The organism is Frateuria sp., assembly GCF_035944355.1.
In the GTDB taxonomy this organism is placed as follows: domain Bacteria; phylum Pseudomonadota; class Gammaproteobacteria; order Xanthomonadales; family Rhodanobacteraceae; genus Frateuria_A.
This window is the reverse complement of the sequence record NZ_DASZBH010000008.1, coordinates 52,955-107,596: the sequence shown is the minus strand read 5'-3', so window position 1 is coordinate 107,596 and position 54,642 is coordinate 52,955. Positions and strand designations below refer to the sequence as shown.

Sequence of the window (54,642 nt, the reverse complement as noted above, 5' to 3'; positions counted from 1 at the left end):
CCTGGCCGTTGCTCGCGCCCAGGCGTTTGGCGACGCGGCTCAATGCCGACTCGGGCGCGGCCAGGTCGCCGGCGGCCAGCGGATACCAGGGAATGAAGCCGATGCCCTGCTGCGCGCAGTACTCCAGCACCTGCTCGCTCTTGCGGTTGGCCAGGTTGTAGAGGTTCTGCACGGTGGCGACGGGAAAGTGGCGCCGCGCCGCCTCGATCTCCTCCACGTTCACCTCGCTTAGGCCCACGTGGCGGATCAGGCCTTCCTTGCGCATCTCCGCGATCGCCTGGAACTGCTCTTCGCGCGGCACCTTGGCGTCGATGCGGTGCAACTGCCACAGGTCGATGCGCTCCACATCCAGCCGGCGCAGGCTCATCAGCACGCATTGGCGCAGGTACTCCGGACGGCCCACCGGCGCCCAGATGTCCGGCCCGTGGCGGGTCAGGCCGCCCTTGGTGGCGATCAGCAGGCCCCGGTACGGATACAGCACTTCGCGGATCAGGCTTTCGCTCACCTCCGGGCCGTAGCTGTCGGCGGTATCGATGAGGTCGACGCCCAGCTCGGGCAGCGCGCGCAGCGTGGCGCGGGCGGCTTCCGGATCCGCCGGCGCGCCCCAGATGCCCTTGCCGGTGATGCGCATGGCGCCGAATCCCAGGCGGTTGACCGGGATGTCGCCGCCGATTCGGAACTGGCCGGCGGCTTCAGCATTCGGATTTTGCATTGGGGCACTCCCGTGAATCGAACAGCTCCATGCATGGGGGCATGTGGCAGCCAGGCAAGCGCGCTCGGCGGCGTTGTCGAGGAGCTCTGCGCGGTTCACACGCCAGCGGATACCGGCGCCGGCCAGCAGGATGTGCCCCGAACGGTCCGGACGGCCTTCAGCGCAACTGGCTGTCCTTGCTGCCGCGGCGGTTGTAGCCGCTGACCGCGCGCTGCGCCTTGTCCTGCGCTTCCTGGCAGGCCACGCACAGGCGCACGCCGGGCACGGCCTTGCGGCGCGCCTCGGGAATCGGCGCATCGCATTCCTCGCAGTGGCTCAGGCTCGGCCCCTGCGGCAGCTTGCTGCGTGCGCGCTTGATCGCGTCCTTGACGGTCGCGTCGATCTGGTCCTGCACGGCGCCGTCGCCGGCCCAACCGATGGCCATGGCGGTCTCCCGCAAAAAACGAGTCGGCCTCGGATGTTACCGTGGGCCAGGTGAACGTCGGCTCGGCACCAGCCGCAGTGGGAGGACGCATGCCCATCATCAGCGCGGGCATCCTGATGTACCGCCAGCACGAGGGCGCGGTGCAGGTGCTGCTCGCCCACCCGGGCGGCCCGTTCTGGCGCCGCCGCGACGAGGGCGCCTGGATGCTGCCCAAGGGCGAGCTGCTGCCCGGGGAAGAGGCCGAAGCGGCCGCGCGGCGCGAGTTCGAGGAAGAGCTCGGCGTGCCGGCCGTCGGGCCGCTGCATCCGCTGGGGCGTCTGCGCCAGCGCGGCGGCAAATGGGTCGAGGCGTTCGCGCTCGAGGGTGATTTCGACCCGGACGCGCTACGCAGCAACCTGTTCGAACTCGAGTGGCCGCCACACAGCGGCCAGCGCGCCAGCTTTCCCGAGATCGACCGCGTCGCCTGGTTCGCGCTGGCACCGGCGCGCGGGAAGATCCTGCCCAGCCAGGAAGCGTTGCTCGACCGGCTGGAGGCCGGACTGGCACGCGGCTGGTAGCCGTCGCAAGGAGCCCGCTCACGCAGCCTCGCCCGGCGAACGGCTTGAATGAGGCGATGGAAGCTTCCGGCAGCCCCCTGCCACTGTTCTGCGACGCCATGCTCGCCAGCCTTGCCCGCTGGCTGCGTGCGGCCGGCTACGACACGGGCCTGGCACCGGTCGACGCGAGCGACCGGGCCGTCCTGGGTGCGTGCCGCGCGCAATCGCGGATCCTGCTGACGCGTGACCGGCATCTGGCCGCGCACGCGGGAAAGGGCGTCGTGGTCGTGCTGCTGGCGAGCGACGGGCTCGACATGCAGGCAGCCGAGCTGGCCGCGGCGCTCGGCGTCGACTGGACCTGGGCTCCCTTCAGCCGCTGCCTGCTCGACAACACGCTACTGCGCGAAGCCACGCCCGACGAACGCACGCGCGTGCCGCCGCGGGCGCGCGACCTGCCCGGTCCCTTCCGCGCGTGCCCGGCCTGCGGCCGGATCTACTGGCCAGGCAGCCACGTGCGGCGCATGCAAGCGCGGATGCAGCAGTGGAACGCCCACACCCCGCCCAAGCCACGCTGATCGCGAATCAGGCGACCACCACGCCCTCGCCCTGCTTGCCGGCGACCACGCAGTTGCGCCCCGCGCGCTTGGCCCGGTAGAGCGCATGATCGGCATCCATCAGGAGCTGGCGCAGTTCGTAGCCGGACTCGACGGTGAACGCCACGCCGAAGCTCGCCGACACCGGGATGCCCGGCTCGTCCTGGTCGCTCAGCATGGCGATCGCGCGGCGGATGGCCTCGGCCCGTTCGATGCCGGCGTCCGGCGTGCACTCGGGCAGCAGCACGCCGAACTCCTCCCCGCCCAGGCGGCCGAACACGTCGGTGGAGCGCACGTATTGCTGGCAGGCCTGCACGGCCCGCCGCAACACCTGGTCGCCCATCGCATGGCCGTAGGTGTCGTTGATCAGCTTGAAATGGTCCAGATCGATCAGCACCAGGCTGGCGCCACGCGCCGAACGTTCCACGTAGCGCAGCGCGTGCTCGGCCTCGCTCACGAAATGCTTGCGGTTGTAGATGCCGGTGAGGCTGTCGCACTGGGCCATGCGCATGAACTGCAGCTGCGAACGCTTCAGGCGCAGCAGCCACAGGCCGATGGCCAGCAGCCCCAGCGCGAGCACGACGATGTACAGCCGGCTGGCCTCCATCGCCTTGCGGTCGAGTGCCCGCTGCAGTTGCAGGATCCTGTTCCGTTTGGCCAGCGCGTCGACTTCCGCCTTCCTGGCCTGCACCTGCTGCTTGACCATCTGGTACGCGAGGGCCTTGGCGCTGACGTCGTCGAGATAGGCCTTGTCTGCAGCCATGTATTTTTCGTGGTACGCGAGAGCGGCACCCATGTGGTTTTGTGCTCGCTCAAGCTCGTAAAGCAATTCGTATGCGTTTACCCGCGACTCGGTGTATTCATCCTTGACGTTCTCAACCACTGATGCCAATGCGTACTTCCGCGCCTGCCGGGTATCACCCATTTGCCAGTAAGCCTCCGCAAGCAGCGCATCAATTTCTGAAATAAAGCTTTGATATTGAGTCTTCAGAACCTCGCCGTAATAACGCCGCAGTAGCTCTTCGGCTTCGCGGGGGCGGTGGTGTTTCAAATATATACCTGCAATGTCGGCCCGGATGCCGTTGGCAAATAGGATCTCGCCAGTGGCCGCGCACAAATTTGCCCCTCTAATGAAAGGCCCCACCGGCGGTGATACCTGATCCCGGTATTGGGCATGGAGTGCAAGATACTGTCCCTTGCATGCTCCTTGTCCGGTCGGATGCTCCGCCAGCAATCGTTCCGCATAAACGGACGCCAGCCCATATTGGCCAGCTTCGATGGAGAGCTGCGAGGCCTCGGCCAGCACCTGCAACCGCGTGCTGTCACTCGTCACCTGGGGAAGTTCGTCAAGCACACGACTTAGGTTGGTGTAGGCCTCCTCGTAGCGGCGTCCGATACCAAGGATATTTACCAAAGTGGCTTCAGCACGGACCTTGAGATCGAACTCCCCCGCGTGCCCAATAACTTGAGTGAGAAGCTCGGCGGCGTTGTGATAATCGCCGCGATATGCCGTTTGCCAGGCCTCCAAGTACCGCAAATGCCATAACTGCGACGTCGACAAGCTAGCGCGGTCGTGACCCAGAGAGTCAATAATTTTCACGAATTTCGCATTATCCGCGGTCTTGATGTTCTCTGCTTGCTGCAGCGCCCGTTCGATGTCTGAGGGCACGTCCGCTTCGGCCGCGCCCACAATCAGCAATGCTAGGACCGTACAGATAATAAAAAGCGCTCGTCGCGTTGGATTCGCGCAGGACATGATGTCGCCTAGCAAAAGTAGCGAGGCATGGCGCGACTATTCGTTGTCTCGCAACGGTTCATCCGGGTCGGGCTCCGGCTCTCGTTCTTCGCCCTCTTCCTCTTCCGCAGGAAACTGCATGCAATAAAGCGCTTGTGCGTCGAGCAGACCCGCCCGCCGCATTGCTGCTGCTTCGGCAAGCATGTTCCGTTCCTGCAGGGTTAACTGCGCCGCTAATGAACTTGCAAGTATTTCTTCGGTCGAGGCGCGCGAGAACATCGCATCCTGGCCGACTTCTTCAAGAAAATCGACGATATCGAACATACCCCCCCCCTGATCGGGCTACTTAACGGCTGCCCCGAAGACAGCGAAAGTCTACTTTATTCCACTGGTTTGCGCGCGCTCAGAGCTAACCCAAGAGCCATTGCCCTATGGCGAGACCATCACGGCAAGCGCAGGCGGACCGCTCTGCTTCCTATCCGGGCTTACGGCAGCTTACGCATCCCTCACTTGCGGCCACTACGGTAAGGTTGGCTCCGGCTACACGCGAGAGCACGCGTCGGCGGGCTCATCCAGAATCGACCATCCGCCGCGTACGCGTGTTAAAAGTGCGGAGTTCGAAGGCGCTCCAACGTCCCGGCCCTGTTCCGCCGCAGGTCGCGTAATGCCGTGCGCCCAGCGTGGACCAAATGGAAGGGGTCAAGGTTAATGCGCTTGACCCCTTTGGCACTCGCGCCGTGCGATGTGACCCGAGTAGCCAGCTGGGCATCCATCCGGATACGTCAGGCCTCTTCCTCTACCCCCGGCATGATGACGCTGAACTGTGGACCCACCCCCATCAATGACTGAAACTCCGCGCGATCGCCCGACAGCATCGCCTCGCGCACGCTTTTGTCGATTTGTTCCGCATGCAGCACTCGCTCAAGTTCTTGCCGGGACGCATGACGCAGCCCAGCATCGCTACCCATCCTTTCGAGGATATTGATCATGTCTGTCATAAGGATTCCTTCATGTGAGTGGTGTCTGGGAAGCGATCCTGTGCAACCGCACAAGCTCGTCCCTGAATGATCATATCCTGCTCGCCTCCATTAAAGGGACGCCGAAAAAAATTACACGGGTACGACCACCTCTTCTGAGACGGCATCAAGCGCCTCCAATCGCACCCGAATATCCTCCGCTAGCTCCATGGCTCGTGCGGGGGGAATGGCCAGAGTATCGGCCATGCTAAGTTCCGCACCGGGCAGCGCCTGCAGCCTTGTGCGCTCAATTCGGGGTTGCCCGATCGGCAACGTCGCAGCCTGGTAGATAATCACCTCGTGCTCTAGCGGATAGTCGCGCGCCAGCACATCGACCAGCACCTGACGGTACGCGGCGCCGGTAGAGAAGCGTTTGAGCGAGCGGTCGCCCGCCAGGCCAGCCTGCCACAGGATCAGCCACGCGCTCGGGTCAATCTGGCGCCTGTAGACCAATAGCTGGCTCGCCTCGAAGTGCTGGCAGCCGCAGGTTCCCGGATCTATGCCCAGGTCCGCATACAGGCAGTCCTCAGCCGAGATGCCCGGTTCCATGCGCGCGTGGTAGCCCTCGCTGCGCGCCATTTCGATGGCCTTGTGCGGTACCCAGGCGAATACCCCGGGATGGCCGTAGAACACGCCACAGACGCGCCTGCCCGCACGCACCTCAACGAGCATCGCCTCCACCATCTGGCGGTACGTGCGCATGCGCGACTTGCCATGGGCGTAATACGGCTGCAGGCTGCGCACGTCCGCATGCATGCGCTGCAGCCAGAGCTCGACCAAACCGTCCGAGACGCCGACGAACACGACGTCCGCCTGTTCGATGTAGCTGCGTGCCAACGGGCTGATGTGCGAGCCAAGAGTCATCCCGATGCCCACGCAGACCAGACGGCCGGCGGTTTGATGCTTACTCATGCCCGGATCCCCATCCAGCGATGGCAAATGGCCAATTAATGAGTGTGCCAGAACACGGCAACGCGCGTCATTGCCTTGGAGATGGGAGTCAAAGTGCCTCGGTAAGAGATGCCTGCACGCGCGGATGCTCTAGTGCTTGCGTTGCCGGCAGAGATTGCCGTTCGTTCGCAAAACTAGCGCGCAGCCCGCATCCTCGTGCGCTGAGCGAGGAATACGCAGCGGTGATGCAGCTCTAGGTCCGTCACGCCGGGGGTGAGACTGTCGGCGATGGACAGCGGTGCCTCCTACGCGAGGGGTGCGTCGAGGGCTGTCTCCTGGCGCCCCAGATGGCTTTCGGCGCGCATCCGATCCGGATGGGGCGCGGAACCGCTTTGGAATATACCGGTTCACGGCCATGCCACGCCAAAGGTTATGCAATAGCCGGGTTCCCAACGGAGGCGCGCCATGACCAACATTCTCGACACGCTCAGGACCGAGCACGACCAGTTGCGCGAGCTGTTCGCCCAGATCAACAAGACCGCCGACTCCGAAGCCGACGCGCGCCACGACCTGCTCAAGCGCATCGAGGCGCTGCTGATCCCGCACGCAAAATGGGAAGAAACGGTCTTCTATCCCGCCTTCGAGGATCGGGCCGACCACGAGCAGCAACTGATCTACGCCGAGGCGATCCAGGAGCATCGCGCGGTCGAGCTGGCGGTGCTGCCGGACATCCATGCCGCCGACGTGGACTCGCGCCAGTTCGCCGGTTCCGTGCAGGTGTGCGGCGAGATGGTCAAGCACCACGCCCACGAGGAAGAAACCAAGATGTTCGACGCGGCGCGTGAGTTGTTCAGCGCCGAGGAGCTGGCCGACTTCGACCGCAAGTACGCCCGCTGGAAGGAATCCTCCGGCGCCGACGCCATCACCCGCTACGCCAAGGTGAAGACTGCGGCGATGGCCTTCATGCGCGACCCGGATTCACCGGCCTGAACGGCGCCGTCCGCATGCATGCCCGCCTTGCGCGGGCGTGCGACACCCGGCCTTCCCGCCCGCATGCAGCGGTTGGCGCGGGCAACTTGGCCCTGCGCTGGTCCGCAGCCCGGTGAGCGGCCTGATCGATGCCCTGCAATGGCCAGCGATGGCGATCACGCTGGTAGCCGCGTGGCTGGTCGGCTCGCTGTCGCGGCGCAAGCGCAGCTGGGGCTTTTGGTGCTTCGTGCTGAGCAACCTGCTGTGGGTGGCCTGGGGCTGGCACGACCACGCATGGGCTCTGATCGGCCTGCAGGTGGGCCTGTTCCTGTTCAACCTGCGCGGCGTCCTGAAGAACGACGATACGTCCTTGGAAGGGCGCCTGCGCTGACGCCGAGGTGCGCCCAACGCTTCGTAGCCCGCGGCCTCGAGCGTTTAGGTGCGACGACGGCGCAGTACCCATATCGCCAGTGCCGCGCCGGCCAGGCCGAAGGCAGCCGCACGCGCACGTGGCGAGCGGCGCACGTCGTCCGCCAGGCCCTCGACCACGTTCACCCGGTCGGCCAGCAGCAGGAGCATCCAGTGGCGCAGATCGCTCTCGCTGCGGCGGAACGCGCGCCTGCGGATCCAGCCGCTGAGGCCCCTGGGCGGGACGCTGGTGCCGAACACGGGCGTGATGCCGGGCCGCTCGATCGAGTGCAGCACCTCCACCGTGCGCGGCTGCTGCGCGGGGCGATCCCAATGCAGCCCTTCCAGCCGCGGCGGGGTGCGCTCCATCGGCACGGCCGGGCGCTTGGCGGGATCGAGGTCCACGCCCCAGTCGGGGATGTTCGAATGGTCGGTCGCCTGGTTCATGGGTCGCCTCAGTGCAAATGGGTGGAAGCCGGGCGCGCGACCGGCGTAGGCGTATCGATGCGGCCGGCGCGCGGCGGGATCAGCACGGTCTTGATGCAGCCATCCTGCTTGGCGGAGAAGCGGTGGTAAGCCTCGTCCACCTCCTCCAGCGGCACGCGATGGGTGATCAGCTCGCGCGGCTTGAGCCGGCCTGCGCGCACGTGCTCGATCAGGTGCGGCAGGTGGCGCTTGACGCTTGCCTGGTTCATGCGCAGCGTCAGGCCCTTGTTCATCGCGCTGCCGATAGGCACGGCGTTGAAGGTGGGCCCGTAGACGCCCACGATCGACACGTTGCCGCCGCGGCGCACCGAGTTGATCGCCCAGTGCAGCGCCGTGGCGGCGCCGGCCTGCAGCTTCAGCTTCACGCCGGTCAGGGTCTGCATGAAGTTGCCGTCGGCCTCGCAACCGACCGCGTCGATGCACACGTCCGCACCTCGCCAGTCGGTCATCTTCTTGAGGTGCAGGGCCATGTCGTCGACCTCGCGGAAGTTGACCGTTTCGGCCTGGGCGAAGCGGCGCGCGAATTCCAGGCGATAGTCGTACTGGTCCACCACGATGACGCGGCCTGCTCCCATCAGCCACGAGCAGCGCGCCGCCATCAGGCCGACCGGACCGGCGCCGAACACGACGACCGTGTCGTTCTCGTGGATGTCGCCCATCTCGGCGGCCTGGTAGCCGGTCGGCACCACGTCGGTGAGCAGCACTGCGTCCTCGACGTGGATGTCCGACGGGATCACCGTGGGGCCGATGTCCGCGAAAGGCACGCGCACGTATTCGGCCTGCCCGCCGTCATAGCCGCCGGCCGTGTGCGAGTAGCCGTAGGCCCCGCCGACCGCGGTCGCCTGCGGGTTGACGTTCTCGCAGTTGCCGTAGAGCTCGTGCGAGCACGAGGCGCAGGTGCCGCAGAAGACGTTGAAGGGCACCAGCACGTGGTCGCCTGCCTTGAGGTTGCGCACGTTGGCGCCGACCTCTTCCACGATGCCGGTGAACTCGTGGCCGAAGATCGAGCCGACCCGCGTATCGGGCACCAGGCCATGGTAGAGGTGCAGGTCCGAGCCGCAGATGCAGGCTCGCGTGACCCGCACGATGGCGTCGTCAGGGTGCTCGATGACGGGCTCGGGCACGTGCGCCGCACGCACGCGATAGGGCCGCCGGTAAGTGGTGGCAAGCATGATGTGTCTCCCGCGTGCGCGCTGCGCTCGATGCAAGGGAAACTAACCGCGTGCGTGTCGTCGGCGCGGGAAAGGGCCGCATGGATTCGCTCCGACGCGCACTGTCTGTGTGGCCGGCAGACAGGCACCCGCTGCGAAAACCTTGCGCGGGCATCACCCGTGCTGAACACGCCGCTCCCTATAACTGGCCGGGCCTGCAAACGGCAGGTCTGGAGGAAAACCCGAATGAACGACAACCGCATCGAAGGCACCAAGCACGAGGTCAAGGGCGCCGTGAAGGAAGGGGTCGGCAAGCTCACAGGCAATACCTCCAAGGAAGTGGCCGGCAAGCTCGAGAAGAACGCCGGCAAGGTGCAGAAGAACGTCGGCCAGGCGCAGGACGAGGTCGACAACGACCTGAACGACTGAGGCACCGCACTTAGCTTGCGCCCGGCGCGAATCGCGCCGGGCGCGGCCGTGGTAACAATCGGCGCACGCACCGGTCACCCCGACGCGCGGAAGATGGCACAGCCCTTCCGGCCGTGCCGGAGGGCGTCACCGGGAGGCGCCCATGAAAACCCGCTGCGTGTTCAGCACCCCCGACCTCGCCGCCGCACGTGCCTTCATGAGCGCTGCGCGCCAGGCCGGCATTCCGGACGATGGCATCTCGCTGATCGCTCGCGAGGACATCGAACTGCAAGAGGTTCCCGACCACAGGATGACCGCTGGCACGGATTTCTATCCTGCCGCCGCCCGCGGCGCCGCCTGCGGCGGCGGTACCGGCGTGCTGCTGGGCCTGATCGCGGTCGCGGTGCCGCCGCTGGGCGTGACCTTGGCCGGCGCGGCCGCCATCGCGCTGGCCGGCGCGGCGGTCGGCTGCTGGACCGGCGCGCTGATAGGCACCGACGTGCCCGATGCCGTGCACCGCAAGTTCAAGGACGAGATCGCTCAGGGCCGCATCCTGGTGGTCATCGACGCTACCAAGGATGCCTTGGGCACCGCTTGCCCCGCCCTGCTCGCCACGGGCGCCAAACACCTGCCGCTGCACGCGCATCCGGAAGTGCCGCAATTGGCGGGTGCGGCGTAGCGGCGGCGTCAGGCGCGATGGTAGGGATGGCCGGCCAGCAGCGTGCTGGCGCGGTACAACTGTTCGGCCAATACCAAGCGCACCAGCATGTGCGGCAGAGTGAGCGGACCCAGCGACCAGCGCTGGTCGGCGCGCGCCAGCACCTCGGGCGCGTGGCCGTCCGGACCGCCGATCAGGAACGCCAGGTCGCGCCCGGCCATGCGCCAGTTCGCCAGCTGGGCGGCCAGTTCCTCGCTGGACCAGGTCTTGCCGCGGCCATCGAGTGCGACCACGTGGATATCGCGCGGCAGGGCGGCGAGGATCGCCTGGCCCTCCTCGTGCATCGCGCGGGCGTCATCGCGGCCCTTGCCGCGCGCACCCGGTTTGAGCTCCACCAGTTCCAGCGGCAGTTCGTGCGAGAGGCGCTTGCGGTACTCGGCGAAGCCGTCCGCCACCCATCCCGGCATGCGTTCGCCGATGGCGATCATCCGCGCGCGCATGATCAGACGATAAAGCCGGCGCGCAGCGCCACGTTCGCCTCCTCTCCCTCGTTCTTGATCGAAGACGGGGGAGGGGATTGAGGTGAGGGGACGGGGCTCGCGGAGATGCTCATCGGAAGAATGCTTGAAGGCGGCACTCGCTTCGTAGCAAGTGGATCGCAAGAGTGGCCCCTCACCCCAGCCCTCTCCCCGGAGGGGAGAGGGAGCAGAGGCGCGCTTCGTGGCAAGTGGATCGCAAGAGTGACCCCTCTCCCTGCAGGGGAGATGGCGCAAAGCCCGTCAGCCGGCGCTCGCCGCATCCATCCCCGGCTCGCGGTCGCCTACCGTCCACAGCCGCTCCAGGCCATAGAACTCGCGGATGCGCGGCAGCATGACGTGGACGATGACGTCGCCCAGGTCCACCAGCACCCACTCGGCTTCCTGCTCGCCCTCGACGCCGAGCGGCATCACACCGGCCTTCTTGGCGAACTTGACCACCTCGTCGGCGATCGACTTGACGTGCCGGGCCGAGGTGCCCGACGCGATCACCAGCAGGTCGGCGATGGAGGTCTTGCCGCGGACGTCGATCTCGCGGATGTCCTTGGCCTTGAGTTCTTCCAGCGCGTCGATCACATGCTTGCGGAGTTGGTGGGCGTCGGCAGGTTTCCTTGCGGCGACGACGGAAGGCTGGCTGCGGGGAGACGTGCTCAAGCGGAAGGGCCTCGGGGCGTGCGTAGGCGCGAAATGGCGCGGGCGAAGTATAACCGCGCCGATTCAACGCCACGTCAAGCGAGCGCGCGGCGGGCTGCGGCGTACTCGGCCATCAGCACGCGGACCAGCTCGGCGGCAGGCATCGGACGCACCCGGGCAGCTGCCTGTCCGCACCATTCGGAGAGCAGGTCGCCGCGTCCGGCGGCGGCCGCCGCGCGGCGCAGCGGCGATGTCAATGCGTTGAGCACCGGATAGGGAGGCAACTGGCCGGCGAACGGCGCCATCGCCTCCACGAAGCGGTTGCGCAAGCCGCGTGCAGCCCGTCCCGAGAAACTGTAGATGGTGCCGATGCGATGGTCTTCGGCCTGCGGCAGGTCGCGCTTCCAGGCCTCCGCCGCGGCCGACTCCGGGCAGGCGAGGAAGGCCGTGCCGAGCTGGCTGGCATCGGCGCCCAGCACCTGCGCGGCGAGCATGGCGCGCCCGTCCATGATGCCGCCGGCGGCGATCACCGGAATGTCGATCGCGGCCACCGTCGAGGGCAGCAGCGCGAACAGGCCGATCAGCGCCTCCTCGGGCGCATGCAGGAAGGTGCCGCGATGGCCGCCCGCCTCGGCGCCCTGCACGCACACCGCGTCGGCGCCGCGGTCGGCCCATGCGCGCGCCTCGGCCACGCTGGTGGCGGTGCCGACCACGCGGATGCCCAACGCCTGCAGGCGGCGCACCTCGTCCGCGCCGATCAGGTCGAAGGCGAAGCTCGCCACCGCCGGACGCGCTTCGCGCAGGGCAGCCAACTGGTCGGAGAACACCGGCGCCCAGCGCGTGGGACGCTGCGTGCGCACGTCCAGGCCCTCGCGCTCCATCAGCGCATCGAGGCGTCGGCGGATCGCTTCCACCTGCGCATCGTCCACCTCGAATGCGTCCGGCAGCACGAACAGGTTGATGGCGAAGGGCCGGGCGGTGGCCGCGCGGATCTGCGCGGCCTGGTCGAGCAGCGCCTGCGGCTCCAGATAACCGGCCCCGAGCGAGCCCAGGCCGCCGGCGGCGCTCACCGCGGCGACCAGCGCCGGCGTGTTCGAGCCGGACATCGGCGCCTGGATCAGCGGATGCTCGACACCCAGCGAACCGAGGAAGGCGGACATGGCGTGCTCCTTTGCGGGGAGCGGCCATTGTCGCGCCGGATCCCCCTGCGCGGCAGGGTGGCTCGCCATCCAGCGTGTGCGGGCGATCGACCGCACACTCCCGCGCCGCGGCCCGCGGCGAAGGTGGCAGCCTGCGCAGATTTCACCCGGCGCGACCGACGACCCGCATGTGCGCCGAAAGCAGCCGGCCGCCGAGGGCGGCATTGGCCCCGACCACCAGCGCCACGGCCAGTGCGTGCAGCAGCAGGTCGGTGGCCGCCGCGTCGAAGGCGTGGCAGATCTCCAGCAGGCTGGCCGAGGCGGCGGCGCTGGCCAGCCCCACCAGTACCGCGGTGAGCACCGGCCGCAGCGGGCAGGCGCGCCGCAGCAGCACGATCAGCAGCGCCGAGAGCGGCAGCGAGAAACCCACGATGAAGACCAGGCAATCGCCCGCCTGGGGCAGGCTGGCGACCTGGGTCGCCGGGGCGACCCATACGCGCAGGCAGCCCAGCCCGCTGGCGCCGATCCACAGCAGCGCCGGCGGCAGCGGCAGCCAGGCCCAGGCCGTGGAGCGTCCGGGCACGCCCAGCGCGAACGACGCCCAGGCCGCGCTGATCGCGGTAAGCGCCGCGCCCAGCCCGGCCCAGCCCAGGTCCGGCGCGCCGGCCCAGCGCGCGAGCATCGGCGCGGTACCGTAGCGGCCCACCAGCACCCCCGCGATCGCCGCCACGACGCACAGCCAGCCCAGCGTGCGCAGCCACGGCGGGCGCAGCCGGCGCACCGGCGCCAGGCCGGCGCCGAGCGCGGCGATCAGGCGGTCGTGGGCGTGCGGGTCGGCCATCGGTCTAGTCGTCTCCATGGAAGCGCTGGCGCAAGGCCTTCAGCGCGCGATGCAGGTTCACCTTGAGCGCGCCGGTGGAGCGGCCGGTATGCAGCGCCGCCTCCTCCAGCGAAAGCTCCTTTAGCCCGAGCTGCTCGACCGCCTCGCGCTGGCCCGGCGGCAGTTCGGCGATGGCCGCGCGCAGCCGCCGGGCCTGTTGCGCCTGTTCGCTGCCGGCGCTGGCGTCCGCTTCGTCCGGATGCAGCGCGAGCGCCAGCTCGTTGGCCACCTCGCGATGCGCCTGCCGGCCGCTGCGCCGCAGCCCGTCGATCGACCGCCGGGCGGCGAGCGCGGCCAGCCAGGCGTCGTAGGAGCGCGCCGGATCGTAGGTGTGGCGCACGCGGTGGATGGTCAGCAGGGTCTCCTGCACCACGTCGTCGAGCTGGTCGTGGGCGACGCCCTGCCGGCGTGCGACGACGCGGATCAGCGCCACCGAATCGGCCAGCACGCGCTCGTAGGCGCGACGGTCGCCGACCTGGGCGGCAGCCATCCACGCCGCCCGGCGGCGTTCGGGAGTGTCACTGGCAGGTTCGGCTGGCACGGCCGGATCGATGCTCGCCCGAAGGGGAAAGCATGCATCTGGAACCATGAAACCGGTGGCGGTCAAGTCCTGCATCGGGGCGGCGTTGGAGGCATGCGTTGGATTCGCCGCATCCGGCGCCCCGGTTACGCCGTATGTTGGAACGGATCGCCGGGTCGGTCCTCCGCGCCGCGACGGCCCTTTTCGGCCAGGATGTAACCCACCGCCCCACCGAGCGAATACCCCACCACACTCCCGTGGAAACCTGACCCATGCTGCTGCTGATCCTCGCCTACCTCGGTGGCGTCCTGACCATCCTCAGCCCGTGCATCCTGCCGGTGCTGCCATTCGTCTTCGCGCGCGCCGACCGGCCGTTCGCGCGCAACGGCCTGCCGATGCTGCTGGGCATGGCGCTCACCTTCGCGCTGGTCGCCACGCTGGCGGCGGTCGGCGGCGGCTGGGCGATCCGCGCCAACCAGTACGGCCGCGCCGTGGCGCTGGTGGTGCTGGCGCTGCTCGGCCTCACGCTGCTCTCGACCCGCATCGCCGAATGGCTGACGCGGCCGTTCGTCGCGCTGGGCAACCGGCTGTCGCGGCACTCAGACAGCGAAGGCTCGGCGTGGTCCGCCGCCGGTCTGGGCGTCGCCACCGGCCTGTTGTGGGCGCCCTGTGCGGGGCCGATCCTCGGGCTGCTGCTGACCGGCGCGGCGCTCAACGGCGCCAGCGTGCAGACCACCCTGCTGCTGCTCACCTACGCCGCGGGCGCCGCCACCTCGCTGGCGCTGGCGCTGCTGATCGGCGGCAAGGTGTTCGCGCTGATGAAGCGCTCGCTGGGGGCCGGCGAATGGGTCCGCCGCGCGCTGGGCGCGCTGGTGCTGGCCGGCGTGGCGGCGATCGCGCTGGGGCTGGATACCGGCCTGCTGACGCGGGTGGCGCTGGCCAACACCGGCGGCCTGGAGCAGAAGCTGATCGATGCCACGCGCCCGGCGCCCACGCCGCAGCCGGTGTACCGGGCTGGCGCGCCGCTGCCGGTGGAGGGCGAGCTGCCCTCGCTCGCCGGCGCCACCGGCTGGCTCAATTCGCCTGCGCTCACGCGCGAGGCGCTGGGCGGCAAGGTGGTGCTGGTCGATTTCTGGACCTACTCCTGCATCAACTGCCTGCGCTCGCTGCCGTACGTGCATGCCTGGTACGACAAGTACAAGGACCATGGCCTGGTGGTGATCGGCGTGCACGCACCGGAGTTCGCCTTCGAGAAGGAGCCGGCCAACGTGGCGAGCGCCGTGAAGGAGCTGGGCGTGGATTACCCCGTCGCGCTCGACAACGACTACGCCATCTGGCAGGGCTTCGACAACGAATACTGGCCGGCGCACTACTTCATCGACGCCAAGGGCAATATCCGTGCCCACCACTTCGGCGAAGGCGGCTACCAAGAGAGCGAAGACACGATCCGCCAGCTGCTTGCCGAAGCCGGCCACACCGATCTCCCGGGCGGCTACGTGCAGCCCGGCGCCAAGGGCGCGCAGGCGGCCGGCTCGAACGATGCGATGCGCTCGCCGGAAACCTACGTCGGCTACGCCCGCAGCGAGCATTTCGCCGGCGGCCAGGTCGCCCACGACGAGGCCTGGGACTACCGCGCGCCGGCCACGCTGCCATCCGGCCAGTGGGCGCTGGACGGCCGCTGGACCGTGCGCGCCGAGCTGGCGCAGTCGGAACAGCCGGGCGGCCGCATCGCCTACCGCTTCCGCGGCCGCGACCTGCATCTGGTGCTCGGCCCCGGCGCGGACGGCAAGCCCGTGCGTTTTCGCGTCACCCTCGACGGCAAGCCGCCGGGCGAGGACCACGGCATGGACACCGATGTGCAGGGCAACGGCACCGTCACCGAGCAGCGCCTGTACCAGCTGGTGCGCCAGCACGAGGGCACCGGCGAGCGCGTGTTCGAGATCACCTTCCTCGACCCCGGCGTGCATGCCTACGCCTTCACCTTCGGCTGATCACGGAGGTTTTCCATGAACCGCATCCACGACATCGTTGCATGGGAACGGCGCCGCTTCCTGCGCGCCGCGCTGGGCGGCGGCGCGCTCGCCCTGGCCGGCGGGCTGCTGGTGCCGCGCCTGTCGGCGCGTCCCGCCGCGGCCGCACCGGCGCCGGCCCGCGGCGGCGACGTGCTGCTCGAATGCTTCGCCGACGACGGCCACCGCCTGGGCCTGTGCCACGTGCGCAAGCTGGTGCTCAGCGATGCGCAGTGGCGCGAGCGCCTGCCCGAGGCCTCCTACGAAGTGATGCGCCACAACGGTACCGAGCGCGCCTTCAGCGGGCCGCACGAACGGCCGCCCGTGCCGGGGCTGTTCCGCTGCCTGGCCTGCGATACCGCGCTCTACGACGCCGCCACCGAATTCGACTCCGGCACCGGCTGGCCGAGCTTCTGGCAACCGATCGCCAAGCGGAACGTCATCGAGAGCACCGACCGCATGTTCGGCTGGGTCCGCACGGCGATCAGCTGCGCCGGCTGCGACAGCCACCTGGGCCACGTCTTCGACGACGGCCCGCGGCCGACCGGCCTGCGCTATTGCATGAACTCGGTGGCGCTGCGCTTCGTGCCGCGGGTGGGCTGAGCGTGCGCTACAGCTCCCTGCGGTAGACCACGAAGCCGGAGCGCTCGGCCAGCTTGTCGTACAGGGCCATGGCGGCGGCATTGCTCTGGTGCGTCTGCCAGTACACCCGCGCACAGCCGGCGGCGCGGGCGCGCTCGCAGACCGCCTCGATCAGCGCGCGGCCCACGCCGCGCCCGCGCGCCGGCGGCACGGTGAACAGGTCCTGCAGGTAGCAGCTCGGTTCGATGCGGATGGTGCTGCGATGGAACAGGTAGTGCGCCAGGCCGAGCAACCGGCCGTCCGCTTCCGCCACCAGCGCATGCATCGGTTCGTAGGCGTCGAAGAAGCGCGACCAGGTCATCGCCGTGATCTGCGCCGGCAACGCGGTATCGCCCGAGCGGCCGTAGAAGGCGTTGTAGCCATCCCACAAGGGCAGCCAGGCGGCATGGTCGCCGCGGGCCACGTCCCGCACGATCACGGGTGCGCTCACGACGGTCTGTCCTGCGGGCCCGGCTGGCGGTACGGCGCGAGCAGGGCCGGATCGTCGAACAGGCCCTGCGGCAGCAGGTAGCGCGGTTCGCGGCCGGCCGCGAGCAGGTCGCGGATGCGGGTGGCCGAGATTTCCAGCGGCGTCACCTCCAGCTCGGCCACCAGGCCCGCCGGCTGGGCGCGCAGCAGGCGCGGATCGGCCACCTGGCGCGCGGCCACCTCCTCGGCCAATTCGGCCGGCCACTCGCGCGCCACGCCCGGGCGCGACAGGACGCCGATGTGCGCGGCCTCGAACAGCGCGCGCCAGCGATGCCACCCGGGCAGGCCGGCGAACGCATCGGCGCCGAGCAAAAGGACGATCGGCCGGTCGCCTTCTTCCGCACGCATCTGGTCCAACGTGTCGATGGTATAGGACGGGCCGCCGCGGGCCAGCTCGCGCGTGTCCAGGCCGATCCCGTCCTGCCCCCGCAGCGCCGCGCGCAGCATCGCCACGCGGGTGGTCGCGTCGGCGATCGGCGGCGGCCTGTGCGGCGGCACGCTGGCGGGCATCAGCCGTACCTCGGCGCCCAGCAGCTCCGCAGCCTCCCACGCCACCGCGAGATGGGCGATATGGATCGGGTCGAAGGTGCCGCCGAGGATGGCCAGCGGGCGAGCGTGGGCAGCTGCCGCCGGATTCATGCCAGCGCCGCTGCGGCGCGCGGTTCGGCGATGGCGGCGATCAGGCGTTCGGTCTCCAGCCACGGCTCGCCCTGCTCGCGGCCTTTGGCCATGCGGTCGATGCGCGAGGCACGCGCCAGGCAGGCCAGCCAGTGCTCGCGCGGCGCGCGGCGCAGGGCCTTGCGGAACAGCTGTTCGCGCGCCGGCCACAGCCGCTCGGCGCGCGCCTGCGCAGCGAAATCGCGGGCGTTGGCCAGGCGCAGCGCGAGCTGCAGCTGGTTGACCAGCCAGCCCATCAGCGGGATCAGGTCCTCGCCCTCGCCGCGCAGGCCGGCCAGGATGCGCAGCGCGCGGCCGCCGTCACCCGCGAAGGCGGCGTCGGTGAGCTTGAAGGCATCGTAGCGGGCGCTGTCGGCGACCAGGTTCTCCATCTCGGACGCATCGATGCGCCCGCCGCCGTGCAGCACCGCCAGTTTGTCGATCTCCTGCGCGGCGGCGAGCAGGTTGCCCTCCACGCGCTCGGCCAGCAGCGATGCCGCGTCGGGTGTGGCCGCCAGGCCGCGCGAGGCGAGCCGTGCGCCGATCCACGAAGCCCATTCCTGCGGCTTGGGCGCGTTGAACACGGCCAGCACGCCGGCGGCGTCCACCTGCTTGGTCCAGGCGCCCTCGTGCTTGCTGCTCCATTCCACCGCGGTGATCAGCAGGGTCACGTCCGGCGGCGGATCGGCGCAGAACGCGGTGATCGCCTTGGCGCCGTCCACGCCCGGGCGCCCGGTCGGCAGGCGCAGGTCGAGCAGGCGGCGGCTGGCGAACAGCGACATGCCGGCGGCCGAACGGGCCAGGTCGTCCCAGTCGAAATGCTGGCCGGCCTCGAGCACTTCGCGCTCGGCGTAGCCCAGCTCGCGGGCGCGGGCGCGCAGCGCGTCGGCCGCCTCCAGCACCAGCAGCTCCTCGCCCGCCAGCAGGTACACCGGCGCCAGGCGGTCGGACGCCAGCGCCTTGGACCATTGGGCGGCGGACAGCGGCATGTCAGTGGGTGGCGGGCGCCGCCGGCGAGTGGTTGCCGGCAGCCTGCAGGCGGAACAGGATCGCCTGCACCATATCGTCGTTGAGGCTGCGCTGGATCTCTTCCACCTGCGCCTGGTTGCCGATGGTATTGGTCGCGTCGTAGCTGTAGTCGCGCGACATGTCGATGCGCTGCTCGGGCACCAGTGCCTGGCCCGCGCCGTCCTCGACGTCGAAGCGCACCTGGTAGCGCACCGTGTATTCGGTGACGCGGGCGCCGCCGCTCACGCTCAGCGTGTCGGTGCCGAATTGCGCGACCGGGATCTTCAGCTCGGCGATGCCGGGACCGCCTTCGTCCTCGACCGTGACGCCCGAGCCTTCCAGCGCCCGTGCAAGGTTGCGCTGCAGGTCGCCGCCGCCGGAGACCGACAGGTGCATGCGCTGCATCGAGGCCGGCAGCGCGGCGCTCTGGCGCAGATGGAAGCCGCACGCCGCCAGGGCCAGGGTGCAAACCAGCAGCGAAGCTCGGAACAGACGGTTCATGGACTCATCCTGCGACGATGTTGACGATCTTGCCGGGCACCACGATCACCTTGCGCACGCTCTGGCCTTCGAGGAACGCGGCCACGTTGGGATGCGCGCGTGCCGCGGCCTCGGCCTCTTCCTTCGAGGCGTTGGCCGGCAGCTCGATGGTAGCGCGCAACTTGCCGTTGACCTGCACTGCCAGCGTGGCCGACTCGCGCACCAGCGCGGCCGGATCCGGCTGCGGCCAGGCGACGTTCTCCAGCACGGTCTGCGGGTGGCCCAGCACCTGCCACAGCGCGTGGCAGACGTGCGGCACCACCGGGTTGAGCAGCAGCACCATCGCCTCCAGCGCCTCGTGGCGCACGGCGCGGCCCTGCTCGCTCATGTCGCCGAACCTGCCCAACGCATTGAGCAGCTCCATCAGGGCGGCGATGGCGGTGTTGAAGGAATGCCGGCGGCCCAGGTCGTCGCCGACTTTCTGGATGGTCTCGTGCACCTGCCGGCGCAGCGCTTTCTGCCCGGCGTCGAGCGCCGCCGGATCAACCTCCGGGTGGTCCGGCTGCGACGCGTGCGTGGTGACTTCGCGCCAGAAGCGGCGCAGGAAGCGGGCCATGCCCTCCACGCCCGCCTCGCTCCATTCCAGCGACTGCTCCGGCGGCGCGGCGAACATCGAGAACAGGCGCACGGTGTCGGCGCCGAACTTCTCCACCATCGCCTGCGGGTCGACGCCGTTGTTCTTGGACTTGGACATCTTCTCGGTGCCGCCGATCTGCACCGGCTGGCCGTCCGACTTCAGCCGAGCGCCGACCACGCGCGCGCGCTCGTCGCGCTCGATCTCCACGTCGGCCGGGTTGATCCAGTCCTTCGCGCCGTTGTCGTTCTCGCGGTAGAACGTCTCGGCGATCACCATGCCCTGGCACAGCAGGTTGGTGGCCGGCTCGTCCGAGTGCACCAGCCCCGCGTCGCGCATCAGCTTGTGATAGAAGCGGAAATACAACAGGTGCAGGATCGCGTGCTCGATGCCGCCGATGTACTGGTCCACCGGCAGCCAGTAGTCGGCGCGCGCGTCGACCTGGTTCTGGGCGCCCGGGCTGGTGTAGCGGGCGTAGTACCAGCTCGACTCCATGAAGGTGTCGAAGGTGTCGGTCTCGCGCTCGGCCGGGCCGCCGCACTGCGGGCAGCTGCACTTGCGCCACTCGGGGTCGGCCTTGATCGGCGATACCACGCCAGAGAATTCCACGTCCTCCGGCAGCACCACCGGCAGCTGGTCCTCCGGCACCGGCACGGCGCCGCAGGCGTCGCAGTAGATCACCGGGATCGGGCAACCCCAGTAGCGCTGGCGGCTCACGCCCCAGTCGCGCAGGCGCCAGTTGACGCGGCGCTGGCCCTTGCCCTCGCGCTCCAGGCGGCCGGCGATCGCCTCGAACGCCTGGACGAAGTCGAGCCCGTCGTACTCGCCGGAGTTCACCAGCGTGCCGCGTTCGGTGTAGGCGGCATCTTCGTGGATGCGCCGCTCGAAGTCCTCGATCAGGCGCACGGCGGCCGAGGTCGCGTAGGCATCGGTGGCCTCGCCCTGCAGCGCATCGCGCATGACGTTGGCGCCGACGCCTGCCTTGAGGTCGCGGCCGATCTCGCGCACGGCGTCGACCACACCGCGGTCGACGATCACCATGCGGATGGGCAGCGAGTACTTCTGCGCGAATTCCCAGTCGCGCTGGTCGTGGCCGGGCACCGCCATCACCGCGCCGGTGCCGTAGCCCATCAGCACGAAGTTGGCCACCCACACCGGAATCGCCTCGCCGGTGATCGGGTGGATCGCGCGCAGGCCGGTGTCCATGCCGCGCTTTTCCTGGGTCTCCAGCTCGGCTTCGGACACGCCGCCATGCTTGAGCTCCTCCAGGAACGCGGCCAGCCGCTGGTTGCCCTGCGCGGCCTTCAGCGCCAGCGGATGCTCGCCGGCGATGGAGACGAAACTCACGCCCAGCAGCGTATCCGGGCGCGTGGTGAACACGGTCAGCGACTCAGCCTCGCCCTCGACGGCGAAGTGGATCTCCAGCCCCTCGGAGCGGCCGATCCAGTTGCGCTGCATGGTCTTGACCGCGTCGGGCCAGCCCGGCAGCGTGTTCAGGCCGTCCAGCAGTTCCTGCGCGTAGTCGGTGATCTTCAGGAACCACTGCGGGATCTCGCGCTTTTCCACCAGCGCGCCGGAGCGCCAGCCGCGGCCGTCGATCACCTGCTCGTTGGCCAGCACGGTGTGGTCGACCGGATCCCAGTTGACCACCGCGTTGCGGCGGTAGGCCAGGCCCTTCTTCATCAGCCGGGTGAACATCAGCTGTTCCCAGCGGTAGTACTCCGGGCGGCAGGTGGCGAACTCGCGCGTCCAGTCATAGGCGAAGCCCATGCGCTGCAACTGCTCGCGCATGTGCTCGATGTTCTTGTAGGTCCACTTGGCCGGCGCGGTCCGGTTCTTGATCGCGGCGTTCTCGGCCGGCAGGCCGAAGGCGTCCCAGCCCATCGGCTGCAGCACGTTCTTGCCGTTCATGCGCTGGTAGCGGCTGATCACGTCGCCAATGGTGTAGTTGCGCACGTGGCCCATGTGCAGCGCGCCGGACGGGTAGGGCAGCATCGAAAGGCAGTAGAACTTGGGCCGCGCCGGGTCTTCGACCACCTCGTAGGCGCGCTGCGCGCTCCAGTACTGCTGGGCGGCGGTTTCCACCGCCTGCGGCTGGTAGCCCTGTTCGTTCGAAGCCTGTTCGTGGGAGTCCTGCATGTTTCCGTGCCGTGGCTGGGTCGTCTGCGCACGCCGGGAATCGGCGGGCTGGGAGGGACCCAGCAGACTAGCCGAGCGCCGGGTTGGCGCCAAGTCTGGGGCGGCAATGAGACACGGATGTCCCCTCCCCCGCCGTCGAGGGAGGGGGCTCGATGGGGGGATCTATGGGGCTGGACAGGTCGTGGCCCGGCCGGCGGCGAGCGGGACGGCGGCCTGCGCGATCTGTCCGGCCAGCCGCGCCAGCGCATGCTGGTGGCCCTCGACCAGCGCGTCGTAGCCGGCGCCCACCGGCTCGCGAACTTCGCTGGTGCAGGCCAGGGTCGCTTCGCCCGGCAACAGGCGCAGGCTCCAGGCGGCGTCGATCAGGGCGTAGTCGCCGGGGGCCGAGTCGAAGCGGCGCAGGTCGACCTTGATGCGCAGCCGCGGCTTGCCGCCGCCGGGCAGGCCGGTGACGTCCTCGGTGTGCAGCGCCTGCGCCAGGTCGGCCGACAGCGCGCCGCGCGCTTCCTGCGCCAGCGGGGCGATCCAGCGTTCGCTGCCCAGTGGCACCGCGCCCTGCCCGCCCTGGCGGATCACCAGTTGCGGCTGGTCGGCTTGCGCCGGGACACCGACCGGCAGGAGTTCGAACTGGAAGGCGGCGGCCGGGCCGGTGTCCCCGGCCGCGGGCGCCGGCGCCACCAGCGTGTAGTAGTGCACCGGCGCCGAAGCGCAGGCAGCCAGCGCGAGCGCGCAGGCTGCGGCCAGCAGGAATCGCGGACGGATCATGGCTTGCTCCCTTGTCCCTGGCGTGCAGCTGGCGCGGACGGCTGCGCAGGCGGCGGGTCGTCGCGCCGGCCGCGGATCAGCGCCTCGGGATGCACGCCCAGGTAATCGGTCAGCGCGCGCAGCGAGCGAGCCATGCGCTGCAGCTCATCCAGCGTGCTGCCCAGGTTCTGCTGCAGCGGCGAATCGGCCGAGAGCGCGCTGTCGGCGCTGCCGAGCGTGCGCTGGGCGCCCTTGAGCGTGCCCTTGAGCTCGGGCAGCACGTCGCCGTTGACGTGCTTGAGCGTTCGGTTGAGTTCGCCCAGCGTGGCGTCCAGGTTCTGGCCGATGCTGTCGAAGGGGATCTTCTGCAGCTTGGTCACGATATCGGCCAGTTGCTCCTGCAGCTTGTCCAGGTTGCCCGGCGCGGTGGGCAGCTCGATCGGCGTGGCGTGCGTGTCCAGCACCGCCCTGGGCGCCTTGGGCACGAAATCCAGCGCGATGTAGAGCTGGCCGGTGAGCAGGTTGCCGGTGCGCGCCTGCGCACGCAGGCCGTGTTCGACCAGCGGACCGAACATGCGGCCCAGGTCGACCCGGCCATCCTGCAGGCCCGCCTGAGCGGCGAGCTTGTCGTAGGCCTTGCCCAGCCGCTGCGGATAGATCACGGCGCCGACGGTGAGCGGGAAGCGCTGGTCCTTGGCCTCGTAGTCCATGTTGATGGATACCACCTGGCCGATATTGATGCCCAGGAACTCCACCGGCGCATCCACGGCCAGCCCGCGCAGCGATTGGTTGAAGCGCATGCGGATGTAGCGTGGCGGGCCGTCCGGCGGCGCCATCGCGGTGGACCGGTCGTTGAACAGGGTGAAATCGGCATTCTCGGGCGCGGGCGTGTCGTCGTGCGGGCCCTTGGGGTCCTCGAAGGCGACGCCGCCGGCGATCACCGTGGCAAGCGACTGGGTATTGAGCTTCAGGCCGTTGGCGCCCAGCGACACGTCCACGCCGCTGGCGTTCCAGAAACGCGTGGCGCGGCTGACGAAGCGGTCGTTCGGGCCTTCCACGAAGATCCGCAGCGTCACGCCCTTGCCGTCCTTGTCCAGCGCGTAGGACACCACCCGGCCGACCTGGATGCGCCGGTAGTACACCGGCGATCCGGTGTCGAGCGAGCCCAGGTCCTCGGTGTGCAGCACGAAGCTTTTGCCCGGTTCGCCGTGCAGCACCGCCGGCGGGGTTTCCAGCCCCTTGAACTCGGTCTGCTCCTCGTGCGAGTTGCCCACGTCGGTGCCGATGAAGGCGCCCGACAGCAGCGTGTCCACGCCCGACACGCCGCCCAGGCCGATGCGCGGGCGCACCACCCAGTAGCGCGTGCCCTTGGTGGCGAAGCTCGACGCGCTCTTGTTGAGAGCCACTTTCACGCGCACGCGCTGGCGGTCGTCGGACAGCTCCAGGCTGTTGACCTTGCCGATCACCACGTTCTTGTACTTGACCGGCGTCTTGCCCGCCTCCAGGCCTTCGGCGGTCTGGAAGGTGATGGTGATGTCCGGCCCGGCCTGCAGCCAGGCATGCACCACCAGCGACAGCCCCACCAGCGCTGCCAGCACCGGCACCAGCCAGATCAGCGAGATGCTGAAGCGAGGCCTGCGCACCACCGGTTCGGGCAGTTCCTCGCGCGGGCCCTGCCCGGTCCGTGGCGTCTGGTCAGTCATGGTCGGGGCCATCCCACATCAGTCGGGGGTCGAAGCTCATCGAGGCGAACATCGTAAGTATCACGGTCAGGCCGAAGAACACCACGCCCGGCAGCGGCCCGACCTGGCTGAAGAAACCGAATCGCACCAGCGCGGTGAGCAACGCCACCACGAACACGTCCAGCATCGACCAGTAGCCGATGAACTCGACCAGCCGGAACAGCATGGCACGCTGGCGCAGCGCCCAGCGGCTGCGCCGCTGCGTGGTCACCAGCAGCGTGCCCAGCACCAGGAACTTCATCATCGGCACCACGATCGAGGCGGTGAACACGATCACCGCCAGGCTGGGCGAACCCTTGACCCAGAGCTCCACCACGCCGCTGATGATGGTGTTGTCGTCCACGTCGCCCAGGCTCACCGTGCGCATGATCGGCAGCACGTTGGCCGGGATGTACAGGATGAACGCAGCCAGCAGCAGCGCCCAGGTGCGCCGGATGCTGTCGTGCTTGCGCCGGTGCAGCGCCGCGCCGCAGCGTGGGCAGGCCGCCTGGTCCATGGCCGGCTCGCGGCAGACCAGCCCGCAGACATGGCAGCCGATGATGCCCAGCTCGTGCGCGCGCGGCGCGTTCATGCGCGCGGCCCCGTGTCGTCCCACAGCCGGCGCAGGTCGATGCCGGAGAAAACCGTGATCAACAGCGTCAACGCGCCGTAGGCCCAGATGCCGGGATCGGCCTGCACCGCGAAATACGCGCGCGCCTTGACGATCGAAACCAGCGCGCCGAGCACGAATACCTCGGTCATCGTCCATGGCTGCAGGTAATAGAGCGTGCGCATGATGAAGGAGAACCCCGGCGCGCGCCGCCCGTCGCGGGCGAACCACAGCACCCAGCCGAGCATCAGCATCTTGTTCAACGGAAAGAAGAACAGCGTGGCCGCCGCGACCACCGCGACCACCTGCGCCTCCTGCCCCCACATCGTCAGGATGGTGCCCCACAAGGTGGCGCTGCTGCGCTGCGTGCCCAACCCCAGGGTGACCACCGGCCACACGTTGGCGATCAAGAACACGATCAGCGCGGTGAGCACCAGCGCGAGCATGCCGCCAGCATCGATCGCGTGGTAGCGCGCCAGCTCGGCACCGCATCGCACGCAGCGGATGACTTCCCCGCGCGCCAGGACGCGCTTGCGGTGGACGGTGTCGCATTGCTCGCAGATCAGCGGCGCCGCAGCCATGCCCGGTACCGGTTCCTCGCGAGCGATGCCCTGCTCTGGCGTGCTCATTCCGGCATTCTCGCAAATCGTGCGCGCGAGCGGATGACGACCGGGGCGACCGCGCGCGCTCGCGAGCGGCCGGAGGCGGCGGCAGCGCCCTTGATATGCTGCGCCGAGCCCCGATCTGAACCCTTCCCCGCCAGGAGAGCGCCCGTGACCGCTGCCGCCCAAGCCCACGTCTTCGACGTCGACACCGCCAACTTCGAGGCCGACGTGCTGCGCGCCTCGCTGACCACGCCGGTGCTGGTCGACTTCTGGGCGAGCTGGTGCGGCCCCTGCAAAACGCTCGGCCCGCTGCTGGAAAAGCTCGCCGCCGAATACAACGGCGCCTTCCGGCTGGGCAAGGTGGACGTGGACAAGAACCAGGAGCTGGCCGCCATGTTCGGCGTGCGCTCCATCCCCACGGTGATGCTGGTCAAGGACGGCCAACTGCTCGACGGCTTCGCCGGTGCGCTGCCGGAAGGCCAGCTGCGCGAATTCCTCTCCCGCCACGTGCAGCCGCTGGAAGGCGCCGCCGCAGCCGAACCCGAGCCGGCCGAACAGGAAGACGCGGCGCAGGCGATCAACCGCCTGCAGCAGGCCATCGCGGCCGAACCGGAGCGCGCCGAACTCAAGCTCGACCTGGCGCTCGCGCTGATGCGCAACGGCCAGGCCGATGCCGCCGAGGCCGAGCTCAATGCGCTGCCCGCCAACCTGGCCACCGATGCGCGCGCGGTGCGCCTGCGCAGCCAGTTGGACCTCGCCCGCGCACTGGAAGGCGCGCCCTCGCTCGCCCAATTGCGCCAGCGCGTGCAGGCCGACCCCACCGACTGGACCTCGCACGACCTGCTCGGCGTGCGCCTGCTGCTGGAGGACGATCCGGCCGCCGGCCTCGATCAGTTCCTGGCGATCCTGGAAAAGGCGCGCGACTGGAACGAAGGCCAGGCCAAGAAGCGCCTGCTCGCCGCCTTCGCCACGCTGGACGACGCCGAACTGGTCGGACGCTACCGCCGACGCATGGCCTCACTGCTGTTCTGACATCCGCGGTAGGAACGCGGCTTCCGCGAGGCGACCGCAGCAGGCGCGCAGGCTCCGTACGCAGGCGTACGCTAAAGTGTGCCTTTTCCGCTGGCTCCCTGCACATGCGCCCCGCTACCTTCCGCCGCCTGCTCAACCTGTGGCCGCCGTTTCTGTTCAACAGCATCCGCGTGCAGCACCTGGCGCAAGACTGGAGCGAGGCGCGCGTGGTGCTGCGCCTGCGGCCGTGGAACCGCAACTACGTGCGCACCCAGTTCGGCGGCAACCTGTTCGCGATGACCGACCCGTTCTGGATGTTGCTGGCGATGCATCGGCTGGGCAGCGACTACTACGTATGGGACAAGGCCGGCGCGATCGACTTCGTCGCTCCCGGCCGTGAAGACGTCTATGCGTCCTTTCACCTGACCGAGGCGATGGCCGACGAACTGCGCGCGGCCGCAGCGGGCGGCGAGAAGGTGTTGCGCTGGTTCGAGACCGAGGTGGCTACCGCGTCCGGTGAAGTGGTCGCGCGCGTACGCAAGCAGCTCTACGTGCGCCTCAAGCCCAGGTCGCGCGCGTCCTAGCAGTTTGCTTGGCCAGCCATGCGCGGCAGTCGAGCCACACGGTTTCCACTCGTGTTCGAACCGCGCGATCTCCTCCAGCATCGCCTCGGCCTTTCTGACGGCGCTGCCCGCGAAATGGTCTTCGAGCCAGCCAACGCACCAGTGCGTAGGCCGGCGCCACAACCGCCAGTGAAACCGCGCCGGTAGCCGCCAGCCACGGAACCAGGCCCGGCACGGTGTTCCACAGGTCGACGCCCGGTCCGCCTTGTCGGGCAGCTCCAGGTGGCGTGCGTCGAGCGTGCGCGCGGAGATGCTGGCCACCTTGAACACGATGCCGCGGTGCTCGCGCAGCAGCGATTCGAATGGGTGTCGGCTGTGGCGGTCGGTCATGGCGTGCGCTTGAGATCCCTGTCTCCAGCATGATTCGCCCGCGGGAAAAAAATCACACGCCCCGGCAGCGCACGCTCTTGGGCAACAGAACGGCTCTTCCTGGGCCGGCGCCGCCTACAATGGCGGCTCCCCCGCCCCGACGAAGCCGCCATGCCCCGCCTGCGCCTGAAACGCAACCTGCTCACCGGCCTGCTCACCTTCATCCCGCTCTGGGTGACCTGGACGGTGTTCAAGGTCGTGCTGGGCTTCCTGGCCGGCATCGGCGCGCCGATGGTGGCCGCGGTGCTGGGCGCGCTGGCGCTGGTCGCGCCGCAAACCGCCGCCACGCTCGGCAGCGCCTGGTTCACCTCGCTGGTGGCGCTGCTGATAACCTTGCTGGCGCTCTACCTGCTCGGCTTCCTGGCCAGCCGGGTGATCGGACAGCGGCTGCTGGATACCTTCGACACGCTGTTGCACCGCATCCCGCTGGTGCAGACCATCTACGGCGGCACCAAGAAGCTGATGGCCGTGCTGCAGCAGAAGCCCTCCGGCGTGCAGCGCGTGGTGCTGGTCGACTTCCCGCACGCCGGCACCAAGGCGGTGGGCTTCGTGACCCGGCTGATGGCCGAGGAAGGCAGCGGCCGCGAAATGGCCGCGGTGTTCGTGCCGACCACGCCCAACCCCACCGGCGGCTTCCTGCTGACCTTGCCGGTGCAGGCGCTGACGCCCACCGACTGGACCATGGACCAGGCGATGGCCTTCATCATCTCCGGCGGCGCCGTGGCGCCGGACAGGCTGCCGGCGGTCGAGCACAGGGCCGCATAGATGTGCTGAGCGGCACCGACAGGCGCTTATCGGTGGGTCCCCGCGGCCGGATCGAAGGTTCTCTCGACCGGCCGGGCTGGAAAGCCGCGTTCTCGCGCGCCGCGATCAATCGTCGCTGGGCACCTGCACCTTGCCCTTGACGCCGCTGTGGTTCACGTCGCCGCTGCCCTTGGCGCCGAGGCTGAGGTCGCCGCCGACGCCGTCGACGTCCAGGTCGCCCGAGCCCAGGGTATCGACCCGCACGCTGCCGCGGACGTTGCGCAGGCGCACGTCGCCGGAGCCGATGCTGCCCACGCGCGCATCGCCGCCGATGCCGTTGGCGGTGAGGTCGCCCGAGCCGACCGAGCCCACTTCCAGGCTGCCCACGTCGTTCGCCTCCACATCGCCGGAGCCCACCCCGGCGGCGAAACGGCCCGCGACGTTGCGCACGTGCAGGTCGCCCGAACCGACGTGGCTGTCCAGCTGCCGCACGCCACTGACTTCGGCGTCGCCCGAACCCACGTCGACCGTGAGCGGTAGGTCCGCCGGCAATTGCACGGTCACGTCCAGGTCCGTGTAGTTGTTGCCGAACAGATGGAATCCCGAGCGCTGGTCGCCGCCCAGTTCGAGCACGAGCTGGTCGCCCTCGCGGCGCTGGCTGACCGTCAGCCCGTCCAGCATGGAGCGATCCGATGCGCAGGCACGGCCGTGCACCTCCAGCTTGCGGGCATCGGCGCGGCCGGTCACGTGCAGCCCGTAGCTGCGCACCTGGATCTGCACGCCGCGCACGCCGGCCAGATCGATGCTCATGTCGCGGGGCGCCTCGAAGGCACAGCGGTCGGCCGCGTGGCCGGCCAGTGGCGCGAGCAGCAGCAGGGAGGCGAGGAAGATACGCATGGCAACTCCGTTGTATGGATGGACAGGGCTAGGATGCCGCCGGGCCGCAAAGGGTTGCGTCAACCGGCCGGGAATGCCCGCGTTTTCCCAGGCACGATTTCTCCGGAGTGCTTCCATGCCCCGTTTGAACCTGCTCGCCCCTGCCCTCGCCCTGCTGTTCGCCAGCCCCTTGGCCATGGCCCAGGATCGGCCATCGACGCCCCCGCCCACCGCGCCGCAGGTCCAGCCGGCACCGCACCCCGATCACGGAGCGATGGGCCATCACATGCGCTCGATGCGCATGCAAGGCCCGCAGCTGGGCGCCTTCGCCGACCTGCGCGCGCTCGAACGCCTCTATCGCGAAGCCGGGCGCGACAAGGAGCTCAGCGGCCTCTACAACGAGGTGCTGGCCAAGTCGCAGGACCCGCAGCTTCGCACCTACGTCTACCACCGGCTCGCCCGCCTGCAGGCCAAGCCGGCCAATCTGGACCAGGCGATCGCCACGCTGCGCAAGAGCCTGTCCGAAAACCTCGCCAACGACGCCAAGATGCGCGCCGAGCACGAGCGCATGCGCGCCCAGTGGCAGCAGCCCAAAGACGCCACCGAGCCGGCGGACCGTTAACCGGTCGGTCGCCTGACCTGAGAACGCGCGTGCCTGGGGTGTCCGCTGAATGCCCCAGGCGAGGTCTGGCGGCTCTCAGCCTTCGTCCGCCTTGGCCTGGCGCCAGAGCAGTTCCTGTGCGTCCAGGCCCAGGTCGGCGAGCGGGCGTCCCTGCATGGCGGCCAGGGCCTCCATGCGCCGGAAGCGGCGCTCGAACTTCGCGTTGGCACGGCGCAGCGCCCGCGAAAAGTCGACGCCCGCGTGGCGGGCGAGATTGGCGGTGACGAACAGCACGTCACCCAGTTCGTCCTCGAGGCGATCGATGTCGGCGCCGCTTTCGAATTCCGCCCGCACCTCTTCCACTTCCTCGGCCAGCTTGTCCAGCATCGGGCCCGGCTCGCGCCATTCGAAACCCACCGTGGCCGCTCGCTGCTGCAGCTTCGCCGCCCGCTTCCATTCCGGCAGGCCGTGCGAGATGCCGGCCAGCGCACTGGCATCGTGGGCATCGCCACGGCTGGCGCGCTCGGCCGCCTTGATCGCTTCCCAGGCACGGGTCTGCTCCTCGACGTCCGCGTAACGCGCCTCGCCGAAGACATGCGGATGGCGCCGGCGCATCTTGTCGGCGATCGCGTGCGCCACGTCGCCGAAGTCGAACAGGCCTCGCTCGCTGGCCATCTGGGCGTGAAAGACCACCTGCAGCAGCAGGTCGCCCAGTTCCTCGCGCAGATCCCGGAAATCGGCGCGGTCGATGGCGTCGGCGACCTCGTAGGCCTCCTCGATGGTGTAGGGCGCGATCGAGGCGAAATCCTGCTGCACGTCCCACGGGCAACCGTCTACCGGATCGCGCAGGCGCGCCATGATCGCCAGCAGGTCATCGAGCGTGTAGCGCCCTGCCATCACCCGATCCCGCGCGCGGACGACGACCGCCCGCTCAAGCCGGCCGCGCCCGCTGCAGCCGCCTCTTCCAGTCCACCGCCGGATCGCCGACCGCGAGGAACTCCGGGTTCAGCAGCGACGGCTTGGTGTTGTAGCGCAACGGCTCGCCGGCAAGATCCAGCACGGCGCCGCCGGCCTGTTCCAGCACGCACTGGGCGGCAGCGGTGTCCCATTCGCTGGTCGGCCCCAGCCGCAGGTAGAGGTCGGCCACGGCGCGGGCGATCAGGCAGAACTTGAGCGAGGAACCCATCGGGAAGGGCTGGTACGCCGCGCCGAGCAGCGCGTCGAGAAAACCGTGCGTGTCGCTGCCGTGCGAACGGCTGCCCGCGACCACCGCCGGCGCCGCCAACGCGCGCGCGCCGATCCGCTGCCACTGCCCGCCGGCATGCTGCTGCAGCCACGCGCCCTGTCCCTCGGCGGCGACATACAGCTCGCCGGTCACCGGCGCCAGCACCACGCCCAGCACCGGCCTGTGGTTTTCGATGAGCGCGATGTTGACGGTGAACTCGCCGTTGCGCTTGACGAACTCGCGGGTGCCGTCGAGCGGATCGACCAGCCAGTAGCGCGACCAGGCGCTGCGCTGCTCCCAGGGCGCGGCGCGCGCCTCCTCCGAGAGCAGCGGCCAGTCCGGCTGGATGCGCGCCAGGCCCGCGAGGATCACGCGCTGCGCGGCCAGGTCGGCGGCGGTGAGCGGGGAGGCGTCGTCCTTGTGCTCGACCGTGAACTCGTCGCGATAGACGGCCAGGATCGCCGCGCCAGCCTCGCGCGCGATCGCGCCCACTTCGGCGAGCAGGCCGCCTTCGGGCTTGCCGCTCATGGCTGGAAGCGTCCGGCGAGATATTCGCGCGCCATGAACAGCGCCGCGATGGAGCGCCCTTCGGTCACGTCCTCGCGCCCGATCAGCGTGTGCAGCTCGGCAAGCTTCCACGGCACCACGTCCAGCTCTTCGGGCTCGTCGCCCGGCAGCCGTTCCGGGTAGAGATCCTGCGCCAGCACCACATGCGCCATGTGCGTCATGTAGCCGGGCGACAGCGACAGGTTGTGCAGGATCTTCAGACGATGCGCGCCGTAGCCGATTTCTTCCTTGAGCTCGCGGTCGGCACCCTGCTCGGCGGTCTCGTCCTGGTCCAGCCGGCCCTTGGGCAGCGACAGTTCGTAGCGGCCCACGCCGGCGCCGTATTCGCGCACCAGCAGCACGGTGTCGTCATCGAGCATCGGCACGATGATCACCGCACCCAGTCCGCTGGCGCGAAGGCGCTCGTAGGTGCGCCGCTCGCCGTTGGAGAATTCGAGGTCGAGTTGCTCGACGCGCAGGAAGCGGCTGTCGACGCATTCGCGGGTCGCATGGACGATCGGTGGCTTGCGCATCGGTCGATTCTAGCCGGTCGATGCATCGCGCAGGCGCGCAAGCGCCTGCGCGTGGATGGCCGGCACGCCGGCCAGCACGCTGGTGGTGTCCAGGCCGGGCGGCTTGCCCTCGATGTCGGTGAACAGGCCGCCGGCCTCGCGCACGATCACCGCCAGCGCCGCCACGTCGAGGATGTTGACGTCCGATTCGATCACCAGGTCCAGCCCGCCGCGCGCCAGCAGGTGGTAATGGCAGAAATCGCCGTAGCCGCGGATGCGGCTCGAATCGCGGATGAGCGCACCCAGCGCCTGCCAGCGCGCATCGGCGGTGAGCGTCCTGACGTTGCCGGTGGAGATCGCGGCCTGCGCCATCGCGGCGGTTGCCGCCACCTGCACGCGTTCGCCGTCCAGCCAGGCGCCGGCGCCGGCGCGCGCCCACATCGTTTCGCCGTAGACCGGGGCGCTGGAGACGCCCAGCACCAGCCGGCCGTGGTCCATCAGCGCGATCTGCGTGGAAAAGAATGGCGTGCGGCGCACGAAGCTCTTGGTGCCGTCGAGCGGATCGACCAGCCAGAGCAGGCCGTCGCGCGCGCCTTCGAGCCCGTATTCCTCGCCGTAGATCGCCGCCTGCGGCAGCGCCCTGGCCAGCACGGCGCGGATCGCCTGTTCCGCCTCGCGGTCGGCGATCGTGACCGGCGTGGCGTCGGCCTTCCATTCCACCGCCACGCCGCGATGCCAGTAGTGGCGGATGATCTCGGCCGCGGCCATCGCGGCCTCTCGGGCGGCGGACAGGGCGTGCTCTGCGTCGTAGCTCATCGCGCGGTTTCCACGGTAGCCGCGGCAAGCCCGCCGCGGCGGTGCAGGCGGACCGACCCGTCGGGATCGGGCGGCCCCAGGTGTGCCAGCCAGTTGCGCAGCGCCTTGTCGCTCGTGCGCGGCTGCAGGAGCGCATCCAGGCGCCAGCCCAGCGGGCTGGCCTGCCACTGGCCGTCGACGTGCAGCGGCCCGTGGCCGTCGTCGCCGAGCCGGCCATGCATCACGCCGTTGGCGGCCACCAGCTCCGTTTCCAGGTTGCCGAGGGCCACGCTGCCGGCGCGCAGCTGCATCGCGGCATCGATCCAGCGCGCGTCGCCCTCGAGCTCGACCGGCCAGTCGGCCTGCAGCACGACTCGCCGCAGCCTCAGCACGAGCGTGCCTTGCGGCCCGCCCAGCGGCGAAGCCAGCCGTGGCGCCCAGGCGGCGAGCCCGGCCTGCACCGCCACGTCGGTCCATAGCGGGCGCCCTTGCGCATCGCGCTGCAGATGGCCGCGGGCGGCTAGCGCGGCACCTGCGAAATCCAGCTGCAGATCGAGCCGTCCCCACAGCGCGCTGCGCGCAAGCCGCCACCGCAGGCGGCCCAGCGGGCGGCCATCCCTGTCCTGAACCTGCTCCGCCGCGCCGTCCCACATCGTGCCGTTCACCTGTCCGAGCGACAGCCCGCGCAGCCGGGCCTGCACGAACGGCAGCGCCCAGCGCGCCGGCAGGAACAACACCAGCGATACGGCGCACGAGAGCAGCAGAGCGATGGCCAGCCAGGCGATACGCGGGCGGTTCACTTCGATCCTTGGGCTTGAGCGGGCATGCCGCAGCGCCGATGATAGCCGGATGGACACCCCCTCCCCCGGTGCGCCGGCCGTCGCCGGCAATGCCTCGCTGGCCGCGCGCGACCTGAAGCACGTGTGGCATCCGTGCACCCAGATGCACGACCACGACATCGCCCTCGATAGCCGCGTCCCGATGCTGCCGATCGTGCGCGGCGAAGGCGCCTGGCTGATCGATGCGGACGGCCGCCGCTATCTCGACGGCATCAGTTCGTGGTGGACCAATCTCTTCGGCCACGCCAACCCGCGCATCGCCGCGGCGCTCGCCGACCAGGCACGGCGGCTGGAGCACGTGATCTTCGCCGGCTTCACCCACCAGCCCGCCATCGAGCTGGCGGAGGAACTCGTGCGCATCACGCCGCCGGGGCTGAGCCGCGTGTTCTTTGCCGACAACGGCTCGTCCGCCATCGAGGTGGCGCTCAAGATGAGCTTCCACTACTGGCTCAATCAGGGTCGCGGCCACAAGACGCGTTTCATCGCGCTGACCGGCAGCTACCACGGCGAGACGCTGGGCGCGCTGGCGGTGAGCGACGTGGCGCTGTACCGCAAGACCTATGCGCCGCTGCTGCTGACGCCGATCCTGGCGCCGTCGCCCGACACCTACGAGGGCGAGCCGGGCGAATCGCCGGCCGCCGTGGCCGCGCGCCGCCTGGGCGAGTTGCGCGTGCTGCTGGAACGCCACGCGCACGAGACCTGTGCGGTCATCGTCGAGCCGCTGGTGCAATGCGCCGGCGGCATGCGCATGTACCACCCGGACTACCTGGCCGGCCTGCGGCGCCTGTGCGACGAATTCGCCGTGCACTTCATTGCCGACGAAATCGCGGTGGGATTCGGTCGCACCGGCACGATGTTCGCCTGCGAGCAGGCCGATGTCGCGCCGGATTTCATGTGCCTGTCCAAGGGACTCACCGGCGGCACGCTGGCGCTGTCGGCGGTGCTCACCACCGAGGACGTGTACGCGGCCTTCTACGCCGAGTACAACGCCGGCAAGGCGTTCCTGCATTCGCACAGCTACACCGGCAACCCGCTGGCCTGCCGCGTGGCGCTGGAGACGCTGGCGATCTTCCGTGACGAGCCGGTGCTGGAGCGCAACCGCGCGCTGGCCGAGCACCTGGGCGCGCGCCTGGCTCCGCTGCGCGACCACCCGCACGTGGCCGACGTGCGCCAGACCGGCATGATCGCCGCGGTCGAGCTGGTGGCCGACAAGCGCTCGCGCGAACCCTGGCCGGCCGCCGAACGGCGCGGCCTGCGGGTGTACCTGCACGGGCTCGAGCACGGTGCCCTGCTGCGGCCCCTGGGCAACGTGGTCTATTTCATGCCTCCCTACGTGGTCGACACCGGCGAGATCGACCACCTGGTCGACGTGGCGACGGCCGGCATCGAGGCGGCCGTCGCCTAGCTGCGGGCCGCCGGCGCGGGGCGACGGCTCAGTGGCCGCGCACCGTCAGGCTGGGATCGAGCATTCGCAGCGCCTCGGCGGTCGTGCGCGCGCCGGTGCGGCGAATGTCTTCGCGGTCGTAGCTGCGCCCGGCCACCGGAAGGCATTCGCCCGGCTTGGGCGGAATCAGGCTGCCGGTGGAGCGCAGGCAATTGCGGTCGCCGGGACGCGGGACGGAGTGGCCCTGGCCGGCACCAGCCGACGCATTGTCGGCCGGCGGCCGGATCGCGTCCTGCGCATGGATCGACAGGCCGGCCAGCAAGAGCGTGCCGGCGGCGAGGGAAAGAAGGCTGGAACGGAACATGGCGGCACCTCGGGGATCAGGAGCTCGTGTTCCATGCTGCTCCCGGCCGCAGTCCCGTGCAATCGGCCTGAGCTGCTGGACGCGGCGGCGTAGGCGGTAAGCTTCTTCTTTTGGCCGAGCCTGCCGTGCGCACCATTCGCATTCATGTCGACCAGCCGCTCGTGACCGGTGACGAGTTGGACCTTCCCGCACAGGCGGGCGAACACCTCGCGCGCGTGCTGCGCCTGGGCGAAGGCGCTCCCGTGGTCTTGTTCAACGGCGACGGCGGCGACTACGCGGCGATCCTCGTCCACGTCGGCAAGCGCGTGGTGCGTGCCCGCATCGAGGGCATGCAGGCGGTGTCGAACGAATCGCCGCTGCCGCTGACGCTCGCGCAGGGTGTTGCGCGCGGCGAGAAGATGGACCTGATCGTGCAGAAGGCGACCGAGCTGGGCGTCGCCCGCATCGTGCCGCTGCTGACCGAACGCTCGGAAGTTCGCCTCGACCCGGCCCGCGCGGAAAAGCGGCTGATGCACTGGCGCGCGGTCGCGGCCAGCGCCTGCGAGCAGAGCGGCCGCGCCCGCCTGCCGCAGATCCTGCCCGCGCAGCCGCTGGATGGCTGGCTCGCCGGATTGCCGCAGGACGGCGCGTTGCGCCTGGCCCTGCTGCCCGAGGGCAGCCGGTCGCTGCGATCGCTCGTCTTTGCGCCGGCCGGCGGCCTGCTGGTGGTCGGGCCGGAGGGTGGCTTGGGCGAGCGCGACGTCGGTTCGCTGCAAGCGGCCGGTTTCAGCGGCCTGGCGCTGGGTCCACGGATCCTGCGCACGGAAACCGCCGGCCTGGCAGCGCTGGCGGGGCTGCAGGCCGTACATGGAGACATGGGGTGATCGATGCTGGCCTCGGGCGCGGAAACGCCCTGCAGGCCTTCCTCCGCAAGCGGATCAGCTGGCCAGATCGAGCATCTGGGCGAGTTCTTCCTCGATGCCTTCCAGGTCGGGAATCACCGCGATGTCGTCGCGCACCAGGACCTGTGCCTTCACGCCGGGCGGCAGCGGCGTGCCGTCGTGCGTGGGGATGATCAGTTCGGCGTTGAGCGTGGTCAGGCGCGGAAAACCCTGGGTGACCACCGCGACGAAGGGCAGCTTGGCATTGCCGCCCAGCGCCTTGAGCACGGCGACGCGCACGGCCAGGTCGGCATCCCCTTCGGGTGCGCCGGCAAGCTTGGTGAAGGAGACCAGCGGCACGCGCCAGCCACGCCAGGCGATCCGCCCAAGCACCCACTCCGCCGCGCCCTCCACCGGTTCGGGCGTAGGCAGCGTGATCACTTCGGCCACGGTGGCGTTGGGCAGCAGCAGGCGCAACTGGCCTACCGGTACCAGCACGCAACGGATTTCGCGCGGCAGGGGTTGTTCGCTCATGGCTGACCTTCCGGGAATTGCTCGGCCAGGCGTGCCGCCAGTTCGCGCGGCGTGCCGGCATGATGGGAAAGATGCTCGGCCAGCACGCCACTGACCATGTCGGCGGCCTGCGCGCCGCCGCTTGCCTCGACCCAGACCTGGCCGCCACGGTCGTGCACGGCCTGGCAGCCGCCCACCGCATCGGTGGAACGTCCGGCGAAGACGATGGCGATCACGTCGCGGCCGAAAACGGCGGCGGCCTGGGTAAAACTGGCGTCGATCGACGGAGCGTGCGCTGCGTCCATCTCGACCGGCTGCAATTCGACGCTGCCGTTGCGCCGCAGGGTCACTTGGCGGTCGGACGGCACCACGATCACCTCGCCGACGCGCGCCCGCATGCCGGCTTCGGCCACGCGCACCGGCAGCGGGCACAGCGAGGCGAAGTATTCGGCCAACCCATCGGCGGGGCGACCGGCCAGGTGCTGGGTATGCAGCACGGTGACCCGCAAGCCCGCCGGAAGCGCGGCCAGGAATTCGCCGACCGATGCGGTGCTCTCGGTCGTGGCACCGAGCACCACCAGCCGTGTCACGGCGCTGTCCGGCAACTCGAGCACCATCTCGTGGCCCCGCTCGAAATCCTGCGGCGCGATGGCTTCTTCCATCGACACCAGCTCCAGGCTGAGACCCGGCAGGATCGGCGACTCACCGTCGTCGGCAGCGTCGGGCGCCAGATAGTCCGCCGCACTGAGCTTTTCGATGCCGAAGTCCGCCGGATCCGCGCGTTCGACCGGCACGGCCGAATCGGCCGGCACGGCCGGATCGGCATCGTGGTCGTACAAGGTCCAGCTGTCCGACACCCGCGACGCGGCGGCGGGTTCGGCGGCCAGGCGCGTGGCCGCGGGGATGGCCGCCTCGTCTTCCACCGCAAACTGCAGGTGATCCCGTTGGATCACGGCCAGTTCCGGCGATTCGACCACCGGCGCGTGGATGACATCGAGAGCCACGGCGGAAGCGACCGCCACCTCAGGTGACGGCGCCGCCGCGTCGGCCGGCTCTTCCATCGGCGCCGCGAACACGTCCTCGTGCAGCGCCATGCCCTCGCCGGCGGCGTAATTCAGGCCCGAGCCGAACTCGTCGGCCTCCGCCACCGCGACATCGGAGGCCAGCAGAGCCTCCAGCTCGGCGGCAAGCGTCTCGGACGCGGCGGCCTGACGGGCCTCCTCGGGCTGCGGAGCGAGGTCCTCCACGGCAGCGAGCGGCTCGGGCTCGGTCATGGCCGCCAGCGGCGCAGATGCTTCCAGCGGCGCCGCGTCTTCAGCCGGCGGGCGCGGCGGATCGGCGTCGCCCATCGCCAGCACCTTCATCGCCAGGTGGCGTGCCCAACGCGCGCGGTCCCAGCCTTCCAGCCCGCGGCTGGCCTGGCCGTCATTGAAAACCACGCGGGGACGATCTCCGGCGAGGGTCTCGTCGAGACGTTCGAGCGCACCGTCATCCTCGTCGTCGAGGTTGACCACCAGCACGTCCGCGTTCACCGAAAAAAGCAATTCGCGACTGAGCCCGCTGAGCGGCCCCTCGTGCACGATCCGCGCGCCGCGCTCCTGCAACGCGCTGCGCAACTGCTCACCCAGGCCCGCGTCGTCGAACAGCAGCGCGACCGCCGGCACCGCCTCAGCCATGGACGATCTCCATCGCGCGCTGCTCCAGCACCTCGGCGATCTGCGCCAGCAGCTCGACTTCCTGGTAAGGCTTGCCGAGGTAGCGGTCCACGCCGATGTCGAAGGCGCGCTGGCGATGCTTGTCGCCGGTACGCGAGGTGATCATGATGATCGGCACCTCGCGCAGGCGCGGGTCGGCCTTCATGTGCGTGGCCAGCTCGTAGCCGTCCATGCGCGGCATTTCGATGTCCAGCAGCATCAGGTCGGGCACGCGGTCGTGCAGCTTCTCCAGCGCGTCCATGCCGTCCTTCGCGGTGGCGACCTCGTAGTCGTGGCGCTCGAGCACGCGGCCGGTGACCTTGCGCATGGTGATCGAATCGTCGACCACCATGACCACCGGCTTGATGCGCTGATCTTCCAGCACCGGCGTGGACACCGCGCTGAGGCCATCGGCCAGGCGCTGCTCGCGGCGGGCGATGCCGTGACGAACCAGCGGCGGCAGGTCGAGAATGACCAGTACCGAACCGTCGCCCATGATCGTCGCACCCAGAACGCCGGGCACCGAGCTCACCTGCGGGCCGACCGACTTGACCACGATCTCGCGCGAACCGATCACCGCATCGATGCGGATGGCGGCACGCAGGTCGCCGGCGCGGGTCAGCAGCAGCGGGAGCTGCTCTTCCTCGCCGCCGTGACTGGACGGCAGGCCGAGCAGCTCGTTGAGGTCGTGGATGCCGTAGGAATCGCCGTTGTAGTCGAACGAAGGGCTGGTCTCGGCCATGCGCGCGGCCAGGTCTTCCGGGCTGATCCGCGCGACGCCCTGCACCGATGTCATCGGAATGGCGTAGCTGGCCTCGCCGATGCGCACCACGATGGCCTGCGTCACCGCCAGGGTGAACGGCAGCCGCAGGATGAAGGTGGTGCCCTGGCCGGCCTGCGATTCGATCGCCAGCGAGCCGCCGAGCTGCTTGATCTCGTTGGCCACCACGTCCATGCCGACGCCGCGGCCGGCAAGCTGGGTGACCTGGCTGGCGGTGGAGAAGCCGGTCTGGGTGATCAGGCCGAGCAACTGGTCGTCGCTGGGGCGGGCATCCGGGCGCAGCAGCCCGCGTTCGATCGCGCGCGAGCGGATCGCTTCACGATCCAGGCCGCGGCCGTCGTCGCTGACGCGCACCACCACCTCGGTCGCCTCGCGGGCGACGCGGATGCGCACCGCGCCCTCGGTCGGCTTGCCCGTCTTGCGGCGGTCGGCCGGGGATTCGATGCCGTGCGCGATGGCGTTGCGCAGCATGTGCTCGAACGGCGCCTTGATGCGGTCGAGCAGGTTGCGGTCCATTTCGCCGTGGGCGCCCTCGACGTACAGCTGGGCGCTCTTGCCTTCTTCCTGCGCGGCCTGGCGCAGCGTACGGCGCAGGTTCGGCACCATCGTGTCGAACGGCAGCATGCGGGTGCGCAGCAGACCGTCCTGCAGCTCGGCGCTGACGCGCGACTGCTGGATCAGCAGCGTTTCGGACTGGCGGGTCAGCTCGTCCAGCATGTTCTGGATCGAGACAAGGTCGGACACCGATTCGGCCAGCGCACGCGAGTACTGCTGCAGCTGCGAGAAGCGGTCGAGCTCGAGCGGGTCGAACACCGCCATGCCCGCCTCGCGATGCTCGCGCTGGAAGCGCGCGATGATCTGCGCCTCGGTCTCGATCTCAAGCATGCGCAGCTGGCTGCGCAGGCGCTGCACGGTCTGGTCCAGCTCGACCAGGTTGAAGCGGTAGCCCGCCACCTGCTGTTCCAGGCGCGAGCGGTAGATCGCGACCTCGCCGGCGTGGTTGACCAGGTTGTCCAGCAGCTCGGCGCGTACGCGGATCTGTTCCTGCGTGGAGCGGATTTCCTCCTCGCGGTCGGGCAGCAACTCGGGCAGCAGTTCGGGAAGCGGCGCGGCCGGTACGCGGGCCGTCGCCGACGCAGGCGCTGCCGCGTCGCTGTCCTCGACCAGCGATTCCTGGCCCGCCATCGCCAGCAGGCGGTCGATCAGCGCCTGCGGGTACTCGATCGCCATGCCCTGCGAAACGCGCTGCACCAGCGAGTTCAGCGTGTCGAAGCCGGACTCGAGCGCACCGATCAGCTGCGCCGTATCGCGCTCGCCCACGGGCTTTTCCAGCAGGGTCTCGATAGCGTGCGTCAGGTCGCCCACCGGCACCAGGCCGGCGATGCGGGCGCCACCCTTGAGCGTGTGCAGGTCGCGCTGCACGCCTGCGGCGTGCGCCGGCTCGCCCGGCTCGGCACGCCACTTGGCCAGCAGGCCGTCGGCGTGATCGAGCAGTTCGCGCGCTTCTTCGGTAAAGATCTCGAGCAGGTCCGGGTCGATCTGGCCCACCCAGGCGCCAGCCGGGACGCTGGCTTCGCCCTCGTTCGCCACGGCCGCGGCTTGCGCCAGTGCGTCGGCGGTGCCGAGCGGCTCGATGCCGGCCTCGATCGGTGCTTCCGCCGTCTCGCTGGCTGCCTCCTCCAGCGATCCGGTGAAGACGTCCTCGGCCATCACCGCATCCGGCGCCTCGGCGAGCGGCTCGATCGCCTCCGGTTCTTCGGCCGGGAACGCGACCGTTTCCTCGATTTCGAACGCGGTGCCCTCGGCCCGCGACGGTGCGCCGGCGTCCTGATCCGTCTCGTGCCCGACGGCCAGCTCGGGCGCATCTTCCACCCCGGCCTGACCATCCGACGGCTGCAGGACGTCTTCCTGCTCGGCCCTGCCTGGCTCGTCGAACGCACGCAAAGGCATGGCGGGGCCGTCGACCGGTTCGTTGAGCAGACTGTCGAGCAGCGCAGCCAGGCTCTGCTCCTCGTCGGTGCCGGCAGCGAAGGCGTGCGTTGCGGTGCTGCTGGCGGGTGCCTCCGCAGCCTCGACCACTTCCAGGTCGAAGGCATCGAGCGCAGCCAGCAGTTCGCCTGCGTAGCTGTCATGCTCGTCCGCCTCGGACGAGGCCGACTGGCCCAGCGCGTCGCCCAGGCCCGCGTCGAGTGCGGCGGCGGCCGCGCCGTCGTCCGGCATCTCGGCCGACAGATCCTCCGCGTGGGGATCGAACAGGACGTGCGCGACCTTGGGCTCGGGCTGGCTGTCGCGCAGCTCGATCAGGCGCGCGGTGAGCGCGTCGACCGCGGGCAACTGCGGTTCCGGCGCATCGAATTGCGCCATCACGTGGTCGACCACGTCCGCCGACTGCGCGAGCAGGTGCGTGCCCTCGACCGAGAGCGGTTCGCCGGCCGCGCGCAGCCGCTTGAGCAGGCTCTCCAGCGGCGACAACAGCTGGGTCAGCAGCGGGATGTCGACCATCGCGATGGCGCCGTGCAACGTATGCACCGCCCGCAACAGTGCGTCGTCGACGCGCAGTTCGCCCTCGGCGCGCGCCAGCGCGCCACGAATGGCCTGCAGGTACTGCGCCACTTCGCTGCGCAGGATTTCCAGCAACACCGGATCGACCGGCGGCATCACCGGCAGCGCGATCGCATCGGACGGCTCGGGCGCGACCTCGGCGATCGTCTCGGCGGCGGTGTGGTCGGTGTGCGTGGCGACCGGAATGGTCTCGACGGCGGCGTCCAGGCGCGGCACGCGGCGGCGCACAGTGCGGCGCACGCTTTCCGTGGCGGCCGGTAGATGGTCGCTCAATTGCGCCATCTCGCCGGCGGCCAGTCGATCGGCCGTCGCCATGATCGCGCCCAGCGGCGCGGTCGGCGTGCCTTCGCCCTTGAGCGCGGCCAGCAATTGCGGCAACGCATCGATCGCGGCGCGCACCAGCGCCTGCACGCCGTCGTGCGGCTGGATGCTGGCATCCAGCACGCGGTTGAGCATGTTCTCGACCTTCCACGCGAACTCGCCCAGCACGCTGGCGCCGACCAGCCGGCCCGAACCCTTGAGGGTGTGGAAGGAGCGGCGGATCGGCGTGAGCGCGGCCAATTGCGTCGGATCGGCCAGCCAGGTTTGCTCGGCGCGGCGCAGGTTGTCGATTTCCTCCTGCATCTCTTCCAGGAAGATGTCGCGGATGTCGTCGTCGATGCCCTCGGTGCCCAGCTGGAAGCCGGCGTTGCCGGCCAGCGCGTCGGCTACCGGTACTTCCTCGACGACTTCTTCCTCGATTTCGATCCAGTCGGCAGAGTCTTCCACGCCCGCGAACGGAGGCAGCGGCTCGGTCTCCGCGAGGCGCAGCCCGGCCAGCTCGTGGGCGAACGGCTGTGGCGGTTCGCTGCTGCCGATCAGGAGGTCGCCGAGGTCGTCGCCGGCTGCGAGGCTGACCGGTTCGGACAGCGACGGGCCGGCCGGTTGTTCCTTGGCGGCGGGCGCCGGCTCCTCGTAGGCCACCGCGGCGCGGGCAGCAGGCAACGGCCAGTAGCCGAGCGAGCCGAGACTGTGTTCGGCCACGTCAAGGATGTGTTCCAGGCCACCGCGATGTTCACGCGCCGCCTCGAGGTAGTACTCGAGCGCGGCGAGCGCGTCTGCCAGGTGATCCATCTGCGCGCTGCCCGGCACGCGCCGGTCGGCCAGCATTTCGTTGCCGATGAAACGGCCGATGCCCTCGGCCAGTTCGGACGGGCGCGGCGCGGAAAGCATGCGCATCGCGCCGGCCACCTCGTCCATCAAGGCCGGGGTGCCGTGCAGCTGCGCGTGGTCCCAGCCGGCCTCGACGAAGGCGACGATGGCGTCCTTGACCTTGGCTGCGTTGGCGATCGCTTCCTGCATCAGCGAGGTGAGGATGCTGCGCGCCTCGCTGCGCGGCAGCGCGGGCACGGCATCGCCTTCGACCGGCACGTCTTCGCCAGCCGCGTCCTCGGCACCCAGGCTTTCGATGTGGTCGTCCAGCGAGGATTCGACGTAGAGCAGCGCCCCGGCGACATCGAGCAGCACGCCCTCTTCCGGCGCCCGCGCCTTGTGCGCGATCTCCTCCAGTACGCGGCGCTGCTCGTTGACCACGCGGCGAGGCACGGCCAACGCCAGCATGCCCAACGTGTCGCCCACGCGCTCGAGCACTTCGCCCTGGGCGGACAATTGCGCGGCATCGGCGTCGCTCTGGCGCAGGAACAGGTCCAGCGCCTCCTTCACGCGCAGCAGGTCTTCCTTCAGCGCCTTGGACACCGAATCGAGCAGCGCGCGGTTGTGGCCCGACATCGAGCCGCGCGCGTGTTCAAGCTCCGCGGCGTCGGGCAGCAGGCTGTCGAGGCGGTAGGTCTGCTTCAACAGCGCCATCTGTGCGCTGGCCTGGCGGGCCTGCGCCACGATGTACAGCAGCTTGCCCGCCAGTTCGTCGGCGTCGCCGCCGCGCAGGCTGGCTTCGCCCTGCTCCACCAACTGGCGAATGTTGCGGTCGACCTTGCCGATCAACTGGCGGATCTCGGCGGCATGGCTCTTGAGCAGGCCCTGCTCCAGGCCTTCCAGTACGCCGGCGGCGATCCACCAGAGGCGGCGGCCGGGCACGGTCCAGCAGCGGCCGGCGATGTCCAGCAGCGTCTCGCGCATGCCGACCAGCTGCTGCGGCGCGTTCTGGCCGCGGAACCAGGCCAGCAGTTGCTGCTGGAAGCGCAGCCGAAGCGTGGTGATCGCGCTGCGCTGGGCGGCCACGTCCACTTCGCCCTGTGCACCCGGGGCCTGCACCGGCAGCGCCTGCTCCAGGTTCGGGTTGAACAGCGCGGCTTCGGACAGCGCCTGCTGGTCGCGGCTGGCGCGCAGGTCGTTGAGCAGCGGCAGCAGCACCACCGGCACGTCGCGATGACCGCCGGACAGGCGCTCCATGTAGTCGGGCAGTTGCATGAGGCCACGCATCAACGCGCCGAAGGCCTCCTCGCGCTGGCGGACGTGATCCTCCAGCAGGCAGATGGCGAGCGTCTCCATCTCCTCGGCGACCATCGCCGCACCGTAGAGCTCGACCATGCGCAGGGTGCCCTGCACCTGGTGCAGGTGATCCACGCAGGCGCGCATGACTTCGCGCTTGCCGGTCTCTACATAGGTCTCCAACGCCTCGCGGGCCTGCGCCAGGGTCTCGTCGAGCTCCGGCTTGACCCACTGCAGGGTGGTGAAATCGATGTGGTCTTGAAGTCTCATGCGCCCCTCTTGAGCGGCTGCGCGCTACACGCGCATCGCGCAACCGTTCGAGGTTGCCCCCTGTCGGTAAACGTTGGTCAACCCGGCAACTTGAAGTGAGCCACCGAGCGCCGCAGGTCGCTGGCCAGCTGCGCCAGGTAGCCGATCGAGTCGGCCGTCTGGCTCGCGCCCTGCGAGGTCTGCGAGGTGATTTCCTGGATCGCGTTCATCGACTGCGAAATGTCGGTCGCCGCCGCGGACTGCTGGCGCGCCGCGGTGGAGATGTTCTGAATCAGCGCCGACAGGTCGTGCGAGACGCGTTCGATGTCGCCCAGCGCGCTGCCGGCGTCCTCGGCCAGGCGTGCGCCGGCAACCACCTCGGCGGTGGTCTGCTCCATCGAGTTGACCGCTTCGTTGGTGTCGGACTGAATGGTCTGCACCAGCGTTTCGATTCGCTTGGTCGCGCTGGCGGAGCGTTCCGCCAGGCGCTGCACTTCGTCCGCCACCACCGCAAAGCCTCGGCCCGCCTCACCGGCCGAGGCCGCCTGGATGGCCGCGTTCAAGGCCAGGATGTTGGTCTGCTCGGCGATGTCGTTGATCAGTTCCACGATCGAGCCGATTTCCTGCGAGGACTCGCCCAGGCGCTTGATGCGCTTGGAGGTCTCCTGGATCTGATCGCGGATCGAGTCCATGCCCGAGATGGTCTCGCGCACCACTTCGGCGCCGCGCGAGGCGATCTGCACCGAGCGCTCGGCCACGTCGGCCGACTCGGCCGAGTCCTTGGAGACGTTGTCCATCAGGCTGGCGATCTGGTTGATCGCCGAGGTCGCCGTGCTGATACGCGCGGCCTGGCTCTGCGCCGCGTCGGCCAGGTGGCGCGCGGTGGTCTGGGTTTCCTGCGCCGACGAGGACACCTGTTCGGAGGTCTCGTTGATCGTGGTTACCAGGGTGCGCAGCTCGTCGATGGCGTAGTTCACCGAGTCGGCGATGGCGCCGGTGATGTCCTCCGACACCGTGGTCTTGACGGTAAGGTCGCCTTCGGCAAGCGAGCCCATCTCGTCCAGCAGGCGCATGATCGCCTCCTGGTTGCGCTGGTTGAGCTCGGTCGAATCCTGGAAGCGCTTGCGCTGGTCGCGCACCAGCGTGACCACCAGCAGCAGCGCGAAGGCCACCGCGCCGATCGCACCGATCACACCCCACCACACGTTCGGGAACAGGCGGCGGTAAGGCAGCTTGCCGATCTGGTCGGACAGCTCGTTGGCGCGCAGCAGCACGTTCTGCGAATCCAGCGAGGCCTGGTTGCCGGCGTTCTTCACGTCGACGATGGCGCTCGCCGCGACCACCAGCTTGGCGATCGGGTCGGCCAGCGCTTCCCAGTTGGCCTGCATGTCGGTGAGGATCTTGCGCGCGTTGGCGTCGCCCATGGCCTTGACGCCGGCATCGGGGTTGCCGTCGGTGAGGCCCTTGAGCACGGTGCCGTACAGCTGCGCGTCGCGCGCCAGGCCATCGGCCGCCGCCTGCGCCGTGTCGCCGCCCTGCAGCACCTCCTGCACGCGGCGGGTCATGCGGTCGGCCAGCAGCATCTGGCGCGAGGAGCCCAGCATCTGCTCGGCGCTGCCGTTGCGCTGCTGCAGGATGTTGGTGACCTGGTCCATGCTCGAATTGAGCAGCGGCATCTGCTGCGCGAGCTTGTCGGCGCGCTGCGCCGAGTCGAGCACCACCGCCTTGTTGGACAGGATCTTGCGGATGTCGCCGTCGAACTGGCCCCAGGCGCTGACCAGCGCCGTCACGGCACGCCCGGCCGGCGTCGTGTTGTTATCGCTGTAAGCCTGCATGCCGCCCTTGGGGTCGCCCTTGGTGAGCCTCTGCACGGCCGAATCGATGGCGTTGCGAGTGCTCTCCAATTCCTTGAAGGAGTCGACGTTGCCGCCGGCGGCCTCCAGTGCGTACTTGGCGGTCTGCTGCGACAGCACTTGGATCTGCGTCGTCAGCGCGCTGGCCTGGCGGTCCTCGCCGTTCTTCTGGTTGAGCAGGAAGAAATCCAGCGCCGCGAAACCGATCGCGATCAGCAGCAGGACGATGAGGCCGGTATAGCCCCGTTCCTTGCCGATGCCCCCTATAGTGCTCATCGTTACACCTCGTCCGTCTTCCATCCTGCCGCACCGCGCTTCGACCGCGCGACGCCGGCGGAAACCTCTCGCCCCTGTTTCCGGCCTCGCACGGCACCGGCCCTACCCATCTTTCGCCTCAGGCCGCGGCCTGGCGGAAATCCGGCGCACGTACCAGCCGGTTCATGCTGAACACGCCCAACTGCTGGACGCCCACCTCGACCCGCTCCTCGACGAAGCGCGTCAGCCGTGGGTCCTCCTCAGCCACCGCCTGGCGGCGCTGTTCCTCGTCGACCGTGCGTTGCCCGAACACCTCGTCGACCATCAGCGCCACGCTGCCGCCACCCTGACGAACGATCAGCAGGCGCGTGCGCTCGCTCGGCTGGGTGCGCTCGCCGAACAGGAAACGGTTGAAGTCGATGACCGGCACCAGGTTGCCGCGCACATTGGCCACGCCCAGCAACCAGGGCTGAGTGAGCGGCACGGGGGTCATCACCGGCACGGCCAGCAGCTCGTTGATCTCGTCGATGCCGCTGACGAACAGCCGCGAGCCCACCCGGTAGCCGATACCGCGCCACAGGCCGGGCGCCTCCATCTTGTCCTGCAGGTCCAGCGCGTGCGCCAGCGACAGGCGTTCGTAGCGGGCCAGGATCTCGAACGGCGTGAGGTTGGCGCTCTCGTTCATGCCGCGCTCGGCAACAGGTCGTTGATGCAGGTCAGCAGTTCCTTCTCGTTGACCGGCTTGGTGATGAACGCGCGCGCGCCCTGGCGCAAGCCCCAGACGCGATCGGTTTCCATCGACTTGGTGGTGATCATCACGATCGGCACGGCCGAGGTGGCCGGATCGCGGGTGAGCGTGCGGGTGGCCTGGAAGCCGTTCATGCCGGGCATGATGACGTCCATGATCACCAGATCGGGCAGCTCGGCGCGGACGCGCTCGATGCCTTCCTCGGCGGTGCTGACGGCGGCGACCTGGTAACCGGCCTTCTCCAGCAGCGTGGTGAACACGCGCACGTCGGTCGGCGAGTCGTCGATGATGAGAATCTTTGCCACAGGTCTCCCCTATAAGACGCTGCAGTCAGTGGCTTTTCAGACCGTGCTGACGTGACGATGGATGGCACCGAGCAGTTCGTCGCGGGTGAACGGCTTGGTCAGGTACTGCTCCGCGCCGACGATACGGCCGCGGGCCTTGTCGAACAGGCCGTCCTTCGAGCTCAGCATGATCACCGGGGTGGCGCGGAACTGCGGGTTGTTCTTGATCAGTGCGCAGGTCTGGTAGCCGTCCAGCCGCGGCATCATGATGTCGACGAAGATGATGGCCGGCTTCTGGTCGGAGATCTTCGCCAGCGCCTCGAAGCCGTCGACGGCGGTGAGCACGTCGCAACCTTCCTTCTTGAGCAAGGTTTCGGCCGTGCGGCGGATGGTCTTGGAGTCATCGATCACCATGACCTTAAGACCGGACAAGCCGTTGTCGCTAGTGTTCAAGTTCACTCAACCCCCCTGCTGCCTGTCCAAGGCTCAGGTAAGGCACCCGGACGAGGCGAACGCTCGCCGTGGTGCATGTATAGAAACCGCAACTTGTTAATGTGGTTGCGTCCCGATTGCCGGCAACGCACTCAATGCGTTGCTGTTTACCGCCTGACTTGAGCGGCGTCAAGCAAATTGAATGCCTTAGCGCCGGTCTTGTGCTGGTATCGGCAAACGCGTCAGTTCTTGAGCGAGCGCGTCAGAACTTGCCGCTGCGCGCCCCGCTCGGCGACCATCCACATCCCCGCGCATGCCCCGTTCGCATGCCCTCCCGCCATGGAGCATTTTTCATGCCGCTTTCGGTCGCCGTGCTGATGGATCCCATCGGCGCCATCAAGATCGCCAAGGACACCACCTTCGCCATGCTGCTGGAAGCGCAGCGCCGCGGCCATGCGCTGCACTACATGGAGCAGGGCGACCTGGCGCTTCGCGATGGCGCGCCCTTCGCCCGCCTGGCCAAGCTGTCGGTACGTGACGACCCGTCCGGCTGGTACGAACTGGGCCAGCGCCAGTGGCGCGACCTGCGCGAACTGGACGTGGTGCTGATGCGCAAGGACCCGCCGGTCGACGCTCAGTTCATCTACGACACCATGGTGCTGGACGCGGCGGAGCGCGGTGGCACGCAGGTGATCAATCGGCCGCAGGCGCTGCGCGATTGCAACGAGAAGGTGTTCGCCCTGGACTTTCCCCAGTGCATCGCGCCAACCCTGATGTCGCGCGATGCCGCCGAACTGCGCCGCTTCGTCGCCGAGCATGGGGAGGCCGTACTCAAGCCCCTCGACGGCATGGGCGGGCGCGGCATCTTCCGCATCAAGGCGGGCGACAGCAACCTCAATTCCATGCTGGAGACGCTGCTAGCCGGGGGCATGCACGGCGAAGGCCGGCATTTCGCGATCGCACAGAAATTCATCCCCGCGATCAGCGCCGGCGACAAGCGCATCCTGCTGATCGACGGCGAGCCCGTACCCTATGCGCTGGCGCGCATCCCGCAGGGCGACGAGTTCCGCGGCAATCTGGCCGCCGGCGGGCGCGGCGTCGGCGTGCCGTTGTCCGAGCGCGACCGCTGGATCGCGGCCCAGGTGGCGCCCGAACTGCGGCGGCGCGGGCTGCGCTTCGTCGGGCTGGACGTGATCGGCGACTACCTCACCGAGATCAACGTCACATCGCCGACCTGTGCGCGCGAACTGGACGCGCAGTTCGGGCTTAATATCAGCGGCCAGCTGTTCGATGCGATCGAGAACCCTCCCGCGTGAGCTCCACACCCCCGCGCCCCGCAACCCCTGACATGCTCGGGGCGACCTTGCTGTTCTCGCTGTTGCTGCACGGCGTGCTGGTGTTGGGCCTGACCTTCCACTACGTCAAGCCCAAGCCCGGCCTGCCGACGCTGGACGTGACGCTGGTCGACGTCGCCAACCGGGAAGCCCCGGACAAGGCCGACTTCCTGGCCCAGGCGAACAACCAGGGTGGCGGCCAAGACGAGCATGCCGCGCGGCCCTCGCAACCGGTGTCCGGCGCGCTGCCCAGGCCGACGCCCGGCACCGCGCCGCAACCGGTCGAGGCCACGGTTCCACGCCCGGAGGAGGCCACGCCGGCGCGCCGCATCACCACCAGCGGGCGCAGCGATTTCAGCGTCGACAGCGACAGCGCGCGCACCGCGCGGGAAACCCGCGAAGCGCCTACCGCCGATGAACAGCGCCGGCGCCAGGAAATGGCCCAGCTCGCCGCGGAGGTGCGCAACCGCACCGAGGCCTACGCCAAGCGGCCGAAGAAGAAGTTCATTTCCGCCAATACCAAGGAATACGTCTACGCGGCCTACATGCGCGGCTGGGTCGACCGCGTCGAGCGCGTGGGCAACCTCAACTATCCCGAAGAAGCGCGCCGGCGCAACCTGCACGGCGAACTGGAGCTGACCGTCACGCTCGATCGCGACGGCAGCGTCAAGGCCATCGACGTGATCCACAGCTCGGGCGAGCCGCTGCTGGACAAGGCCGCCGAGCGCATCGTCAGGCTGGCCGCGCCGTTCCCGCCGATCCCCAGGGACCAGCGCGTGGACGAGCTCTACATAACCCGCACCTGGCAGTTCCTGCCCGGCAACGTGCTGCGCAACAAATAGGCGGGATGCCACTGCACGGTGCTCCGCGCATTGCGGCCGCTTCACACGGGCCGCGCTACAACGCACGTCCGCCCGTCGCATACAATGGCCGCATGAGCGCCGTCCCCAACACGCCGACCCTTGCCGGACATTTCCTCATCGCCATGCCGAGCCTGGCCGAACCGCCGTTCTCGCGCAGCGTGGCGTTCCTGTGCCAGCACGACGAGGACGGCGCGGTCGGGTTGCTGGTCAACCGGCTTTCCGAATACCGGCTCGGCGACGTGCTGGCGCAGCTCAAGCTCGACTGCTCCGACCAGGAACTGGCCGACCGGCCGGTGCTGATCGGCGGCCCGGTGCAGCAGGAGCGCGGCTTCGTGCTGCACCGCGAACATGGGCACTGGGAGTCGAGCTACCGCATCAACGCCGATTGGTCGGTCACCACCTCGCGCGACATCCTGGTCGCGATGGCCGCCGGCGAGGGACCGCACGACGCGTTGATGGCGCTGGGTTATGCCGGCTGGAGCGCCGGCCAGCTGGAGCAGGAGCTGAAGGACAACAGCTGGCTCACCGCCGAAGCCAACGAGCGGGTGTTGTTCCACACCCCGCTGGAGGAGCGCTGGAGCGCGGCCGCCGGCCTGGTCGGCGTCGATCCGCTGCAGTTGCCGGGCTACGCGGGCCACGCGTGAGCGCACGACGGCCCACGGCGAACGAAGGCGGGCACGCATGAGTTGCGTGCTCGGTTTCGATGTCGGCAGCCGGCTCATCGGCGTCGCCGTCGGCAACCGGGTCACCGCCAGCGCCCGCGCACTCGCCGTGGTGCCGGTGCACGAGGGCGGGCCGGACTGGGCCAAGCTCGACGACCTCAACCGGCAGTGGCTGCCCGATACCCTGGTGGTCGGCCTGCCGCTGGCCCTCGACGGCACCGAACAACCCGCCACCCGCCTCGCCCGCCGCTTTGCCGAGCATCTGCGCCAGCGCTACCGAGCTCCGGTCGCGCTCGTCGACGAGCAGTACAGTTCACAGGAAGCCGCCCAGCGATTCGCCGAGGCGCGCGCCGCGGGCACCCGACGCCGGCGCGATGCCGCGGCGATCGACGCCCAGGCCGCGGCCGTGATCCTGGAACGCTGGCTCGCCGTCTCCGTTTCCGACTAATCCAGGCCACCGCATGTTCATTCCTTCCCGCTCCTTCGAACCGCCCGCCATGAGCTCCCGCCTGCGCCACCTGACCACGCTGGAAAACCTGCCGCGCGCGTGCATCGAACGCCTGCTCGATCGTGCCCTGTCCATGCGCGACGCCTGCGCGCACGGCACCCGCAAGCTGGACCTGCTCCGCGGGCGTACCGTGCTCAACCTGTTCTTCGAGCCCTCCACGCGCACGCGCACCTCCTTCGAGCTGGCGGCGCGCCGGCTGGGCGCGGACGTGATCAACTTCGACATCGGATTTTCCTCCACCGCCAAGGGCGAGGAGCTGTTCGACACCCTGCACACGCTCGAAGCGATGCACCTGGACGCGATCGTGGTGCGCCACAAGGTGTCGGGCACGCCGGAGGAGCTGGTTCGCCATGCCATGAGCGGCGTGTCGGTGATCAACGCCGGCGACGGCAACCGCGCCCACCCCACCCAGGGCCTGCTCGACGTGATGACGATCCGCGAGCACCGCCCGGATTTCGAGAACCTGGCGGTCGTGATCTGTGGCGACATCAAGCACTCGCGCGTGGCCCGCTCGGACGTGCACGCGCTCACCGCCATGGGCGTGCGCGAGATCCGCCTGTGCGGACCGGCGCCGCTGATGCCCACGCAGGAGGAGTTTCCGCGCTGCGTGTTCGTCGAGGACTTCGACGCAGCGATCGAGGGCGCCGACGTGGCGATCATGCTGCGCCTGCAGAAGGAGCGCATGAGCGCCACGGAGCTCCCCGACGAGGCGGCCTATTTCGCCCGCTACGGCCTGGACACCGGCCGCCTGGCGCGTGCCGCCAGGGGTTGCCTGGTGATGCACCCAGGCCCGATCAACCGCGGGGTGGAGATCGCCTCGGACGTCGCCGACGGCGCGCAATCGAAGATCCTGGAACAGGTCGGCAACGGCGTGTTCGTGCGCATGGCGGTGTTGGGCGAGCTGCTCGGCCGCTGACGCCCGCCGGCGCAGCCGGCCAGATTTTCCTGCCGGATCGGGACCCGGAAGCATTGCGAACGAGGGGCACGCGCCCGGGTTGCCGGCGCGGCATAATGCGCGCGCCTCATTCCATTTCAGGGAACCGAAATCATGCGATCGACGACGCGCACTCTCGCGCTGGCCCTTGCCGGCGTGCTGCTGGCGGCTTGCGGACACAAGGACAAGGACGCGCCGCTGGCCTTCGCCCCGGCCGACACCCCCTACGCGGTCGCCAATCTCGACGTGCTGGACGATGGCACGCGCAGCGCCCTGCTTGCCCAGGCCAACGCACAGCTGCCGGCCGAACTGGTCCAGTTGCGCGCCAGCGCCGATAGCATGGCCGCCAAGGACCCGGACACCGCCAACCTGATCCGCGCCTTCGCCAAGGAACTGGACGGCAAGACCATCGAGGGCTTCGCGCAGAACGCCGGGCTGGACCTGAAAGGCCGTTCGGCGCTCTACGGCCTGGGCCTGGCGCCGGTGCTGCGCTTTCAGCTCAGCGATGCGGGCGCCTTCGAGGCTTTCGTCGGCAGGCTCGAGGCCGCCTACGGCAAGAAGCTCGATGTCGCCAGCGTGGACAAGCAGAGCTACAGGCGCCACCTCTTGCCCGCGACCGGCACGCAGTTGATCCTGGCCGTGGTCGGCAAGCAGGCGGTCGCCGCGATCCTGCCGGCCGATGCCCCCCAACCCTTGCTGCGCCAGGCATTGGGCCTGGACCGTCCGGCCCGCAACCTGCAGGACGACGGCCGCCTGGAGAAACTCGCCAAGGACCGGGGCTACCAGAAGTGGGCCGTCGGCGAACTGGACCTCGGCCGCGCCTTGCCGCTCGCCGCCAGCGGCAAGGACCCGCTGTTCGGCGCCTTGTTCAAGGCACGCGCGCAAGCCGAATCGGCCAAGACCGGCGAGCCGGTGGCCAACCAGTTGCAGATCCCGCCCGGTTGCCAGGCCGATGCCGTGCGCATCGCCAGCCGCGTGCCGGAGCTGAGCTTCGGCTACACCCGCCTGGAAGCCAGGCATCAGGACATGCGCTGGAACGTGTCGCTGGCCAGTGACATCACCCAGGCCTTCGACGGACTGAAGGTCGACCTGCCGGGACTGGGCTCCAGCCAGCCCGGCTCGCCGTTCGAGTTCTTCCTGGGCCTTCCGGTGGCGCAGCTGCGCACGTTCTGGACCGCGCAGGCCGACGCGGTCACGGCCAAGCCCTTCACCTGCCCTGCGCTGGCCGACCTCAACGACAGCTTTGCCAAGCTCGGTCCGAGCATGCAAAAGGCGGCCATCCCACCGTTCGGCGACCTGCTCGGCGTGGCGCTCTCGCTGGACAGCTTCACGCCGGCGGCGGGCAATGCGATGCCGCAGTTCACCGGGCGGCTGGTGCTGGGCACCGGCAATCCCGCAGGCCTGCTGGCCATGGGGCAGATGATGACCCCGGCACTGGCCCAGGTGAAGCTCGCCGACGACGGCAAGCCCGTGGCGCTGCCGCCCACGCTCAGCGGCATGTTCAACCAGCCGGCCTGGATGGCGATGGGCACCAAGAGCCTCGGCCTGGGCGTCGGTGCGGGCGAGGACGCCAAGCTGGCGGATGCGCTCAAGGCGCCCATAGGCAATGCCGGCCAGATGCTTCGCATGCACCTGAGCGGTCAGATGTACCTGGACTGGGTCACCCTGATGCAGCAGAAGGCCGACAGCCTGGGTGCCGCCGCCGTGGCGCTTGGCAAGGATGAAGCAGGCAGTCCCGACGACCAGGCCGAAAAGGCGGCCAATGAAGCCCGCACCAAGGCCCAGTTCGATGCCATGCGCGCGCAGGCGTCGCGCGTCGAGTCCATCGACGCCGAAATCCACGTCGACAGCCAGGGCCTGGTGGTCAACAGCCAGACGACACTGAAATAGTCCAGACGGGACGTTTCCTCACGTTCAGAAGGCGCCCTCGCGGCGCCTTCTTTTTTTGCCCGACTACGCCCCGATCACCCGTCTTTCGCGGGCAGCGAACCTTCCCTTAAGCGCGGCGTTCACAACGGTAATTGCCACTGAACACCAGGCGGCCAGCGCACACCGTGTTCACAGGCGCCCTGTTGCCATGAATCGGTCGATGCGGCACGCATCGGCTGTCTTGATCGCCAACCCTAAGGAGAGTCCCATGCGTACCCATTCCGCGTTCCATCGAGCCCTCGTTGCCGCAGGCCTGACCGCTGCGCTGGCCGCCGTCCCGGTCGCACAGGCCCTCGCACAGGATGCCGGCGCCCAGTCCAGCGGCAGCATGCAATCGAACAACCAGACCGTGCCGGGCAAGGTCGATGACGCCTGGATCACCACCAAGGTCAAATCCGAATTCGCTACGACCAAGCACCTCCACGCGACCGATATCTCGGTGGACACCACCGA

Annotated in this window: 57 protein-coding genes (2 of these 57 only partly in view); 21 read left to right on the top strand and 36 right to left on the bottom strand. The window is 69.3% G+C overall.

What is annotated here, in order from left to right; translation table 11 throughout:
* Positions 1-712, bottom strand: the 5' portion of a protein-coding gene (locus VGU03_RS05335) for an aldo/keto reductase (protein WP_327479165.1). It extends 155 nt beyond the left edge of the window; 712 of the gene's 867 nt are visible here — the first part of the coding sequence; the start codon lies at positions 710-712; its stop codon lies beyond the left edge, outside the window.
* Between the two features lie 157 nt (positions 713-869).
* Complete coding sequence (locus tag VGU03_RS05330; protein WP_327479164.1) at positions 870-1,136, bottom strand: DksA/TraR family C4-type zinc finger protein; 267 nt, start codon at positions 1,134-1,136, stop codon at positions 870-872.
* A gap of 89 nt (positions 1,137-1,225) precedes the next feature.
* Here VGU03_RS05330 and VGU03_RS05325 point away from each other — a divergent pair, with 89 nt between their 5' ends.
* On the top strand, positions 1,226-1,693 hold the full coding sequence (locus VGU03_RS05325) for an NUDIX domain-containing protein (RefSeq protein ID WP_327479163.1): 468 nt from the start codon (positions 1,226-1,228) through the stop codon (positions 1,691-1,693).
* A 44-nt stretch (positions 1,694-1,737) separates the two neighbouring features.
* Complete coding sequence (locus VGU03_RS05320) at positions 1,738-2,247, top strand: Mut7-C RNAse domain-containing protein (protein ID WP_327479161.1); 510 nt, start codon at positions 1,738-1,740, stop codon at positions 2,245-2,247.
* Between the two features lie 7 nt (positions 2,248-2,254).
* Here the strand turns inward: VGU03_RS05320 and VGU03_RS05315 are convergent, their stop codons facing one another.
* The 4 genes from VGU03_RS05315 to VGU03_RS05300 all read right to left on the bottom strand — a co-directional run bounded on the left by VGU03_RS05315 (position 2,255) and on the right by VGU03_RS05300 (position 5,928).
* Complete coding sequence (locus VGU03_RS05315; protein ID WP_327479159.1) at positions 2,255-4,021, bottom strand: GGDEF domain-containing protein; 1,767 nt, start codon at positions 4,019-4,021, stop codon at positions 2,255-2,257.
* A 36-nt stretch (positions 4,022-4,057) separates the two neighbouring features.
* Entirely contained in the window at positions 4,058-4,324 is a 267-nt protein-coding gene (locus tag VGU03_RS05310) for a hypothetical protein (RefSeq protein ID WP_327479158.1), read from the bottom strand.
* A 458-nt stretch (positions 4,325-4,782) separates the two neighbouring features.
* Positions 4,783-4,998 (bottom strand): hypothetical protein, encoded by a 216-nt coding sequence (locus VGU03_RS05305; RefSeq protein WP_327479157.1) that lies wholly within the window; start codon positions 4,996-4,998, stop codon positions 4,783-4,785.
* 111 nt (positions 4,999-5,109) lie between these two features.
* On the bottom strand, positions 5,110-5,928 hold the full coding sequence (locus tag VGU03_RS05300) for an SAM-dependent methyltransferase (RefSeq protein WP_327479156.1): 819 nt from the start codon (positions 5,926-5,928) through the stop codon (positions 5,110-5,112).
* Between the two features lie 444 nt (positions 5,929-6,372).
* Here VGU03_RS05300 and VGU03_RS05295 point away from each other — a divergent pair, with 444 nt between their 5' ends.
* Together VGU03_RS05295 and VGU03_RS05290 are read left to right on the top strand one after the other, a co-directional pair.
* Positions 6,373-6,897: a hemerythrin domain-containing protein gene (locus VGU03_RS05295; RefSeq protein ID WP_327479154.1), complete on the top strand. Its 525-nt coding sequence runs from the start codon at positions 6,373-6,375 to the stop codon at positions 6,895-6,897.
* 112 nt (positions 6,898-7,009) lie between these two features.
* Positions 7,010-7,267 (top strand): hypothetical protein, encoded by a 258-nt coding sequence (locus VGU03_RS05290; RefSeq protein WP_327479153.1) that lies wholly within the window; start codon positions 7,010-7,012, stop codon positions 7,265-7,267.
* Between the two features lie 44 nt (positions 7,268-7,311).
* On the opposite strand, the gene VGU03_RS05285 is transcribed toward VGU03_RS05290, so the two are convergent.
* A complete protein-coding gene (locus tag VGU03_RS05285) occupies positions 7,312-7,731 on the bottom strand; it encodes a hypothetical protein (protein WP_327479152.1) in 420 nt (139 codons plus the stop codon).
* 8 nt (positions 7,732-7,739) lie between these two features.
* Entirely contained in the window at positions 7,740-8,942 is a 1,203-nt protein-coding gene (locus VGU03_RS05280; protein ID WP_327479151.1) for a zinc-dependent alcohol dehydrogenase, read from the bottom strand.
* Between the two features lie 225 nt (positions 8,943-9,167).
* On the opposite strand from VGU03_RS05280, the gene VGU03_RS05275 reads away from it, so the two are divergent.
* Together VGU03_RS05275 and VGU03_RS05270 are read left to right on the top strand one after the other, a co-directional pair.
* On the top strand, positions 9,168-9,350 hold the full coding sequence (locus VGU03_RS05275; RefSeq protein WP_327479150.1) for a CsbD family protein: 183 nt from the start codon (positions 9,168-9,170) through the stop codon (positions 9,348-9,350).
* A gap of 142 nt (positions 9,351-9,492) precedes the next feature.
* Positions 9,493-10,008: a hypothetical protein gene (locus VGU03_RS05270; protein ID WP_327479148.1), complete on the top strand. Its 516-nt coding sequence runs from the start codon at positions 9,493-9,495 to the stop codon at positions 10,006-10,008.
* Positions 10,009-10,016: 8 nt separating this feature from the next.
* Here VGU03_RS05270 and rlmH read toward each other — a convergent pair whose 3' ends face one another.
* The 5 genes from rlmH to VGU03_RS05245 form a co-directional block, all read right to left on the bottom strand.
* Positions 10,017-10,487, bottom strand: coding sequence for a 23S rRNA (pseudouridine(1915)-N(3))-methyltransferase RlmH (gene rlmH / locus VGU03_RS05265; protein ID WP_327479146.1), 471 nt, complete (start codon positions 10,485-10,487; stop codon positions 10,017-10,019).
* A gap of 279 nt (positions 10,488-10,766) precedes the next feature.
* Complete coding sequence (gene rsfS / locus VGU03_RS05260) at positions 10,767-11,099, bottom strand: ribosome silencing factor (protein ID WP_327479509.1); 333 nt, start codon at positions 11,097-11,099, stop codon at positions 10,767-10,769.
* A 152-nt stretch (positions 11,100-11,251) separates the two neighbouring features.
* Positions 11,252-12,316: a nitronate monooxygenase gene (locus VGU03_RS05255; RefSeq protein WP_327479144.1), complete on the bottom strand. Its 1,065-nt coding sequence runs from the start codon at positions 12,314-12,316 to the stop codon at positions 11,252-11,254.
* 142 nt (positions 12,317-12,458) lie between these two features.
* A complete protein-coding gene (locus VGU03_RS05250; RefSeq protein WP_327479143.1) occupies positions 12,459-13,136 on the bottom strand; it encodes an NrsF family protein in 678 nt (225 codons plus the stop codon).
* A 4-nt stretch (positions 13,137-13,140) separates the two neighbouring features.
* Positions 13,141-13,665 carry an RNA polymerase sigma factor gene (locus tag VGU03_RS05245; RefSeq protein ID WP_327479142.1) on the bottom strand — a complete coding sequence of 175 codons (525 nt, stop codon included), beginning with the start codon at positions 13,663-13,665 and terminating at the stop codon, positions 13,141-13,143.
* Between the two features lie 302 nt (positions 13,666-13,967).
* Here VGU03_RS05245 and VGU03_RS05240 point away from each other — a divergent pair, with 302 nt between their 5' ends.
* A complete protein-coding gene (locus tag VGU03_RS05240; RefSeq protein ID WP_327479140.1) occupies positions 13,968-15,686 on the top strand; it encodes a cytochrome c biogenesis protein DipZ in 1,719 nt (572 codons plus the stop codon).
* A 15-nt stretch (positions 15,687-15,701) separates the two neighbouring features.
* The gene (msrB, locus tag VGU03_RS05235) at positions 15,702-16,307 is read left to right on the top strand and encodes a peptide-methionine (R)-S-oxide reductase MsrB (protein ID WP_327479139.1); all 606 of its coding nucleotides are present in this window, start codon (positions 15,702-15,704) and stop codon (positions 16,305-16,307) included.
* Positions 16,308-16,314: 7 nt separating this feature from the next.
* Here the strand turns inward: msrB and VGU03_RS05230 are convergent, their stop codons facing one another.
* The 9 genes from VGU03_RS05230 to VGU03_RS05190 all read right to left on the bottom strand — a co-directional run bounded on the left by VGU03_RS05230 (position 16,315) and on the right by VGU03_RS05190 (position 25,436).
* Entirely contained in the window at positions 16,315-16,776 is a 462-nt protein-coding gene (locus VGU03_RS05230; RefSeq protein ID WP_327479137.1) for a GNAT family N-acetyltransferase, read from the bottom strand.
* Positions 16,773-17,453 carry a nicotinate-nucleotide adenylyltransferase gene (gene nadD, locus VGU03_RS05225; RefSeq protein WP_327479136.1) on the bottom strand — a complete coding sequence of 227 codons (681 nt, stop codon included), beginning with the start codon at positions 17,451-17,453 and terminating at the stop codon, positions 16,773-16,775. Before nadD ends, VGU03_RS05230 begins: the two co-directional genes overlap by 4 nt.
* Positions 17,450-18,460, bottom strand: coding sequence for a DNA polymerase III subunit delta (gene holA / locus VGU03_RS05220; protein ID WP_327479135.1), 1,011 nt, complete (start codon positions 18,458-18,460; stop codon positions 17,450-17,452). The genes nadD and holA overlap by 4 nt, the downstream gene beginning before the upstream one ends.
* Position 18,461: 1 nt before the next feature.
* Positions 18,462-18,980 carry an LPS assembly lipoprotein LptE gene (lptE, locus tag VGU03_RS05215; RefSeq protein WP_327479134.1) on the bottom strand — a complete coding sequence of 173 codons (519 nt, stop codon included), beginning with the start codon at positions 18,978-18,980 and terminating at the stop codon, positions 18,462-18,464.
* A 4-nt stretch (positions 18,981-18,984) separates the two neighbouring features.
* On the bottom strand, positions 18,985-21,732 hold the full coding sequence (gene leuS / locus VGU03_RS05210; protein WP_327479133.1) for a leucine--tRNA ligase: 2,748 nt from the start codon (positions 21,730-21,732) through the stop codon (positions 18,985-18,987).
* Between the two features lie 162 nt (positions 21,733-21,894).
* Entirely contained in the window at positions 21,895-22,497 is a 603-nt protein-coding gene (locus VGU03_RS05205) for a PqiC family protein (RefSeq protein ID WP_327479132.1), read from the bottom strand.
* Positions 22,494-24,179, bottom strand: coding sequence for an intermembrane transport protein PqiB (locus tag VGU03_RS05200; RefSeq protein WP_327479131.1), 1,686 nt, complete (start codon positions 24,177-24,179; stop codon positions 22,494-22,496). Before VGU03_RS05200 ends, VGU03_RS05205 begins: the two co-directional genes overlap by 4 nt.
* Complete coding sequence (locus tag VGU03_RS05195) at positions 24,172-24,789, bottom strand: paraquat-inducible protein A (protein ID WP_327479130.1); 618 nt, start codon at positions 24,787-24,789, stop codon at positions 24,172-24,174. Before VGU03_RS05195 ends, VGU03_RS05200 begins: the two co-directional genes overlap by 8 nt.
* Positions 24,786-25,436: a paraquat-inducible protein A gene (locus VGU03_RS05190; RefSeq protein WP_327479129.1), complete on the bottom strand. Its 651-nt coding sequence runs from the start codon at positions 25,434-25,436 to the stop codon at positions 24,786-24,788. The genes VGU03_RS05195 and VGU03_RS05190 overlap by 4 nt, the downstream gene beginning before the upstream one ends.
* A gap of 144 nt (positions 25,437-25,580) precedes the next feature.
* Between VGU03_RS05190 and trxA the strand changes: the two genes are divergently transcribed.
* The 3 genes from trxA to VGU03_RS05175 all read left to right on the top strand — a co-directional run bounded on the left by trxA (position 25,581) and on the right by VGU03_RS05175 (position 28,180).
* Complete coding sequence (gene trxA, locus VGU03_RS05185) at positions 25,581-26,444, top strand: thioredoxin (protein ID WP_327479128.1); 864 nt, start codon at positions 25,581-25,583, stop codon at positions 26,442-26,444.
* Between the two features lie 104 nt (positions 26,445-26,548).
* Positions 26,549-27,007, top strand: coding sequence for a DUF4442 domain-containing protein (locus VGU03_RS05180; RefSeq protein WP_327479126.1), 459 nt, complete (start codon positions 26,549-26,551; stop codon positions 27,005-27,007).
* A gap of 519 nt (positions 27,008-27,526) precedes the next feature.
* Positions 27,527-28,180 carry a DUF502 domain-containing protein gene (locus tag VGU03_RS05175; RefSeq protein ID WP_327479124.1) on the top strand — a complete coding sequence of 218 codons (654 nt, stop codon included), beginning with the start codon at positions 27,527-27,529 and terminating at the stop codon, positions 28,178-28,180.
* A 105-nt stretch (positions 28,181-28,285) separates the two neighbouring features.
* Here the strand turns inward: VGU03_RS05175 and VGU03_RS05170 are convergent, their stop codons facing one another.
* Positions 28,286-29,056, bottom strand: coding sequence for a DUF4097 family beta strand repeat-containing protein (locus VGU03_RS05170; RefSeq protein ID WP_327479122.1), 771 nt, complete (start codon positions 29,054-29,056; stop codon positions 28,286-28,288).
* 115 nt (positions 29,057-29,171) lie between these two features.
* Here VGU03_RS05170 and VGU03_RS05165 point away from each other — a divergent pair, with 115 nt between their 5' ends.
* Entirely contained in the window at positions 29,172-29,657 is a 486-nt protein-coding gene (locus VGU03_RS05165; RefSeq protein ID WP_327479120.1) for a hypothetical protein, read from the top strand.
* Between the two features lie 75 nt (positions 29,658-29,732).
* Here VGU03_RS05165 and mazG read toward each other — a convergent pair whose 3' ends face one another.
* The 5 genes from mazG to gspN are packed head-to-tail and all read right to left on the bottom strand — an operon-like array spanning position 29,733 to position 33,514.
* Positions 29,733-30,533: a nucleoside triphosphate pyrophosphohydrolase gene (gene mazG, locus VGU03_RS05160; RefSeq protein WP_327479119.1), complete on the bottom strand. Its 801-nt coding sequence runs from the start codon at positions 30,531-30,533 to the stop codon at positions 29,733-29,735.
* A gap of 34 nt (positions 30,534-30,567) precedes the next feature.
* A complete protein-coding gene (gene cysQ, locus VGU03_RS05155; protein WP_327479118.1) occupies positions 30,568-31,389 on the bottom strand; it encodes a 3'(2'),5'-bisphosphate nucleotidase CysQ in 822 nt (273 codons plus the stop codon).
* Complete coding sequence (nudE, locus tag VGU03_RS05150; RefSeq protein WP_327479117.1) at positions 31,386-31,940, bottom strand: ADP compounds hydrolase NudE; 555 nt, start codon at positions 31,938-31,940, stop codon at positions 31,386-31,388. Before nudE ends, cysQ begins: the two co-directional genes overlap by 4 nt.
* 9 nt (positions 31,941-31,949) lie before the next feature.
* Positions 31,950-32,735 carry an inositol monophosphatase family protein gene (locus VGU03_RS05145; protein WP_327479116.1) on the bottom strand — a complete coding sequence of 262 codons (786 nt, stop codon included), beginning with the start codon at positions 32,733-32,735 and terminating at the stop codon, positions 31,950-31,952.
* Positions 32,732-33,514: a type II secretion system protein N gene (gene gspN, locus VGU03_RS05140; RefSeq protein WP_327479114.1), complete on the bottom strand. Its 783-nt coding sequence runs from the start codon at positions 33,512-33,514 to the stop codon at positions 32,732-32,734. Before gspN ends, VGU03_RS05145 begins: the two co-directional genes overlap by 4 nt.
* Before the next feature lie 49 nt (positions 33,515-33,563).
* On the opposite strand from gspN, the gene VGU03_RS05135 reads away from it, so the two are divergent.
* A complete protein-coding gene (locus VGU03_RS05135) occupies positions 33,564-34,958 on the top strand; it encodes an adenosylmethionine--8-amino-7-oxononanoate transaminase (protein WP_327479113.1) in 1,395 nt (464 codons plus the stop codon).
* Between the two features lie 28 nt (positions 34,959-34,986).
* Here VGU03_RS05135 and VGU03_RS05130 read toward each other — a convergent pair whose 3' ends face one another.
* Complete coding sequence (locus VGU03_RS05130) at positions 34,987-35,301, bottom strand: hypothetical protein (protein ID WP_327479112.1); 315 nt, start codon at positions 35,299-35,301, stop codon at positions 34,987-34,989.
* Positions 35,302-35,426: 125 nt separating this feature from the next.
* On the opposite strand from VGU03_RS05130, the gene VGU03_RS05125 reads away from it, so the two are divergent.
* Positions 35,427-36,164 carry a 16S rRNA (uracil(1498)-N(3))-methyltransferase gene (locus VGU03_RS05125; protein ID WP_327479111.1) on the top strand — a complete coding sequence of 246 codons (738 nt, stop codon included), beginning with the start codon at positions 35,427-35,429 and terminating at the stop codon, positions 36,162-36,164.
* 54 nt (positions 36,165-36,218) lie between these two features.
* Here VGU03_RS05125 and VGU03_RS05120 read toward each other — a convergent pair whose 3' ends face one another.
* The 7 genes from VGU03_RS05120 to pilG form a co-directional block, all read right to left on the bottom strand.
* On the bottom strand, positions 36,219-36,695 hold the full coding sequence (locus VGU03_RS05120) for a chemotaxis protein CheW (RefSeq protein ID WP_327477121.1): 477 nt from the start codon (positions 36,693-36,695) through the stop codon (positions 36,219-36,221).
* Complete coding sequence (locus VGU03_RS05115; RefSeq protein ID WP_327479110.1) at positions 36,692-38,350, bottom strand: chemotaxis protein CheB; 1,659 nt, start codon at positions 38,348-38,350, stop codon at positions 36,692-36,694. Before VGU03_RS05115 ends, VGU03_RS05120 begins: the two co-directional genes overlap by 4 nt.
* Complete coding sequence (locus VGU03_RS05110; RefSeq protein WP_327479109.1) at positions 38,343-44,408, bottom strand: Hpt domain-containing protein; 6,066 nt, start codon at positions 44,406-44,408, stop codon at positions 38,343-38,345. The genes VGU03_RS05115 and VGU03_RS05110 overlap by 8 nt, the downstream gene beginning before the upstream one ends.
* Before the next feature lie 77 nt (positions 44,409-44,485).
* Positions 44,486-46,516, bottom strand: coding sequence for a methyl-accepting chemotaxis protein (locus tag VGU03_RS05105; protein ID WP_327479108.1), 2,031 nt, complete (start codon positions 46,514-46,516; stop codon positions 44,486-44,488).
* 118 nt (positions 46,517-46,634) lie between these two features.
* Positions 46,635-47,180: a chemotaxis protein CheW gene (locus tag VGU03_RS05100; RefSeq protein ID WP_327479107.1), complete on the bottom strand. Its 546-nt coding sequence runs from the start codon at positions 47,178-47,180 to the stop codon at positions 46,635-46,637.
* Positions 47,177-47,548: a response regulator gene (locus tag VGU03_RS05095; RefSeq protein WP_327477129.1), complete on the bottom strand. Its 372-nt coding sequence runs from the start codon at positions 47,546-47,548 to the stop codon at positions 47,177-47,179. The genes VGU03_RS05100 and VGU03_RS05095 overlap by 4 nt, the downstream gene beginning before the upstream one ends.
* Positions 47,549-47,584: 36 nt before the next feature.
* Positions 47,585-47,941: a twitching motility response regulator PilG gene (gene pilG / locus VGU03_RS05090; protein ID WP_091337506.1), complete on the bottom strand. Its 357-nt coding sequence runs from the start codon at positions 47,939-47,941 to the stop codon at positions 47,585-47,587.
* 371 nt (positions 47,942-48,312) lie between these two features.
* On the opposite strand from pilG, the gene gshB reads away from it, so the two are divergent.
* From gshB to VGU03_RS05055, 7 genes are all read left to right on the top strand, one after another.
* Positions 48,313-49,275 (top strand): glutathione synthase, encoded by a 963-nt coding sequence (gene gshB, locus VGU03_RS05085; RefSeq protein WP_327479106.1) that lies wholly within the window; start codon positions 48,313-48,315, stop codon positions 49,273-49,275.
* A gap of 32 nt (positions 49,276-49,307) precedes the next feature.
* Positions 49,308-50,135, top strand: a complete 828-nt coding sequence (locus VGU03_RS05080; protein WP_327479104.1) for an energy transducer TonB — start codon at positions 49,308-49,310, stop codon at positions 50,133-50,135.
* A 92-nt stretch (positions 50,136-50,227) separates the two neighbouring features.
* A complete protein-coding gene (locus VGU03_RS05075) occupies positions 50,228-50,800 on the top strand; it encodes a YqgE/AlgH family protein (protein ID WP_327479102.1) in 573 nt (190 codons plus the stop codon).
* Positions 50,801-50,837: 37 nt separating this feature from the next.
* Complete coding sequence (gene ruvX / locus VGU03_RS05070; RefSeq protein ID WP_327479100.1) at positions 50,838-51,266, top strand: Holliday junction resolvase RuvX; 429 nt, start codon at positions 50,838-50,840, stop codon at positions 51,264-51,266.
* A gap of 49 nt (positions 51,267-51,315) precedes the next feature.
* Positions 51,316-52,242 carry an aspartate carbamoyltransferase catalytic subunit gene (locus tag VGU03_RS05065; RefSeq protein ID WP_327479099.1) on the top strand — a complete coding sequence of 309 codons (927 nt, stop codon included), beginning with the start codon at positions 51,316-51,318 and terminating at the stop codon, positions 52,240-52,242.
* A gap of 132 nt (positions 52,243-52,374) precedes the next feature.
* Positions 52,375-54,150, top strand: coding sequence for a hypothetical protein (locus tag VGU03_RS05060; RefSeq protein WP_327479098.1), 1,776 nt, complete (start codon positions 52,375-52,377; stop codon positions 54,148-54,150).
* A 247-nt stretch (positions 54,151-54,397) separates the two neighbouring features.
* A protein-coding gene (locus VGU03_RS05055; protein ID WP_327479097.1) for a BON domain-containing protein crosses the window boundary here: on the top strand, positions 54,398-54,642 show its 5' portion. It continues 190 nt past the right edge of the window; only the first 245 of its 435 coding nucleotides appear in the window; the start codon lies at positions 54,398-54,400; the stop codon falls past the right edge of the window.

Coding starts and splice junctions, on each gene's coding strand:
- VGU03_RS05295 (WP_327479154.1), top strand. CDS start 6,373: ATGACCAACATTCTCGACACGCTCAGGACCGAGCACGACCAGTTGCGC.
- VGU03_RS05060 (WP_327479098.1), top strand. CDS start 52,375: ATGCGATCGACGACGCGCACTCTCGCGCTGGCCCTTGCCGGCGTGCTG.
- VGU03_RS05205 (WP_327479132.1), bottom strand. CDS start 22,497: ATGATCCGTCCGCGATTCCTGCTGGCCGCAGCCTGCGCGCTCGCGCTG.
- VGU03_RS05180 (WP_327479126.1), top strand. CDS start 26,549: ATGCGCCCCGCTACCTTCCGCCGCCTGCTCAACCTGTGGCCGCCGTTT.
- VGU03_RS05325 (WP_327479163.1), top strand. CDS start 1,226: ATGCCCATCATCAGCGCGGGCATCCTGATGTACCGCCAGCACGAGGGC.
- VGU03_RS05190 (WP_327479129.1), bottom strand. CDS start 25,436: ATGAGCACGCCAGAGCAGGGCATCGCTCGCGAGGAACCGGTACCGGGC.
- lptE (WP_327479134.1), bottom strand. CDS start 18,980: ATGAACCGTCTGTTCCGAGCTTCGCTGCTGGTTTGCACCCTGGCCCTG.
- gshB (WP_327479106.1), top strand. CDS start 48,313: ATGCCGCTTTCGGTCGCCGTGCTGATGGATCCCATCGGCGCCATCAAG.
- nadD (WP_327479136.1), bottom strand. CDS start 17,453: ATGAATCCGGCGGCAGCTGCCCACGCTCGCCCGCTGGCCATCCTCGGC.
- VGU03_RS05130 (WP_327479112.1), bottom strand. CDS start 35,301: ATGTTCCGTTCCAGCCTTCTTTCCCTCGCCGCCGGCACGCTCTTGCTG.
- VGU03_RS05310 (WP_327479158.1), bottom strand. CDS start 4,324: ATGTTCGATATCGTCGATTTTCTTGAAGAAGTCGGCCAGGATGCGATG.
- VGU03_RS05300 (WP_327479156.1), bottom strand. CDS start 5,928: ATGAGTAAGCATCAAACCGCCGGCCGTCTGGTCTGCGTGGGCATCGGG.
- VGU03_RS05075 (WP_327479102.1), top strand. CDS start 50,228: ATGAGCGCCGTCCCCAACACGCCGACCCTTGCCGGACATTTCCTCATC.
- msrB (WP_327479139.1), top strand. CDS start 15,702: ATGAACCGCATCCACGACATCGTTGCATGGGAACGGCGCCGCTTCCTG.
- VGU03_RS05135 (WP_327479113.1), top strand. CDS start 33,564: ATGGACACCCCCTCCCCCGGTGCGCCGGCCGTCGCCGGCAATGCCTCG.
- mazG (WP_327479119.1), bottom strand. CDS start 30,533: ATGGCAGGGCGCTACACGCTCGATGACCTGCTGGCGATCATGGCGCGC.
- cysQ (WP_327479118.1), bottom strand. CDS start 31,389: ATGAGCGGCAAGCCCGAAGGCGGCCTGCTCGCCGAAGTGGGCGCGATC.
- VGU03_RS05305 (WP_327479157.1), bottom strand. CDS start 4,998: ATGACAGACATGATCAATATCCTCGAAAGGATGGGTAGCGATGCTGGG.
- VGU03_RS05175 (WP_327479124.1), top strand. CDS start 27,527: ATGCCCCGCCTGCGCCTGAAACGCAACCTGCTCACCGGCCTGCTCACC.
- leuS (WP_327479133.1), bottom strand. CDS start 21,732: ATGCAGGACTCCCACGAACAGGCTTCGAACGAACAGGGCTACCAGCCG.
- ruvX (WP_327479100.1), top strand. CDS start 50,838: ATGAGTTGCGTGCTCGGTTTCGATGTCGGCAGCCGGCTCATCGGCGTC.
- VGU03_RS05255 (WP_327479144.1), bottom strand. CDS start 12,316: ATGTCCGCCTTCCTCGGTTCGCTGGGTGTCGAGCATCCGCTGATCCAG.
- nudE (WP_327479117.1), bottom strand. CDS start 31,940: ATGCGCAAGCCACCGATCGTCCATGCGACCCGCGAATGCGTCGACAGC.
- pilG (WP_091337506.1), bottom strand. CDS start 47,941: ATGGTGATCGATGACTCCAAGACCATCCGCCGCACGGCCGAAACCTTG.
- VGU03_RS05275 (WP_327479150.1), top strand. CDS start 9,168: ATGAACGACAACCGCATCGAAGGCACCAAGCACGAGGTCAAGGGCGCC.
- VGU03_RS05315 (WP_327479159.1), bottom strand. CDS start 4,021: ATGTCCTGCGCGAATCCAACGCGACGAGCGCTTTTTATTATCTGTACG.
- rlmH (WP_327479146.1), bottom strand. CDS start 10,487: ATGCGCGCGCGGATGATCGCCATCGGCGAACGCATGCCGGGATGGGTG.
- VGU03_RS05245 (WP_327479142.1), bottom strand. CDS start 13,665: ATGGCTGCCGCCCAGGTCGGCGACCGTCGCGCCTACGAGCGCGTGCTG.
- VGU03_RS05250 (WP_327479143.1), bottom strand. CDS start 13,136: ATGGCCGACCCGCACGCCCACGACCGCCTGATCGCCGCGCTCGGCGCC.
- VGU03_RS05170 (WP_327479122.1), bottom strand. CDS start 29,056: ATGCGTATCTTCCTCGCCTCCCTGCTGCTGCTCGCGCCACTGGCCGGC.
- VGU03_RS05105 (WP_327479108.1), bottom strand. CDS start 46,516: ATGAGCACTATAGGGGGCATCGGCAAGGAACGGGGCTATACCGGCCTC.
- VGU03_RS05145 (WP_327479116.1), bottom strand. CDS start 32,735: ATGAGCTACGACGCAGAGCACGCCCTGTCCGCCGCCCGAGAGGCCGCG.
- VGU03_RS05240 (WP_327479140.1), top strand. CDS start 13,968: ATGCTGCTGCTGATCCTCGCCTACCTCGGTGGCGTCCTGACCATCCTC.
- VGU03_RS05195 (WP_327479130.1), bottom strand. CDS start 24,789: ATGAACGCGCCGCGCGCGCACGAGCTGGGCATCATCGGCTGCCATGTC.
- VGU03_RS05065 (WP_327479099.1), top strand. CDS start 51,316: ATGAGCTCCCGCCTGCGCCACCTGACCACGCTGGAAAACCTGCCGCGC.
- VGU03_RS05110 (WP_327479109.1), bottom strand. CDS start 44,408: ATGAGACTTCAAGACCACATCGATTTCACCACCCTGCAGTGGGTCAAG.
- VGU03_RS05115 (WP_327479110.1), bottom strand. CDS start 38,350: ATGGCTGAGGCGGTGCCGGCGGTCGCGCTGCTGTTCGACGACGCGGGC.
- VGU03_RS05080 (WP_327479104.1), top strand. CDS start 49,308: ATGCTCGGGGCGACCTTGCTGTTCTCGCTGTTGCTGCACGGCGTGCTG.
- VGU03_RS05280 (WP_327479151.1), bottom strand. CDS start 8,942: ATGCTTGCCACCACTTACCGGCGGCCCTATCGCGTGCGTGCGGCGCAC.
- VGU03_RS05285 (WP_327479152.1), bottom strand. CDS start 7,731: ATGAACCAGGCGACCGACCATTCGAACATCCCCGACTGGGGCGTGGAC.
- VGU03_RS05100 (WP_327479107.1), bottom strand. CDS start 47,180: ATGAACGAGAGCGCCAACCTCACGCCGTTCGAGATCCTGGCCCGCTAC.
- VGU03_RS05120 (WP_327477121.1), bottom strand. CDS start 36,695: ATGAGCGAACAACCCCTGCCGCGCGAAATCCGTTGCGTGCTGGTACCG.
- holA (WP_327479135.1), bottom strand. CDS start 18,460: ATGCCGCTGTCCGCCGCCCAATGGTCCAAGGCGCTGGCGTCCGACCGC.
- VGU03_RS05200 (WP_327479131.1), bottom strand. CDS start 24,179: ATGACTGACCAGACGCCACGGACCGGGCAGGGCCCGCGCGAGGAACTG.
- VGU03_RS05165 (WP_327479120.1), top strand. CDS start 29,172: ATGCCCCGTTTGAACCTGCTCGCCCCTGCCCTCGCCCTGCTGTTCGCC.
- VGU03_RS05330 (WP_327479164.1), bottom strand. CDS start 1,136: ATGGCCATCGGTTGGGCCGGCGACGGCGCCGTGCAGGACCAGATCGAC.
- VGU03_RS05270 (WP_327479148.1), top strand. CDS start 9,493: ATGAAAACCCGCTGCGTGTTCAGCACCCCCGACCTCGCCGCCGCACGT.